At 36.3% G+C, this 57,671-nt stretch carries 36 protein-coding genes (2 of these 36 running past the window's edge); 11 read left to right on the top strand and 25 right to left on the bottom strand.

Annotated elements, in window-relative coordinates; genetic code table 11:
• Together BM361_RS09655 and BM361_RS09650 are read left to right on the top strand one after the other, a co-directional pair.
• Nucleotides 1–948 carry the end of a hypothetical protein gene (locus BM361_RS09655; RefSeq protein ID WP_139226690.1) on the top strand. It extends 1,752 nt beyond the left edge of the window, so 948 of the gene's 2,700 nt are visible here — the last part of the coding sequence; its start codon lies beyond the left edge, outside the window; its stop codon occupies nt 946–948.
• 382 nt (nt 949–1,330) lie between these two features.
• Nucleotides 1,331–1,873 (top strand): hypothetical protein, encoded by a 543-nt coding sequence (locus BM361_RS09650; RefSeq protein ID WP_254785791.1) that lies wholly within the window; start codon nt 1,331–1,333, stop codon nt 1,871–1,873.
• A 179-nt stretch (nt 1,874–2,052) separates the two neighbouring features.
• Here the strand turns inward: BM361_RS09650 and BM361_RS09645 are convergent, their stop codons facing one another.
• Nucleotides 2,053–3,828 (bottom strand): hypothetical protein, encoded by a 1,776-nt coding sequence (locus tag BM361_RS09645; protein ID WP_074978505.1) that lies wholly within the window; start codon nt 3,826–3,828, stop codon nt 2,053–2,055.
• 284 nt (nt 3,829–4,112) lie between these two features.
• Between BM361_RS09645 and BM361_RS09640 the strand changes: the two genes are divergently transcribed.
• The 6 genes from BM361_RS09640 to BM361_RS09615 all read left to right on the top strand — a co-directional run bounded on the left by BM361_RS09640 (nt 4,113) and on the right by BM361_RS09615 (nt 10,724).
• Complete coding sequence (locus tag BM361_RS09640) at nt 4,113–4,964, top strand: AraC family transcriptional regulator (RefSeq protein WP_074978636.1); 852 nt, start codon at nt 4,113–4,115, stop codon at nt 4,962–4,964.
• An 85-nt stretch (nt 4,965–5,049) separates the two neighbouring features.
• Nucleotides 5,050–6,384, top strand: a complete 1,335-nt coding sequence (locus BM361_RS09635) for an amidohydrolase (RefSeq protein WP_074978503.1) — start codon at nt 5,050–5,052, stop codon at nt 6,382–6,384.
• Nucleotides 6,385–6,761: 377 nt separating this feature from the next.
• Nucleotides 6,762–7,628, top strand: a complete 867-nt coding sequence (locus tag BM361_RS09630) for a TolB family protein (RefSeq protein ID WP_083425913.1) — start codon at nt 6,762–6,764, stop codon at nt 7,626–7,628.
• A gap of 66 nt (nt 7,629–7,694) precedes the next feature.
• On the top strand, nt 7,695–8,513 hold the full coding sequence (locus tag BM361_RS09625; protein WP_074978499.1) for an alpha/beta hydrolase: 819 nt from the start codon (nt 7,695–7,697) through the stop codon (nt 8,511–8,513).
• A 60-nt stretch (nt 8,514–8,573) separates the two neighbouring features.
• Nucleotides 8,574–9,275: a hypothetical protein gene (locus BM361_RS09620; protein ID WP_074978497.1), complete on the top strand. Its 702-nt coding sequence runs from the start codon at nt 8,574–8,576 to the stop codon at nt 9,273–9,275.
• 30 nt (nt 9,276–9,305) lie between these two features.
• A complete protein-coding gene (locus BM361_RS09615) occupies nt 9,306–10,724 on the top strand; it encodes a serine hydrolase (protein ID WP_074978495.1) in 1,419 nt (472 codons plus the stop codon).
• Nucleotides 10,725–10,812: 88 nt separating this feature from the next.
• On the opposite strand, the gene BM361_RS09610 is transcribed toward BM361_RS09615, so the two are convergent.
• Genes BM361_RS09610 through dinB form a run of 3 tightly spaced genes read right to left on the bottom strand, consistent with a single transcriptional unit; the run spans nt 10,813 to nt 16,367 of the window.
• Nucleotides 10,813–12,186 carry an exonuclease domain-containing protein gene (locus tag BM361_RS09610; RefSeq protein ID WP_074978494.1) on the bottom strand — a complete coding sequence of 458 codons (1,374 nt, stop codon included), beginning with the start codon at nt 12,184–12,186 and terminating at the stop codon, nt 10,813–10,815.
• 12 nt (nt 12,187–12,198) lie between these two features.
• The gene (locus BM361_RS09605; RefSeq protein ID WP_074978492.1) at nt 12,199–15,153 is read right to left on the bottom strand and encodes a DNA polymerase III subunit alpha; all 2,955 of its coding nucleotides are present in this window, start codon (nt 15,151–15,153) and stop codon (nt 12,199–12,201) included.
• Nucleotides 15,153–16,367 (bottom strand): DNA polymerase IV, encoded by a 1,215-nt coding sequence (gene dinB, locus BM361_RS09600; RefSeq protein WP_038262615.1) that lies wholly within the window; start codon nt 16,365–16,367, stop codon nt 15,153–15,155. Before dinB ends, BM361_RS09605 begins: the two co-directional genes overlap by 1 nt.
• A 102-nt stretch (nt 16,368–16,469) precedes the next feature.
• Here dinB and BM361_RS09595 point away from each other — a divergent pair, with 102 nt between their 5' ends.
• Complete coding sequence (locus tag BM361_RS09595) at nt 16,470–17,219, top strand: LexA family transcriptional regulator (RefSeq protein WP_038262611.1); 750 nt, start codon at nt 16,470–16,472, stop codon at nt 17,217–17,219.
• Between the two features lie 64 nt (nt 17,220–17,283).
• A complete protein-coding gene (locus BM361_RS09590) occupies nt 17,284–18,000 on the top strand; it encodes an SOS response-associated peptidase (RefSeq protein ID WP_074978491.1) in 717 nt (238 codons plus the stop codon).
• Nucleotides 18,001–18,125: 125 nt separating this feature from the next.
• Here BM361_RS09590 and BM361_RS09585 read toward each other — a convergent pair whose 3' ends face one another.
• From BM361_RS09585 to BM361_RS09545, 9 genes are all read right to left on the bottom strand, one after another.
• A complete protein-coding gene (locus BM361_RS09585; RefSeq protein WP_074978489.1) occupies nt 18,126–20,210 on the bottom strand; it encodes a right-handed parallel beta-helix repeat-containing protein in 2,085 nt (694 codons plus the stop codon).
• A 73-nt stretch (nt 20,211–20,283) separates the two neighbouring features.
• Complete coding sequence (locus BM361_RS09580; protein WP_074978488.1) at nt 20,284–21,636, bottom strand: sugar porter family MFS transporter; 1,353 nt, start codon at nt 21,634–21,636, stop codon at nt 20,284–20,286.
• A complete protein-coding gene (locus BM361_RS09575) occupies nt 21,626–24,313 on the bottom strand; it encodes an ROK family protein (RefSeq protein WP_175496570.1) in 2,688 nt (895 codons plus the stop codon). The genes BM361_RS09580 and BM361_RS09575 overlap by 11 nt, the downstream gene beginning before the upstream one ends.
• Before the next feature lie 21 nt (nt 24,314–24,334).
• Nucleotides 24,335–26,620, bottom strand: coding sequence for a GH92 family glycosyl hydrolase (locus BM361_RS09570; RefSeq protein ID WP_074978486.1), 2,286 nt, complete (start codon nt 26,618–26,620; stop codon nt 24,335–24,337).
• Nucleotides 26,621–26,721: 101 nt separating this feature from the next.
• Entirely contained in the window at nt 26,722–28,020 is a 1,299-nt protein-coding gene (locus BM361_RS09565) for a glucosidase family protein (protein ID WP_074978633.1), read from the bottom strand.
• Nucleotides 28,021–28,025: 5 nt separating this feature from the next.
• Nucleotides 28,026–30,449 carry a GH92 family glycosyl hydrolase gene (locus BM361_RS09560; RefSeq protein WP_254785790.1) on the bottom strand — a complete coding sequence of 808 codons (2,424 nt, stop codon included), beginning with the start codon at nt 30,447–30,449 and terminating at the stop codon, nt 28,026–28,028.
• Nucleotides 30,450–30,574: 125 nt separating this feature from the next.
• Nucleotides 30,575–31,633, bottom strand: coding sequence for an alkaline phosphatase family protein (locus BM361_RS09555; RefSeq protein ID WP_074978485.1), 1,059 nt, complete (start codon nt 31,631–31,633; stop codon nt 30,575–30,577).
• 76 nt (nt 31,634–31,709) lie between these two features.
• Entirely contained in the window at nt 31,710–34,907 is a 3,198-nt protein-coding gene (locus BM361_RS09550) for a GH92 family glycosyl hydrolase (protein WP_254785788.1), read from the bottom strand.
• 199 nt (nt 34,908–35,106) lie between these two features.
• On the bottom strand, nt 35,107–35,856 hold the full coding sequence (locus tag BM361_RS09545) for a GntR family transcriptional regulator (protein WP_074978482.1): 750 nt from the start codon (nt 35,854–35,856) through the stop codon (nt 35,107–35,109).
• A 329-nt stretch (nt 35,857–36,185) separates the two neighbouring features.
• Here BM361_RS09545 and BM361_RS09540 point away from each other — a divergent pair, with 329 nt between their 5' ends.
• Nucleotides 36,186–36,932 carry a DUF6090 family protein gene (locus tag BM361_RS09540; protein WP_074978480.1) on the top strand — a complete coding sequence of 249 codons (747 nt, stop codon included), beginning with the start codon at nt 36,186–36,188 and terminating at the stop codon, nt 36,930–36,932.
• Between the two features lie 556 nt (nt 36,933–37,488).
• On the opposite strand, the gene BM361_RS09535 is transcribed toward BM361_RS09540, so the two are convergent.
• The 12 genes from BM361_RS09535 to BM361_RS09480 all read right to left on the bottom strand — a co-directional run.
• Entirely contained in the window at nt 37,489–37,695 is a 207-nt protein-coding gene (locus BM361_RS09535) for a DDE-type integrase/transposase/recombinase (RefSeq protein ID WP_139226688.1), read from the bottom strand.
• 237 nt (nt 37,696–37,932) lie between these two features.
• The gene (locus tag BM361_RS09530; RefSeq protein ID WP_074978629.1) at nt 37,933–39,534 is read right to left on the bottom strand and encodes a beta-N-acetylhexosaminidase; all 1,602 of its coding nucleotides are present in this window, start codon (nt 39,532–39,534) and stop codon (nt 37,933–37,935) included.
• 99 nt (nt 39,535–39,633) lie between these two features.
• Nucleotides 39,634–41,700, bottom strand: coding sequence for an alpha-amylase family protein (locus tag BM361_RS09525; protein ID WP_074978477.1), 2,067 nt, complete (start codon nt 41,698–41,700; stop codon nt 39,634–39,636).
• Nucleotides 41,701–41,721: 21 nt separating this feature from the next.
• A complete protein-coding gene (locus BM361_RS09520) occupies nt 41,722–43,215 on the bottom strand; it encodes an alpha-L-fucosidase (protein WP_083425910.1) in 1,494 nt (497 codons plus the stop codon).
• A 4-nt stretch (nt 43,216–43,219) separates the two neighbouring features.
• Nucleotides 43,220–45,256: an alpha-L-fucosidase gene (locus tag BM361_RS09515; RefSeq protein ID WP_254785786.1), complete on the bottom strand. Its 2,037-nt coding sequence runs from the start codon at nt 45,254–45,256 to the stop codon at nt 43,220–43,222.
• Nucleotides 45,257–45,563: 307 nt separating this feature from the next.
• Nucleotides 45,564–47,663 (bottom strand): glycoside hydrolase family 172 protein, encoded by a 2,100-nt coding sequence (locus BM361_RS09510; protein ID WP_074978473.1) that lies wholly within the window; start codon nt 47,661–47,663, stop codon nt 45,564–45,566.
• Nucleotides 47,664–48,121: 458 nt separating this feature from the next.
• Nucleotides 48,122–50,188: a glycoside hydrolase family protein gene (locus tag BM361_RS09505; RefSeq protein WP_074978472.1), complete on the bottom strand. Its 2,067-nt coding sequence runs from the start codon at nt 50,186–50,188 to the stop codon at nt 48,122–48,124.
• A 38-nt stretch (nt 50,189–50,226) separates the two neighbouring features.
• Nucleotides 50,227–51,945: a glycoside hydrolase family 172 protein gene (locus tag BM361_RS09500; protein WP_074978470.1), complete on the bottom strand. Its 1,719-nt coding sequence runs from the start codon at nt 51,943–51,945 to the stop codon at nt 50,227–50,229.
• Nucleotides 51,946–51,954: 9 nt separating this feature from the next.
• Nucleotides 51,955–53,979 (bottom strand): glycoside hydrolase family 172 protein, encoded by a 2,025-nt coding sequence (locus tag BM361_RS09495; protein ID WP_175496569.1) that lies wholly within the window; start codon nt 53,977–53,979, stop codon nt 51,955–51,957.
• A 37-nt stretch (nt 53,980–54,016) separates the two neighbouring features.
• A complete protein-coding gene (locus BM361_RS09490; protein ID WP_074978467.1) occupies nt 54,017–55,417 on the bottom strand; it encodes a glycoside hydrolase family 172 protein in 1,401 nt (466 codons plus the stop codon).
• A gap of 281 nt (nt 55,418–55,698) precedes the next feature.
• A complete protein-coding gene (locus BM361_RS09485) occupies nt 55,699–57,351 on the bottom strand; it encodes a RagB/SusD family nutrient uptake outer membrane protein (RefSeq protein WP_074978466.1) in 1,653 nt (550 codons plus the stop codon).
• Between the two features lie 11 nt (nt 57,352–57,362).
• Nucleotides 57,363–57,671 carry the 3' end of a SusC/RagA family TonB-linked outer membrane protein gene (locus tag BM361_RS09480; protein ID WP_083425908.1) on the bottom strand. It continues 2,850 nt past the right edge of the window, so only the last 309 of its 3,159 coding nucleotides appear in the window; the start codon falls outside the window, past its right edge; its stop codon occupies nt 57,363–57,365.

Below are 57,671 nucleotides of genomic sequence, written 5' to 3'. Positions count from 1 at the left end.
ATTCTTCTGAGCGCGAAGGATTCCACAGGAAATTCCAATTACAACATTGTATTAAATACTACTGATCCTCCAGCTATATCGTTTAATCATAAGCCGGATTTTAGCGAAACAGGTTTTACGATAAAAGCAGCTAAAACATTATACAGGCAAAGAAATATATCATACCAGGCTATGAACCTTCCAAATGATGTTACAGCATTAGAAGAAGTCGTGGTCTCTGAACGCAGATTAACTCCACTACAGCTTAAATTGAATAAAAAATATGGGGCTCCGGATGTGATAATATCAGGTAACGAAATCAAAAAGAAAGAAAAAAAATGGTCTTACGGACTTTATAGCATTCTACTCTTTAACTATGGAGATCAAATAGAAGTTGAGAATTTTTCGGATGGATTCATGCTTGCTCATATTCGCGGCGGACGTGGGGAACCTACGCTTCTTATGGCTGATGGCAGATTACTTGAAAAACATGAATATGACAATGTTCCACATATATCTCCAGATATTATTGAACGGATCGAATTAATTAAATATGCCAAATTCTTTAAATCACATTTCTTAAAAGTATTTCCTGAAACCAATCCTTTAGAGGCACCTCCATTGGGGCACATAATCTCTATTGTGACTAAAGAAGGTAAGGGTATTTATGCATCCCGAAAGCCTCAACCCGGTACCATTCATTCTTCCATTAAGGTATTTGACACGGTTAAGGAATATTATACCCCTAAGTACACTACTTTTTCCGAAAAGGAATCTGATATTGGTGATTATCGATCATTGATTTACTGGAATCCAAGTATTTCTATACAACCCGGTGAAACCAAAACTATAGATTTTTTTAATGGAGATATAACTGGTAAACACCTCATTATTGTAGAAATGATCACAGAAGATGGACGTATAGGTTATCGAGAACTTCCGTACGAGGTTATTTCTAAAATTCCTTGATCTAAAAGAGTCGCTCAATTTCCAAATTCACTTTCAACTCCTTGGTTTTAATATATTATCCTATAAAATACTAAGTAGACATGTTACCAAGGTGGATAATTCTACTCCTTAAAACAAAGTTCATAACATTAGGCAATTCGTTATTTTTCTTTATAATTTTGAAGCTCTTATAGTGTAAAATACCCGATAATCAATAAGGCAATTAATAAGTACCACTCATAGATTTATTTATATTTTGGAACACCGATTTTATTCAAAGTCAAAAAACAAACAAAATCAAATTCAATTATTCATTGCTCTTGGTGCACTTACGGTCATTATGATCTTGTGCTACCTTTCATGGGCAACGGGTATCTATTTAATTGGTTTATTCACGTTTCCAATGGTTCTAACCATAATTGCTCCTTTTTTTGATGTTCCTTCCCTTAAAGAAAATGGAAAATTGACTTACCACTCAAATCTTTTTCTTTCGGAGAAACCCACCTCTGGAGTTATAAAAATACATGGAGGCACCTTATTTGATTATGTTTTTGTCATAGACAATAACATGAGCGGAAGGCAAAGAACCAATTATATCATACATCAATATCTCGAAGGAATTTTAGATTTGATCGATCGTTATGATGAGTTCAAAGAAAAGGACCTCAAAATAAGAGGAACGAGCTATATAATTAATGAACGCACAGGAAGACGAATAGGGTTCAATACCATTGAGACCGATAACATTCAGAAAATCATATTGATCTTTAACTATTTTAATGTAATGCTCACATATTGCATTGCCAAAGGCACGCTATCATTCCCCAATTTAAATCAAACCAGAACTTTCGAAACCTCTTTATCCCGATTAGTTGCGCATAGAGAACATATTAATGACCTAAATAAAAAATTTAAAAAAATAAGTACCCGATCGTTTATGAAATAATTAAGCAATGAATCCTTGTCGCTCTTTCTCTGTTGAAAGAATATGCTTTAAGAACTTAATTAACATTAAAAAAGGAAGCCATTTTCGATACTCCCTTTTTTATTTTTCACTTAACTACTACTACTTATTAGGTTTCAGCAGCAGTTTTCAAATTCAATATTATGATTAACAAGACTTTGTTATAGTGAAGTTTCCTCTAACTTAAATTTAATCTCATTTAACTCCTTCATCCAGTTATTCCCTTCGCTATTATCAAAAACTTTCTTAGCATTAAATAATGATTGGTAGTACTCAATTCCTTTTAACAGATTTACTTTAAACAGTCTCATTTTCTTTTGGTTTAAGACAGATTGACCATTTACATTCTTTTTTAACTCCTTTTCGAAATAATTAAAATTAAGCATCAATTCTTTCACAAACATATTTGGACGATTAACGTTTTTTAATAAATCATGCTTTCCATAAATATGTCCAATCATATCCAATAAGCTCACCTCTTTGTTAAAATAAGCCATATTGGGACCTGGACATACAACGACACCCTGAGCTTCCTGCTTTACCGGGATTTCACAATCGATGTATGCAGGATTTGCCAATCCCACACACAAACAAGATTTTTCGGTAATCGCTCTTTTTTTATTGGCTATTTCTTCCGGATTGAGGTTTTCGGACAATAACTCATTGAGTTTACGCTGTTGAAATTTTCGGGACGCTGTGCATTGTCCCTTATTTGCATATTCATAGTTTAAGGCAAGGTGCTTTTTTGGGCACGAGCTACCAGCTTTACTATTTTCTATTCTTTTCTGTTTAAGATGCTCATTTGTTGTATTTCTCACTGTATTAAATGGAACTCCAAGTGGCGATATATTACTGAGGTATAATTCTTCCTCTTTAGCTTTCATCAACAATTCTCTTGTTTCTGTATCAACCAGTGTGGCTTCCGGAACCAGTAAAAAAGGAGAACCCCACCCTACAGAATCGACCTTAAAATAATCTGTTAAAAACTGATGTTCCTCTGAAGTTCCCACGCCTCCCTGGACACTAATTTTTAAGTTCATAGGGGCTTCAGGCACAAACTTCCCATCCATTTCCAGTGTTTTAATCAGACTCTCGTGCAGCTGATTTTGAAGTTCGACTTTTCTTTGTTTGAATTCCTCTAATACAGGTCCTAACAAATTTCCATCACTGGCAAAGGCATGGCCTCCGCAATTCAATCCTGATTCTATTCTGAATTCAGACACCCACAGTCCTTTTTTAGCCAGAAATTGACCTTGAATTAAAGCTGATCTATAATCACTTACTTTTAGAATTATTTTCTTTTTTAAATAACCATTTTTATCCGGATAGAAATCACTAAAAGTAGCAAGATAGCTGTAAAGTCTTGGATTCATCCCAGCCGAAAAAACCACAGAAGATTCCAAACTACTGGTGGCAAAACCTCTCAATGCTGCATGGGCATCATTAAACTCAACCCCTAACTTTTTATTACCGACATAATTTTCTCTGTCGACCTTGGTCATTATATTGACATCAATTTTACCAGGGCATAACCATTTATCAAAGATACTTTTAAGTTCATTTTCAAGATTATTTCCCTGATTTAACCACTTTTTAATATCAAGGCGTATTTCAGCCTTGGGTGCTATCATTTTCAAATACTTCTCTAGTGAAGTGCGATCCTGAAGCAATTCTTGTTTAAAGATTTCAAACTTCTTCTTTACGATACTATCTAGTAAATTCAGATAAACAGAAATCCTTCGCGCTCTGTAATCTGTCATTTTCTTTGTAATGGCCTGATAAGGAAGCTTAAATCTTTTGCTATAATAAGCCCTCATGGATTCCATTAATTCATCATCAATAATGGAAACAACCGAATCTATACCATAATTAGCTACTCTCACGGGGCTATCAATTGTATAAGCCAATCCCATAACCGGGATATGAAAATCATGCATTTTTTATCCTTCTATTTATTTCTTTCTTTTTGAAAATCAAATTTGAAGTTTTGGCATGAGGGATCTTATGATAATTGTCATATTAAAAAGCATATAATTTCTCTATCTCCTACCGATGTTTTCAACTACTCCTTAGATAATACAACTAACATCATCTGGCAAACTACAAAAGTTTTTATCAGACGGCCTGAATTATAAATTTCACAAATCAACTTTAATCATAATACATTTAATGACTATATTACATCTCCGTTTTTTACGGTGGTAAAATAGATTGAATGCCTATGAAGAAAAGAGATGATGCACCTTTAATCAGTATCGAAGGATTCCGTAAAGGGCAAATTGCCGGACGTGAGGAAATAATATTTAACGAGCTTCATGGGGCGAGATCAATTGACAAGCCTCACAAGCACGATTTCTTTATTATTATTCTTTTCGATCAAGGGAATGGAATACATAACATCGATTCGCTGGATTATCCTATAGGTGATCATGAAATTCACGTATTGTTTCCAGGACAAATGCATAAATGGGAAATTCAAAAGGAAACGATTGCCTATCAATTAATGGTAGAGAAATCATTCTTTGAACATTTCTCACCATATTTCAGGTTCTCATTTACAAACTATCAGAATCATCCGGTGATACAATTAAGTGAACAGGCATTTAAGCTATTACGGTATGAATTTATCGCCATTAAAAACGAGTTGAAGCAACCTCAGTCTTTGGTACAGCTAATTAGTGCACGTGCAGCAGTAATCGCAGCTATAGTTAGTAGAGAAGCTGAATACACTTTTACAGAATTTAAAGTTTACCAAACCAATCCGCGACTTGCCAAATTCAATTTGCTTATTGATGAATTTTTTAAAGAACATAAATTTGTAGCATTCTATGCAGAAAAGCTAAACGTTTCCGCTAATTATTTAAACATTCTTTGTAAAAAGCATTTAAAAGTATCCGCTACAACACTCATTCAGCAACGCGTAATTACCGAGGCCAAAAGGTTATTACAAAGTACTACACTTTCTATTAAAGAGATAGCTTTCAGACTAGGATTTACAGATCATGCATATTTTTCAAACTTCTTTAAAAGTCAAACTGGAATAACCCCGAGTAGATTTCGCGAAAATTTATAAATTTTACAATTGACCATCTAAATATTACACCTAAATACGTAAGGGTGTAACGTACCTTTACCCCCATCAAAGAAAAAATAGAATTATGAAAAATGCCAATATATCAAGGAAAGATTTTCTTAGAAACTCAGCATTAGGTCTGGCAGGATTATCCCTGACCCCGGCATTGGTAAAAGGACAATCTAAAGTTGAAAGTGGCGTACTTAAAAACCCCAAGACTACCAGTCGTTATACCCTTAAGAATGTACGGTTAGAGACCGGGTTCGTTTACGAAGATGGAGATGTTATTGCCACCAAAACTGATTTATTCTCAGTAGTAATTGCTAATGGAAAAATTGAAAGTGTTGGCGCCAATAAATCAGATGCTGATAGCATCGATGCTAAAGGCATGCTCATGCTTCCTTCTTTTAAAGACATGCATATTCATCTTGATAAAACTTATTATGGTGATAAATGGCAGGCAGTCAGAAGAAAAGGTGGTGTTAAAGGAATGATCGCATTAGAACAGCAAATGTTACCAGAAATGCTCAAAGACTCTACCTATAAGGCCGAAAAAATTATAGCGTTATTACAATCGAAAGGGAGTGCATTTGCAAGGAGTCATGTGAATATAGAGCCTACCTCCAGGTTACAATCTCTTAAAAACCTTCAAAAGGCTTTAGCCCATAAAGAAGAAGGATTCGGAGCCGAACTGGTAGCATTTCCACAACATGGTGTTTATTATACTGATACGGTCCCATTTATGAAAGATGCTGCACAGACCGATATTGATTTTATTGGTGGCCTCGATCCTTACAGTATTGATGGAGCAATTGAAAAAACAGTAGATTTTACGGTACAATTAGCTTTGGATCATAACAAAGGGATCGACATCCACTTACATGAAACAGGTGAATCTGGATTAAAAACGGTAGAATATCTGATTGACAAGGTAAATGAGAACCCGAACCTTAAAGGTAAAACTTACCTAAGCCACTGCTTTGTTTTAGGAAAATTAGATAAATCAAAACAACAGGAGGTCGCAGAAAAACTGGCAGCCGCACAGATAGGTATTGTCTCTACGATTCCATTTGGATGGCTTATCATGCCTATTCCGACTTTAACAAAATACGGAGTTGAAGTCATGACTGGTAATGATAGTATTGTAGACCACTGGAACACGTTCGGTACTGGAAGTGTACTCTACAAGGCAAATATAGCTGCTCAGTTATACGGTCAGGTATCCGAATTTGGGCTATCAAGAATGTTAAAATTAGCTACCGCAGGTCCAATTCCACTGGATGACAACGGAGCGCAACAGTGGCCTAAAGCAGGAGATGAAGCAAATGTTATTTTAGTTGATGCCAGTTGCTCTGCAGAGGTAGTTTCTCGAATGTCGCCTGTACAGTCATTGATTTATAAAGGAAACATTGTTTACTAAATAAATAATATTTTAAGGTTTCAGGTCTCTGTAGTATTAAAAGGAGACCTGAGACTTTTAGATAGCTTCCATAAAAGTCTGTTTTTCGGACACCTCAAACAACAGGCAGAACTTCCGCACCCTTATATCATATTCCTATTTGTTTTCATCAAAATTAAGGGTAGATCCTATTATCTCTGATCTATTAAAAACAAGTTACTAATCATTATTTATTGGAATTACATCCTCCTTCCCTTTTGATAATCAACACTTTCTTATAATTTTATAGAAATGAGCTTTTTATCACGAGATACCCTGGCAATTTACAATGCGAACATCCAGTAAAATTAGCATTGCGAATTTAATCTTGGTTACTCCTTAAAACAACCTATCACAAAATGAACAAACAATTGTTAGTTATGGTAATGGTGTTATCACTATTGAATTGCAAAGCACAGGAGAAATACTTGTTGTTTTCATCAAGCAGGTCGGGCAACTCCGATATTTATGTCATGCATGTCGAAAACCAAACCCTAAAACAAATCACCAATTCTTCATCTGAAGAATGGGCTGGCACCTGGATAAACAACAATGAAGTATCATTTTTAAGGCAAGTAGGCGATAACATAACCAGACACAAAATTAAGATTTCAACTCAAAAAGAAACTTCTTTAGAACAACCTGAAAATTGTACGCTAGACGATAAAAACATTTTGTATGCTTCAAATGGCAGGCAACAACTTTATCAATGTCGGTCTGACATCTTTATTTTTGATTCCGAAACCCAAACAACCGTTAATCTTACCAAAGATGTTCCAGGAAACTCCCGTTATCCAAGTTGGAATTTTAATGGAGAGCAGATCATTTTCACCAATGATCAATCAGGAAACAATGATATTTATAGTATTCAACTTAAGACCAATTCCCTTACACGTTTAACGAACTATGAGTCCAATGACGAACGTGGTGATTTATCACCCGATCAACAATACCTGGTCTTTAGCTCTGATAAAGATCATCCCGGTAACCAGGATATTTTTATAAAGAACCTTAAAACCGGGGTGTTAACCAATATTACCAATAGTGAAGGTACCGAATTAATTGCCCGATGGAGTTCTGATGGAGAACGTATTTACTACGGTGGTAATAAAGATGGTAATTGGGAACTCTACCTTTACCACCTGAAAAATAAAAACACCAAGAGACTTACGAATAATGACGCTTTTGATGGTGACCCCAGAATTTATAAATTCGAAAAACATTAAATAACTATAAGGTTGATTAAATTTCAATAAATTTTTTCATCTAACTACTTACTCATATTTAAGCTAATGAAAAATAAAATTTTAAGTTTTATCCTGCTCTTTACAGCAGCACTTGCATTCAGCCAATCCATTCCAAAACAACTTAGTGAAGAAGAATTCTCTATCGGGAAGACCTTAGAAATTGAATCGGAACTATTACATGAGTCCCGAACCTTAAACATCTATTTGCCGTCAAGCTATAAAGAGAACCAATCAAAAAAATATCCTGTTATTTATTTACTCGACGGTTCCAAGGACGAAGACTTTATCCATATCGCCGGTATTGTTCAATTTGGTTCTTTTTCCTGGATAGAAATGGTTCCGGAATCTATTGTTGTTGGCATTGGTAATGTAGATCGCAAAAGAGATTTTACTTATCCATCTACTCTGGAGATTGATAGAAAAGAATTTCCAACCTCCGGGAAGTCTGCTCACTTTATCAATTTTATCAAGAAAGAACTACAGCCTTTTATAGACGCTAATTTTCGCACTGAAAACAACAAAACACTTATCGGGCAATCCCTTGGTGGACTTCTCGCTACGGAAATATTATTTAAAGAGCCGGAGCTTTTTAGTAATTATATTATTATAAGTCCGAGTCTTTGGTGGGACAACGAAAGACTTCTCGACTATAAACCCTCTGAGGTAAAAACAGGGAATTCAATATATGTTGCCGTCGGTAAGGAAGGTGATGTTATGGAACGTACGGCCAAAACTCTTTATGAGAAAATAAAAGCGGAGCGAGGAAAAAACACCAAGGTGTATTTTGAATTTTTAGCAGATAAAACCCATGGAGATGCTTTACATGAAGCCGTATATCATGCTTTTGAAAAAATTTTCGAATAAAGTCATTCAATGGAGCTTATAAAAGCCTTTACCTGAATATTGTGTTTAAAAAATAGAACTATGGAACAACAAATTAATTCATTAAAAAAAGTTCAAAAGATACAAACCCTTATCATTCTTCTGTTGATTGTTGCCATCATTTGGGTCTACCTTAATCCAAGAAATCAAGAATTAAAATCGAACGAAATTATACATTCCAAAGGCATTGTTATTCATGATAATGAAGGAAATCCAAGAATGGCAATCGGTTTTCCAGTTACCAATGAAGTCAGAGTACGAAAAGACACCTTAAACGGAATGGTCTTTTTAGATGATAAAGGAATGGACCGTATTCATTTAGGACCGCATGGAAAACTATTTCTGGGTGGTAACTATTACAACAGAACAAATAATGAAGGTTGGTCGCTGTTTTTTAATGACCCTAAAGGTGAAGAACGTTCCGGGTATGGATTCAGCGACAGCGATAACAGTATCGGACTGGGCATGGATTACGGAGGAGCTCATGGTGGTGAGGCCATCTATCTTTATGCTGCACCTCAAATTGCATTTATGACCATCAATGCAGACTTACAAGACAAGCAAGGAATCCGGGATAGAATCGTATTATGGCATGAAACCGATAAAGATTTAAGCATTGCTAAAATTAGTGATGCAAAAAAAGACGGCAGAATAATTTTAAAAGCTGAAAACGGATCAAACCCTACCATTGATTACACTGATAGTCTTTTGAACAAAGTAAACATCCATAAAAATCATAAGTAACGACAGGATATTAATACGTAAATTCCCCAAATGAAAACACAATTTTTATTTTACTTTTTTATTTGTACAATTTCAAATTTTTTATCCGCACAAGATTTACCCAGTGATGTATATCAGGAAATAGAAAGGAGGATTAAACTCGAAATTAATCCGAGCATATCCATCGGTATTCTATTACCTAATGGAGATACTAAATATCATTCATTTAGCATAGAAGAAGGAGTGATAAACGTAAAAACAGACAGCTTAACCCTTTATGAAATAGGATCTATCACAAAAACGTTTACGGCTACCCTTGCTCAGCTTTCTTTAAAGGAATCTATGAGTGTTTCGATTAAAGATTTTTTTCCAGATCTTGACAATTCAAATTTAGATCGAATCGAACTTTCGGACTTGCAAAATCACATTGCCGGAATACCCCGCTTGTCGGCACAATTCACTCCTGAAGATTGGTCTGATCCGTTTAATGGGTATTCAGACAGCTTATTAAACATTGAATTACAAAGCTTAAAAGCAGATACTTTAAAGGTTTGGAGATACTCGAACCTGGGTTATGGCATTTTGGGAAAAATCGTAGAAAAATCTACCAACAGAACATTTGAAGATCTCATGGGCGGACTACTGTTAAAAGCAGACATGACCAATACCTATCTTAATCATCAGTCAGCTATAATTAACATTATTGCTCAACCAACCAATATGGGTACTCAAAATAGTTATTGGAACTTTACAGGTCCTAGCAGATATGCCGGTGGACTGATAAGCTGTACCAGAGACCTCATTCACTATTTAAAATATCAGCAAAAGTTTAATTCTTTATTTACCCCGAATAGTATAAACAAACTCATTCCTACTGGAATTACAGATTTGGGGAAAGATCGTCTTTTTTACAAAGACGGATGGTTTGTATTTAACCCGGAGCAGCATACTCAAATTTTATTTCATAATGGTGGCACCGGAGGTTACCGATCTTTTCTGGGCTTTAATAAAGAAACAAAGTTTGGTGTAGTGATACTAACAAACTCTGGGAATTTAGTTGATGATATTGGTCTAAAACTCCTCTATCCTGATTTTCAGTTAAACCACCCGGAAAGAACCATTGCCTATGAACTGGCAGATATTATAGACCAAGGAAACCCAAAGAATTTAGTCGCTACATATAAACAACTTAAGGCTGAAGAATACCCTGGAAACATCCTTAATATTTACTGGCTCGAACGGTTCTTCTTTGGAAAAGGTAAATATGCCATTAGTCATCAGTTAAGTAATATTATGGTAATGGAATTACCTGATGACTGGGAAGTCTTTGAGATCAATGGTCAAAATCTGGAAAAATTAGAACGGTATGAGGAAGCCATTATCGCTTATAAAAAGGCATTGAAGCTCAATCCGGGAAACACCCTATTGATAGATCACATCGAACGCTGTAAAACATTAGGCAAATCCTAATAATTTGCCTTTACCAAGCAAAGCACTGTAGATATTCTTCATACGGTTCATTTAGTATCGCACCTGTCCTTAACCAAAACTTCAATAGCTACGAAGGCAACTGAACAATTTCAACCTTGTTCGTTACCTTATCCATATAAGCTTTTATAAAGTGGTCAATCTCCCGATTATTTGGTTGCAGCTCAATCCAGGCTTCAAGATCATTTATGGTAGTTAAGCATTGGTCATTAGGTATAAACCCATGCCCTCTATAGTGTTCATCTTCTATTAATATAACGGCCTTTTCCTTTGGTGTTCTCCCCTTTTCAATCAGTAAGAAATCGGTACTTTTCGTTTTTGTTCCTGCTATCGCTTGTTGTACCCTATTGTTATACTCATCGATAACTTCCTCTTCCCTGCAAATACCTTTACACTCGTTCAACTTATAATGAGAACAATGCTTAACATTACTTTGCAACTGGGTATACTTAGGACAAAGGTTATAGGCTTCACAAAGCTGTTCCATAAAAGCTACACACTCTCTTGTGGAATAAAATACCTTTATTGGCTGCTTAACTAGTTTCAGGTGGTTATAAGCCAGGTGTATAATACCCTTCCTGTCGGTATAACTAAAAACTCCATATCCTTTACTCCTGCGTTTTTGAGCCCGGTTATATTTTGGAAAATGGTGTTTAATCTTAACGGACTCTACTATGAGTGCTAACAGTTCGCTTCCTGTTTCTTCAAACTCTATATGGGCAGTTTCCTTGCTCAAGGCTAACTCCTTGGCTTTTTTATCATAAAAATGACTCAATACTCTTTTCTTAATATTGACTGCCTTTCCCACATATATAATTTTACCTGTATCATTCAAAAAATAGTATACGCCTGAGGTTTCGGGTAATTCTTCAAAAATAGTTTTAGGTAAAAGGGGTGGTAAGGTAACCTCTCTGGAACGTTGATTGAGATGCTGTGCCACGGTACCATCCTGATCATTTTTAAGCAGTTTTTGTAATAAAATCACGGTAGCATCTGTATCTCCCTTAGCCCGGTGTCTCTGTTGAATAGGAATTTCTAAATTACGGCATAAATTCCCCAGGCTATACGAGCGTAACCCCGGAAATATTTGTCGGGAGAGGCGCACAGTACATAGGCGTTTCCTTTTATAGTCAATTCCAAGTCTCTTAAATTCATTCCTGATTACATTATAGTCAAAATTCACATTATGAGCTACAAATATTTTATTCGCTGTAAGTTGCTCTATTTTTTCTGCTATCTCTGAAAATTTTGGGGCATCATGTACCATTCCGTCGTCTATGCCGGTAAGACCTATTACATTTCTTGAAATAGGCATTTCCGGGTTTACCAGGGTATGGTACTCATCTACTAATGTAGTTCCATTATGAATTACCACCGCTATTTCTGTTATGCGGTTATTTTCTCCCCCAAAACCCGTTGTTTCTACATCTATAATTGCGTACATTAAAATTTCTTTTTACTGAAAACGAGGATCTTGAATATAATCTTCTTTTTTCATTTTAACTACTTCTAAACTCAAATAACCAAACTCACTAACCACTTTACCATAAATACGATATATCCCTTTCCCCCTAAATTTATTTTTAGCAGCAATCTGAGGAAATAGCACCACATCAAACACTTCTCCTATCTGATCTATAAAGGTGGCAAAGTACATCTGATTCCCGTTCTGGGTAGTACTGCGCTTTGTCGTTACCAGGTATCCGTATATATCGATATGCTTATTTAAATACTGCTGAAAATCGTTGGTAATTCTATTATTCTTTGGCTCCTCCAGCAGTAGGTCAAACGGACTGCACAATGTAAAACCTAAAAGTTCTATCTGTTCAAAAGCTTCCTCCAGCTTTGTGGTTTGTAATACAGGAACTTCATAATTATTTTGACGCACCTTAAACAGCTGGTACTGGTCTTCAAACCGTTGTATATGTCCCAGGCTAAAATGAGCCTTCCAGAGTAGTTCATACTTGTCAACTCCGGTAAATCGAAAAGCGCCTATGCGAATTAAAATACTTAATTGATCAATACTAATAGTAACCCGTTCTATAAAATCCTCTAAAGACGTAAAAGCTCCATGTGTACGTTCTTTTAAAATACGTATACAACTCCGTTGCTCTAAATCCTTCAAATAACCAAACCCTAAATAAATATGTTTCCCGTATATTTTATTTTCCATACTGCTTCTATTAATGCAAGGAGCATGTACGATCGCACCCAACATCCGAGCCTCATGAATATAAATTTCAGGGCGATAAAATCCACCTCCATTATTAAGTACGGCAACCATATACTCCAGTGGGTAGTAAGCCCTTAAAAATAAGCTCTGATAACTCTCTACAGCATAGGAGGCAGAATGCCCCTTTGCGAAAGCATAACCTGCAAAACTTTCTATTTGCTTCCAGACCTCTTTGGTCACCTTATCATCATACCCCCGCTTTCGGCAATTATCTATAAACTTTTCTTCAACAGCTTTAAATTCATCCCTCGAGCGATACTTTCCGCTCATTCCCCTTCTCAACACATCAGCTTCCCCAAGGCTTAAACCTGCAAAATGGTGAGCGACCTTTATAACATCCTCCTGATATACCATTACTCCATAAGTATCCGGCATAATTTGCAGTAGTACCGGATGTGCTTGCTTAATACGCTCCGGCTTATGATGACGTAGAATATACTCACGCATCATACCACTTTGCGATACTCCCGGTCTTATAATAGAGCTTGCCGCTACCAGCCCCAGGTAATTATCGACCTTAAGTTTACTAATAAGCATTCGCATTGCCGGCGATTCGACATAAAAACACCCCATACATTGTCCCCTGCTCAACATCGTATTTACCTTAACATCGGTTTTAAACTGCTTTACATTATGGATGTCAAAAGTGTTATTGTCAGGCTGGTTATATGCAATGATCTGTAACGTCTCCTTTATTTTCGCCAATCCCCGCTGCCCCAACACATCGTATTTATACAAGCCCACATCTTCAGCTATATGCATGTCTATTTGTACGGTAGCGAAACCTTTTGGAGGTAAAAATGTAGCGCAAAAGTGCTGTAGCGAATATTCACTTATTAGTATTCCACTCGAATGCACGCTTATGTAGTTAGGCATTCCTTCTATAAGCGTACCATAACGCAATACCAGTTCCGATAACTCATCGAGCTCATTTAATTTAAATTGTCCATCGCTCAAACGATCTATATCTTCTTTAGGCAAGCCAAACACTTTACCCAGTTCTCTAACCACCCCTTTGTATTTAAAAGTAACATAGGTCCCCATAAGAGCCACATTCGGAAAGCGATCAAAAATATATCGGGTAACATCTTCGCGATCCCGCCACGAAAAATCAATATCAAAATCAGGCGGGGTACTTCGAAACAAATTCATAAATCGTTCAAAGTACAGATCGAGCTCCAATGGATCTACATCTGTTATTCCCAGTAAATATGCTACTATACTATTGGCTCCACTACCGCGACCTACATGGAAGTATCCTTTCGATCTCGCATAACTAATGATATCGTAATTAATTAAAAAATACGATACATACTCCATTTTACGAATCAACTCCAGTTCTTTCCGCATTCGTTCAATAGCAGCATCCTGCTCGTCAGGATATCGATAATCCATCTGCGCCAAACAAAGCTTTTCCAAAAGCAGGTAATCCTCTTCTTTACTTCCGGTATATGTTTGTTGATTCTGACTTTGCTTACCGGCAGAAAAATCAAAATTAATACTGCACTGTTTTAAAAGTTGGTCTGTATTTTCTAAAATAAAAGGGTATTCTTTAAACGCCTGATAAAGGTTTTCTACCGGGTACATCTTTTCATCTTCATTAGCCTGTTCCTCAGCCTGAAGCTTACTCAGTAATGTATTATTATCTATAGCACGTAACAAGCGGTGGGCATTATAATCTCTTTTATTTCTGAAGGTAACAGGTTGCTGTACTACCAATCTGTCTTTATAGGTAATGTATTTAGAGAATGGTAATTTTCTAAGGTCTTTTACCGAAATACCGATATACTCATAAGGCTTAAAAGTATCCATTTCATTCAACAATACTTTTTCAAAAGGATAGACGATAAACACGTCTGACAATTCAGGTGCCTGTTGCGGGATTAGCTTTTCTGTATGTAAATGTGCCGAAAGCAAATCATTAAGCTGTTTAAACCCATGATTGTTACGTGCTATACCCACAAACTGCTGATCTACTCCATTTCTAAAGTCAACACCTACAAGCGGCTTTATACCATACGATTCCGCTTTACGAATAAAATTCAGGCAGGCCGAAGTATTATTGATATCGGTAAGCGCTAATTGAGTTACATGGTTTTCTCTGGCCAGTTCCAAAAGCTCTACTTCTGAAAAGGTACCAAAACGCAAACTATAATATGAATGACAATTTAAATACATTATTGTTTTCTATGTGCTAATATGGTTGGTGGCTGTCCGTTAAAAGGGTTATGCATTCTACCAATAGTCCTGGCACCCATACCCGCTGCTCTCAATACACTCTTATCTCCATACCGTTGCCTGATTTTATCCAGTGCCTGATAGAGATTAATAGCTTCTTCAGAATCTTCAAACAGATTAATCTGGTAATTACCATGTACCAAATGACTAAACCTTATCCCTATAAGTCGTACCAGCATTCTACGGTTATAGAGTTGTTTAAAGAGTCCGAGCACCTTCTCTATTAAAATATGGTCAGCACTGGTATAAGGTATTTTAAGCTGTTTCGATACCGTTTGAAAATCAGAGTATCTTAATTTAACGGCTACACAGGCGGTTAGTTTTTCGCCTCTTCGCAACTGATAGGCTAAATTCTCTGTCATAGCGATCAGTAATGTTCTAAGCTTCTGTACATCAGTCGTATCACGATCAAAAGTACGTTCAGTAGAAATCGATTTTCGTTCACAAAACGGTATAACCGGGGTTGTATCCACCCCACTGGCTCTATCCCAGATTGTAAGTCCGTTTTTACCCAAAACCGTATAAAGCATTTCTTTAGGCATCTCCTGAAGGGTTTGTACTTGTTTAATTCCAAGATTGCGCAAGGTCAAATAAGTCTTGTCTCCTATCATGGGGATTTTCTTAATTGACAAAGGCGCTAAAAACGGTTTTTCAAAGCCATAATCTATTTTTAGCTGATTGTTTGGCTTGGCCTCTCCGGTTGCTACTTTCGATACTACTTTATTAACCGACAAACCAAACGATATAGGCAGTCCGGTTTCCTTTGTAATAGTTCTCCGCAGTTCCGAAGCATACTTATAACTGCCAAAAAACTTGTCCATCCCCGAAAGATCTGCATAAAATTCATCGATGCTCGCCTTCTCAAACAAAGGAACTTTTTCTTTAATTATATCAGTAATCACATCTGAATGCTTAGAGTACACACCTGCATTTCCCTTTATAATCACTGCCTCAGGACACAATTCTTTAGCCATGCGCATTGGCATTCCACTATGTACCCCGAAAGATCGGGTTTCGTAACTGCAAGCCGCCACTACACCTCGATCGCTTACCCCACCTACAAGTATTGGTCGCTGCTTTAACCTACTATCAAGCAAACGCTCAACAGATACAAAGAAAGTATCCAGATCAAGATGTAATATTGTGCGACTCATTAATAAATTGGATTTTTTCCAAAATTATGGAATTTTTCCATTTATTAGGAAATAATCCATGTTAAAAACGGATTATTTCCATGAAAGAGCTATATTTGTTTTATGATCAAAGATTTACCCATAGCAAGTATTCGCTTCAAAAGTATCAGACAAGAGCAAAAATTAACGCAACAGACTTTTGCCGAATGTTTGGGTATCAGTGGTACTACCGCCGATATAGAACGTGGTAAAACAAAGATTTCAGGTGAAATCGTCACCAAACTATTTCAATTATATCGTATCAATCCGCTTTGGCTCTTTGGTGAAAGCAATGAAAAATACCTCCATCCATCTGACAATACCTTACCCAAAGTAGTAACCCTTAACAGTGAAGAACAGGAAAATGTAATGATGGTGCCCGTAAAGGCATCAGCCGGCTATGCACATAATCTACAGGATGTAGAATGGTATGAAAACCTCCCTGCTTTCGATCTGCCACTCCCTGAATACCGCAATGCTACGCACAGAGCCTTTCAGGTAAAGGGAGATAGTATGCATCCCGTATTACACCAGGGAGAATGGGTGATTGCCCGGGCAACCGAAAGACTTTCCGATATTAAACCCGATAACCTATATGTAGTAGTGCTCCCCGATACCGTAGTCGTTAAAAAAATGATCGTTACTAATGAGCATACACAGCTTATTTCTATAAACAAAGAATATCCACCCATTGAATGCCCTACCTCCGAAATACAAGAAGTATGGCAGGTAGTGAGTAAGATTACCACCAATTTTGAAGTTCCTGAATATACCTACGATAAGCTGGCTCAAGAAATGAAGGCCGGGTTTGAGGCTATTAAGTCGAGGTTATAACTCACAAATTAATACGATTGCAAATATTAAAATTCCTTAATAACTTTATGAAAAACATAAGGTTATGTGCTACCATATTTCGCAACGCCAAAAGAACCCTCAGAAAATATCAGAACTCTTCGATGCCGAAAATGTGCTTAATCCAGAACACGTACCTGTTTACTATCATCTTAATGGTTTTTCTCATGCCAATGTCATGGTGATGACACAGGAAGAACCTGACATAATACAACTGGCTACCTGGGGTATTGCTCCTCCCCATTATAAAGACTCCCTGGAAACATACTGGAAAAAATATACTGGCGGAACCCTTAACACCCGTGATGATAAATTTTTTCAAAACTACTTCAGCTGGAAAGATGAAGCCCTGTTAAAAAATAAATGCCTCATACTCATAGACGGACTTTATGAACCTCACAAACCCTCACAAGGTAAAAACATCCCTTTCTTTTTCGAAAGACCAAATCACGAAATGTTCGGACTGTTAGGAATCTATACACATCAAGGAGGGATACTCACCTGTTCCGTTATTACTACCACCGCCGATCCGCTGTTTGAAAAAATCCACAACGGCGCTAAACGAATGCCTATGTGTGTTGCACCGGAGGACAAAGACTATATGATTCTGATGAATCGTCAAGACTCTTTAAAAGAAGAATTCAAAATATTCAGATCCATCGAATTAAATGCCTACCCGGTAAGCAGAGATGTTATCAATGCCCATAAACAATCAGATTACCCAGAGATCATCAACCGATTGGAGTATGCAGAACTTTCCTGAGTCACTATATGAAATCTATATTTCTTTTTACCATTACTTATAAACTTCCCGGTTCCTATTGGTTCATATAACCATAGCCAATTGAATACCCCGCCCCGCTCTATTTATGAAGAAGGATACTCCCCCTAATTCTTATATAAACCGATGGAATCAATGGCTATTCCCTTCAATTTTGCCAGTTTAAAAACTTCTTGTTCAAATGTATCAATGGGAACAGACTCCTGATTCATGAGCTCATTCGATGCATCCATGTCCAGCCACTCTTTATTACCATCGAGTATGCTTTCTTCCATATTAACAAAACTGTTATCCTTTAAAATGTTCCGTTTAGGAATTGATGGCTTATCTTCAAAATACCTGGAAAGCTCCGGATAAGCCTCGCTATATGGAGGCTGGTCATAATGTACGGCCATTAATCTTTTATAATATAACCCTTCCTCATCTAATAAGCCTTTTGACCAGTTTTCCAGGCGATTATCTATATGAATCCCAAATTTAGTATCCACAAATAAATTATTGATGTAGGCATTATCAGATCCGCCACCGATTAATACATTCCATTTTCCGGCTTTATAAAAAACATTAGATTGAACCTTCAGGCCACAAGCCCCATCATCATGATAAACCGCACAAGTATTATAATGATCAGGAATATCTTTAAAATAATTATACCGAATCACACTTCCTCTCTCTGAGGGATCCCTTCCATAATAAACAGCTCCTTGATCTTCTACTTCAAGACAAACATCATGGATGTAATTGTATTCAATAAGATGATTATTTCCATGCATTAGAATAGCCATACTCGGGAGGTCGTACATTTCACAATGACGTACCTTATTTCCAACACCGGTTAAGTGAACAGCCGGCCGGTAAGACTTCTCAATTCTGTTTAAATCATAGAACTCACAGTTTTCCACTATGTTATTTCCGGGTGCTAAACTTAACCTGTCTCCACCACCTAAAGATACCCCACCGGCTCCCAATTGGTAAAAGACACAACCCCTAATCATATTATTTGTACCTGCCAGACGATTAAAAGTAGTGTTTACATACAAATGCTGCTGCAGACTCCCTACTAGACCGGAAGTTGCCGTTCCCGTACCTTCATGCCGATACTTTTTAAAAGGTGTTATTCCCTGGCCAACAGTAATTCCAAGACTCCCCAGGTTCTTAAACACGCAATTTTCGATAGTTACATTTTCAGTTGCATCCATAGCAATACCCAAGCCCCTGGAGCACTCGAAGGTAATCCCCTTAACGGCTACATTTTTCACTCCCTCGATTTGAAAAAAAGGGTCCTCCAAAACGGAAATTTCAACTTGCTTAACATCCTCTTTACTTCTAAAATATAACATACCACGAGAGCGATCAATGTAATATTCCCCATTTGCATCTAACTCCCTTAATATATTTACCCCATACCATTTACGCCAGGGCTTTTGATCTCCAAACCCATAAAGGGTAGGGATCTTGGTCGTAATAGTACGCTCTGTATCATTAATTTCTTTTACCGAAACCATATCATCCGCATATCCCCACATAAAATATCCAGCGATCCATGGGTCACTTTCATACTTCCATGCATCTACTCTTAAAGAATCGTAACGAAACTTACCTCCTAGGTTACTAAAATCATCATTCCTGGGAACAGAACCCTTATCGAGCACTTCTTCTATAGGAATCATCCCTTTATTAGGCCACCTTGAAAGGTGAAACGGTTTTTTGTTGACAAATAGCTCAGCCCAGGATGCCCCGTAGGGTCTTGCAAATCCTACACTCCTGATATTACCGTAGTCGTCCAGACCATAAGCTTTAAGGTTTATAGCCAATACAGTATCCGGTACCCCATCTAATTTTACACTTTTGATGGCATTGACAGGAATGGAGACTCCTCCGAAAAAGCTAACCGCTTCATTCTTATAAGCCGAAATACGAATATTAGAATAGTTTGAATCTAGTTTGATCGCTTGATGAAAATTATATCGCCCCTCCCGGATAAAAATTTCAATAACTTCAGCATATCCCTTTTCACGAAATTCAAGTACCTGCTGAAAAGCCCGATCTAATGTTTTCAATGGTTTGGAGATGGTCCCCTTGTTCGAATCATCTCCTCCATTAGCAACAAATATTTTGTGTTGTGCCGTAGTGGTATAACAAAAAATTAAAGCCGTTAGTACTGAAGTAAATATGCTATGTAATTTTCTCATTTTATTGGGTTACATGGCTATCATACATAGCCCGATGAATTCAAAGCATAAATATAAACGTTCGATCAGTAACTTAGAATTTTTCGTTCCAGAACCTTTCAATTTCCTCTAAAGATTTCCCCTTGGTTTCAGGGATGTATTTCTTTATGATCCAAATTCCGGGCATACAAACCAAAGCAAAGAGTAAAAACGTTAATGGCGCATTAAATCCTGCCAATATCATTGGAAATACCTGACCTACAATAGCATTTGTAACCCAAAGAAAAAGTGTGCTAATAGTCAGGGCCCTCCCCCGAATACTCGTTGGAAATATTTCTGAAGCCACTACAAACTGTACTGGCCCTAAAGAAAATGCATAACAGGCAATAAATAACAAAATACCCACAATAACATAACTGTCAAAACTACCTCCTATAAAGAACATCAAACTAATCATTAACAGTGATAGGATCACGCCCAAAGCTCCGAACCTCAAAAGCGGTTTACGTCCCCATTTATCGATTGTATATATAGCCACAAAAGTAAATAGCACATTCACAAAACCTATAGTTACCTGCCCTCCCAAGGCATCGCCTAAGGTAAATCCAGCTTCATTTAAAATTGTAGGACCGTAATAGATGATCGCATTGATTCCGCATATCTGTGAAAAAATCATTAAAAAAATGGCGATATACATCGGGCGTTTATAAACACCTCTTATCAACTGGAAGAAATTCATTTGCTCCTTTTCTTCTTTATGTACTGGCTGGTCATATTCAATCTTATATCGCTCCGCAATTTGCTTAGCTTTTTCCTTACTTCCATGAATCATCAGCCATCGCGGACTCTGAGGTATGAACAATAAGCACCCAAGGAACAATAATACCGGAAATACTTCATTAGCAAACATGCCACGCCAGTACTCATCCTTGTATAAAAATTCAAAAACAAAACCATCCATACCACTATCCTGGTGTACAACAGAGGTCCAGTAGTTACTAAAATATGCGATTAAAATCCCTGCCGTAATAGCCAATTGATAAACGGAAACAAGCTTTCCACGTACATGTGCCGGCGAAATCTCACTGATATATAAAGGGGAGACCATAGAGGCTATCCCAAAAGCAACACCTCCCAATAATCGATACAACACCAGTTCAGTAAAAGAACCTGATATGGCACATCCCATGGCAGAAATAAAGAATAGTAGTCCGGAAATGATAAGCATCAATTTCCTACCGTACTTATCACTCAGGTACCCGGAAAAAACAACTCCGGAAATAGCGCCTACCAGGGCAGAGCTTACAAACCAACCTATACCCGCGTCTGATAGATCAAACTGTGCTTTAACCAATGCTACCGTTCCGGAAATTACAGCCGTATCAAACCCGAATAGAAATCCGGCCAATGCCGCTGCAAAAGCAATAAAAACAATCTTAAGATTCATAATTACAAACTTCAGGTTTAACAAAGGATTTCACCACCTTGGCAATACTTGACCCCAGGTTATTAATGGTGTATGAACCAGCATTGGATGGAATAACAAAGGTTTCGGCATAAGCCACTACCATTTTTCTATCTCCGGTAACTACTTCTACCTGACTTCCTTCAACCAGGCTCAAGATATGACATTGATTGTTACCCTCAACATGAATTTGATCATTAAATTCCATCCTATACACTTCATAGAAATGTTGTGGATGCGTACTTAATTGCACCTCTTTCCACCCTTTACCTTCGGCTGTAACCGTTTGTTTGGAAATATATTCTTCTTCTACCACATCACCCTGACAGTCGAAATTAAGATTGGCCATTCCCCTTTCTATATTTAGTGGTCTCGGTTGACCATTGAGGTCTAAACGCATCCAATCATACATTTTAAAAGTATAAATATAAGGAGTACTGCTTATCTCAAGAACCAGGTTATTGATACCAGAACAATGGATCGTACCATGTGGAATTAAAAATAAATCGTGTTTTTTAGCAGGATGTATTTGCACATATTTTTCGACCTCAACTTCTTTACCCTCTTGCTGACTTTTAACCAAGGCCTGGTGAAATTCATCCTTATTTACTCCCTCCTTAAATCCAAGGTACACATTCGCATCATCTGCTGCATCCAGAATATAATAAGTTTCATCTTGCGTAAACTTTTCTCCGAATTGCTCACTGATAAAGTTAGGCTTTGGGTGACACTGTAATGAAAGATTCTCTCCATTAAACGTATCTAAGAAGTCAAACCTGATAGGAAAGTCGGTTCCAAAAGTCTTTGCAGCATCTCCTAATATTGCCTGATGATCATTGTACATCAAAAAGTCAAAAGACACTTCGAGGTTTACACCCTTTTTAGAGATCACGATCCCATTCTCCGGTACAATAAGTTCAAAAGACCATGCGTAATTCACCACCTCATCAGAAAGTCCGTCAATATTATTCTTGATCCAGTCGCCTCCCCACACACCAGGTTCAAACCACGGACGTGCCCTGAATGCATGTGTAGACATTTCGGCTAGTGCCGCCCGTAAAGTACTTCCGGCGCACCAGGATATATCATTTAAAAACTGACCGTCTACCACAAAGTCAATAGCACTTAAGAGATTTTGTTTATGCCTGTTTAATACCGGCCAGTCAACGAAAAACATTCTTTTATACTGAGGCTTTGCCGAAATCGGTTTTTGTGCTCCTATATTCCGGACCCATCCTGCCCGCGAACGGTATTGTATCTCATTCTTTGGAATATCAACATAAACCAGTTTAGCATCCCAGTTACACAATGAAGCCCCGGAACCATATACAATCGATAAACAATCGTCATCAGCCACCAAAGACTCGAGCTTATCCCTTTGGAAGAAATCTTCCAGATCGCCTTCATAAAGTCTTCCAAAGACCGGATCATCTCCACCCAAAAATGGTGCTATCATGGCATCAATTACATCAGCATCCTTATAGGCTGCATCGATCGAGTAAGTAATGTTTTTAACCCCTAATTGCCTGAGCGCTTCAGATAAACCACCCATTAAGTAATCCCAGTCTACCCCAACATAACCATCAATACACACTTTTTTATAGAATGAGAGTTCCCTTGCTAAACTTTCAAAACCTTGTGATACTGTACCCTCACTAATTTCAAAAGATGGAAAAACATCGTAGCCCTCTAGCTGCTTTTCTTCCCTGTTAACGGGCATTAAAAATTGCGCTGTGTTTCTTTTGTTAAAATCCATTTCATTCATTGCTAATATATTTTTTACAGCCCCCAGTATAGCTGCATTTTCAGTTTCTTTTGCAAAATGTATTCTCGGGGTTACTTCCCCCAACTCCTCCTCAAATGTTGCTTTAAAAAGAGGATAACTTTTAGAAATATTTCCCCCAAGTATTAATAAGTCAGTTCCAAACTTGGCTAAAACCGGACTTAAAACAGTACCGAGATTGGATCCAAATTCCTCAAAGATCATTCGGGTATTGGAGTCCGTAGCTGCTTGATCTGCTATTTCTTTTACATTGGCTGCTTCATATCCGCATTGCTCCTTATAACGGTGCAAAAACCATCGTGTGGAAATCCAATCTTCTACCGTTTTACTTTGATACGGAAGGTTGAATAGTTCTCCATGATCAGGGATCGTATCGTCGTCAGAAAGTAACAATCCATCTTTCATAAAACCAGAACCGATTCCTGTACCTAGTGTAATCGCAGCAATTTTTTCTTCTGTTAAATATTGAGACCAGGTCTCTCCCAATAAAAATCCGGCAGCGTCATTAATAAAAAAGACGTTATCAGGATATAACAGCAAACCTGCCAATTCATTCGTTAGAAAATGCCTCATATTAATGGCAAATAACTTATCGTATTTATCCACTCCTTGAATATGAACAATTCCTTTATCATAGTCAGCAGGCCCCGGTATTGAAATCCCCACACCACCTATGGGCAACCCTTCTGATTTTTTAATACTTTGCTTAATACATTCAAGCCAAACCCTCAAAATAATACCTGCATCTTCGTGTGAATCCAATTTTGAATGCACCTTGGTTTCAGGAATTATTTTCCGGTGTTGAACATCCACCACGGCTGCAGCTATATGCGACCCCCCGATATCTACTCCAATGGCATATTTTATATCCTTCACAACCATTTTTTTATTCTGTTTTTATAACTTGCCCCAGCTTTTATTTGGGTTTTTACCCATATGTAATTCTAAGGTTCCTCCTCCAACAACATCTTTGAATTTTAATTGACATGATTCTAATTGTTTCCCATTAAATTGAGCCGATTGGATGTACAGGTTTTCCTTAGAATTATTACGAACTTCAATAACGAACTCCTTCCCTGAGTAGTAGTTACTGTCGAGTTGAACAACCATTTTATCAAACAACGGACTACTCAAATCCAGTATAGGTTCTTTATCTCCACCCCCATTCATTTCGAACAATCCTAATGAACTCATCACAAACCATGCTCCCATTTGCCCTTCATCTTCGTCTCCTTCCCAACCATGATATGGGGTAGAACCATAATAGGTCTCCATGATATCACGGGTATACTTTTGGGTTAACCAGGGTTTACCCGAATAGTTAAACAGCCATGCCGCCTGCATATTTACCTGGTTACCATGGTTGATATAATATTCCGATTTTCTTCCACCGGTACGATCCAGCGCATGGGCCGCGTATTTGTGTTCTTTTGATTTTTCAAACCCTTCTTCCAGTCTGGTGTTAAACAGATCCTTACCCACTAATTCAACCACGCCTGGTATATCGTGCGGTACATACAGGGTATATTGCCAGCTATTTCCTTCTATGAAATTGTAGTTATCAAAAGGATTAAAATCTTCTTTCCAATTTCCCTTACTGTCTTTAGGTACTACGAATTTTAAGGTTGGATGAAAAGAGTTTTTATAATTTTTCGAACGCTTCATAAAACTCCTGTAGTCTTTTTTATTACCTATAGCCCTGGCCATTTGTGCGACACACCAATCATCAAAAGCATAGTCAAGCGTTTTATTCGTAACTCCTTTATCCGAAGGCATATATCCATGATTGATATAATGATCTAAACCGGGGTTTCCTACATATCCACCACACTCATAACGTCCACCACTCACGGTTACATTCTTTTTCATGGCCTGGTACAGCTTATCAGGATCTTCTGTGTAAATTCCTTTCTGGTAAGCGCTAAGCATTAAAGCCATTTCGTGAGAACCTTCCATGATTCCGGAATATTCTAATCCCGTTGGCCCCTTACCGGTCCAACCGGTCTTTTCAAATAATTCAAGTTGAGTCAACACCCAATTTTTACTGATATCCGGGGTTATTAATGAGAGTAAACCATTAATGTTCCAAAATGAATTCCAGAAAGCATCTCCTCCATACATAGCAACACTATCAGGTGATTGCTGTACATTTTCACAAGGATCCACATACAGTCCGTTTACATCATTCCAGGTTTGTTTGGCGGCATAAACTCTATACAAATTAGTATAGAACTTAACCTTATCAACCTCATTACTACCCGACACCTTAATTCGATTTAATATATGCTCCCATTGCATTTTGGCATTTTCCTTTACGGCGTTAAAATCCCATCCAAAAGGTGTATTAATTTCTGTATTTAAATTCAATCTTGCCTGATCAATACTCACCATTGAAATACCAGATTTCACGAGTATTTCTTCATCCTTTTCCGTCTCATAAACCACATACACTCCAATGTCGTCTTTCCCGGATATTTCTTTGATACCGTCTTGCTCCTTTCCCTGATTCCATCCGTTCATGTTTTTGAATGGCTTACTGAACTGTAATACAAAGTGAAGTTTGTAGTTATTCCAGCCTGCACTTGAACAGTCCGCATAACCCTCAATCTCCGTATTACTAACCTTGGTGATTCTTGCATCATTAATTTGCAACCCGTATTCCGACGGTAATAGCAGGTCGACCAATACCCTTGATTCTTTTTTCCTGGGAAACGTATATTTCTGGAATCCACAACGCGTGGTCACGGTCATTTCGGCTTTAACATCATGATCGTATAGATAAACTTCATAATACCCGGGCGATCCTTTTTCACTTTCCTTAAGTATCCTTGAATGATATCCTGCATTCGCTCCCTTATATGGAGCATCAACCGGTCGATCTTCTAATACCAGGTCTGCAGTCGTTGGCATCATTCTTAAACCCGCCATGGTCCAGGCATGAATATGGCTAAAACCCGACACACTATTGATGGCATATTCATAGCCGCCCATCCATTGGTCTCCCTGATTGTCCGGGCCCAATTGTATCATTCCGAATGGCATGGTTGCATAGGGTCCCAGCATCCACCTGGAATTTGAAGTCCCCATAAACACATCAACATATTCCAAAGGAGATTTTGACGGTTGCCCAAAACCAGGGGATATAAATAATATAAGATTAAGTATCAGTAATAATGTTCTCATAATTGGTTCATCGGTTAATTAAAACACGTCAGTTGTTTAAATGTCTAAACAATTTAACAGTGTAAAAAAATACTTAAAGGTTTACTATGTACAATTAATATCTATTTATTTTCTACTTGCTCGGCCCAGTCATAAAACTGTTCAATAGCTATATAAAGAACTCCGGCCGACCCTCGGAAGGTACCGGAACCTTCCGGTTTATTATCAACCGTATACCATTCGTAAAATCCGTCATTTACTACTACGCGCTCCGTCATCGGCTTCATTTGCTGATAAGCTTCTTTAATAAAACCATAGTTGATTAACTGCTGAATCATTCTACCACCAAACCAGGTCCAATCACCGCCATTTTGATATCCGTAAGGATACATTCCTTTATTTTCAAAAGCCCATTCAGGATATGGTGGGTACATGGTGAGGCCAATAGATCCTGCTCCGGATTCTTTTACATTGGCAATCATTTTATTTAGGGAAGTTTTTATTTGCTTTTTATTTAACAAACCTGCTTCGATCGCTACCGCAGTTCCCCCGTGATAGTAAATTTCATTTTCATTAAAATCATCAGGATAAGGCGATCCTTCCAAATATACATGAGGGATAAACTTCTGGTTTTTTTCATCCCATAAAACCTCCATAGTATTCTTCGCGATATCCTTTCGAATCGGTTCCCACTTAGCTTTTGTTGCAGGAATGAGCTCCATCATATTATCAAGAGCAATTAATAGCATGGCGTTGTCATAAATATCTAAACAATAATGTGTATCATCCGTAATGAAAACTCCCCAGGGATGTGAATGCTGAACATCTCCCCAATCGGCTGTCGTCGCTCCATAAATCAATCCGTATTTATCGCTCCATCGTTCATTCATTAAAAACTCCATGGACTTTTCCATACGCTCAGCAACAGTTAGCTCCCCCACCTTCTCATTCATAAATTCACGATCTCCGGTCTTGATTACATATTTATAGACAGCTTGAACCAGCGAACTCTCATGATCCGTTTCTACGGTATTCTTATGACCGCAATAATTGGGTTCCAGATCCGAATAAATGTACTTATAACCACCTTCAGTGGCTACCGCCTTTTCTTTAGGAATAAATCCATCAATTATATTTCCATCTTCCCCTTGTAATCTAAAAAATACTAACAAGTTTTCCTTTAATGTTTCCTTATCAAATACCTCCGCAGACAGTTCGATAAAAGTATTGTAATCTCTGATCCATACTTCGCCATAACCATCACCGGCATTAAATCCGGTTTTCACCACCTCCAGGGCTCGTTCTTTTACTGATTTAAAATCTTCATCTGCTAAAATCGTAGCGGCCAATTCTTTGTTTTCTTTATTTGAAGAACATGCTGTCAGGATAATTAAGAGACTGCTTAAAATGATCTTTTTCATAATGTTCATTTACTAGTTTTTTTATTTGACATTGATGGTGGTACCGATTCCGTACCCCAGCTTTTATTTGGTTGGTTTCCTAATGTAAAAATGAGTTTACCTCCGTTCATCAACTTTTCATGGAGCATCCAGTTCGAATTAAAGTTTTCTCCATTAAAAGATGCTGACTGTATATATAAATTATCACTCCCCTGATTAAGTGTTTCTATAATCAGTTCATCTCCCTCATAATAAGTGCTATCTAATTTGATGCGAATCTTATCGAAAAGTGGAGTTCCGAACTGATAGGTAGGGTTTGCATTGGAATGACCCTGAACATCAAATAAGCCCATGGATGCCATTACATACCAGGCACCCAATTGTCCTTGATCCTCATCTTGTCCAACACCATAACCATGCAGGGGTTCAGTACCATAAAATTCATTACAGATCGTTCGTACCCACTTCTGTGTAAGCCAGGGTTTTCCAGAATAATTAAAAAGCCATGGATTGTGTAAACACGGCTGATTTCCGTGATTATATAACTTTTCTACCCCGGAAAAACTATGAATCTCTTCCGATCCTCCTCCAAACATACTTTTTTGGGCATCGATAAACATCTTTTCGAGACGCTCATTAAAGCGTTCTTTCCCGACCAAATCCATAAGTCCTTTTACATCGTGTGGCACATACCAGGTAAACTGAAATGCATTTCCTTCCTGGAAGCCATCCCACCCTCTCATGGGATCAAAATCTTCAATAAAACTTCCATTCTCAAGCTTCGGTCGTATAAATTTTGTTTCCGAATCGAAAAGATTTCTATAGTACGCTGCCTGATCTATAAGTTTTCTATAATTTAACGAGTCTTGTAACTGCTTTGCCATCTGAGCCACAGCATAAGAACTAAAGCTATATTCTAAGGTATGTGAAGCACCAAAATTAAAAACCCAACCATTAGAAATAATCGTGTCTTTATAAGGTACGTAACGATCCTTTACAAAATAACTAAGGTCGTATTTCCCATTACCAAGATTTCGACCGTGATACTCCAATTCATTTTTCAAAGCAGCTTCATATCCCGCTTTTACATCAAAATCACGAATGCCAACATTATAAGCCGAAGCAATAAGCAAACCTTGGAAATTTGTTTGTACACCATTGGTATAAACGCCTGCGGCCTCCCCGTCATGCAACCAGCCTCTGTCTTTATAAAAATCGATATTTGATTGTATGTATTCTTTAAAGTAATCAGGATATGCTAAAGCCCATAGCTGACTAAGGTTCCAAAATCCTCCCCAAATCCCATCGGTATTGTAATGATTGTATTCCGGAGTACCATCGGGAGCGAGAGGTATTTGTCCGATTTTCCCATTCACCATCGGATAGTTTCCATTGACATCACTGGCCAATCCACGACCTAATAAGGCGTGATACAAACCCGTATAAAACTTAATGCGATCATTTTCCGCTCCTCCTTCTACAACAATATGATTCAACTTTTCATTCCATGCTTCCTGAGATTCCATACGAACATCATTAAACGACTTCCCTGTGGCTTCTGCATTTAGATTATTTCGTGCATTCGCGATAGACGTATAACTTAATCCAGTCTGTACCTCCAGCTGTTCTCCTTCATCCATAGAAAACGTAAGGAATAAACCATTTTCGGTTCCAGTTGTTTTCGTAAGGTCAGGATTTTGAATACTATCGTTAAAAGCCCCCACACTTATAGGGGTTTCACTAAGTCGGGCAACAAAATACATTTTCACCCTTTTGCCCGGATCACAAAACTTTGCATATTCGGGATATGTTTCAATATACCCTTCAACCTCATTCGTATTCACCAACTGAGCCATCGCATCCGTAACATCGCTGCTTTCTCCTTGTTTATGTCCGATATCAATAATAAGGTTAGCCTGATCAGTTTTTGGAAAAGTATACCGATGGTACCCCACTCTCTCTGTGGCTGTAATCTCGGCCTTCACATCATAATCCTGCAATACTACATGATAATATCCGGTTTCCGCATTTTCCGTGCGTTTATCAAAACGAGAGCGGTATCCTGCATCGGGATTATCTAAGGTTCCCGGAACGGTTTTTATCAAGCCCACGGTGGGCATAAATACCAAACCTCCTATCTGAAATTCATGGAAGTGTCCGAAACCTTCGATTGAAGTATGACGGTCATCATATCCAGTTGGACCCCAACCACCTTCACTCCCATAGGCATTCGTATGCGGAGCTAACTTAGCCATTCCGAACGGACGAGCCGCAGGAGTATAAAAAAACCAACGTCCATGTACCGATCCAATTTGCGGATCTACATAGTGCGTCAATGGTACTAAAGAATCAGTTACTTTTTCCTTTTTGCCACAGCTAACAGCCAGTAAGGATAGTACGATTAAACTAATTGCAAACCCTGTTCGTCTATGTATTATATACCTCATCATAACTTGGTAAATTAATTTCATTCTTTGCTATAATATCCCTATTTAGCACTCTGCAAAACGCTACCGTTTTTAAGCCTACACGCTAACAAGCTTAGTTAGTTAATCTATAGAGGCCTCTTCAGCAACTATTTCTTGGCAGATAAATAAACCCCCTCTATACGTTCACCAACAGGGTGATTGGCCTTAAAGGTCATCCCTAAAATATGAGCAGCCGTTTGTGCAATCTGATCTTGATATATTTGATTTTCTTCAGATACTTCTCCCAATGTTGGTATTCCGGGACCTAAAGCCGCAAACCAGGTTTCATTACTATGTGGTGCTCCGGTACCGTGATCTGTCCATTTATCACCCAGTCCTCTTCCATGATCCGGAAAAATTAACAAAGCTGTTTTATCTTTATAAAACGGATCATTTTGAAGCGTATTCCATAAATCGGCAATCATTTTATCAATACGATGTGCAGCATCTAAATACTTACTATACTCACCATTATGCCCATAGATATCGGTATCACAAAAATCAATATGAATCACTTTTGGCTTGTTCTTTTGGATATACGCTTTCGTCATTATATAAGTTAATTCATCAGGTCGGCAATCAGGATAATGATCTGGAATTAAATGCTGCAATTCATTAATAAGTTGTTGTGCCTCTGAACTATTGGCTCCTAAAACATCCTCTTCTGGTAAATTCACCAACATCCCATTACGATCGCGATTTAAAATTCTACCCAGGGCATTCCAGGAAGCAAATGTGATTACTTTCCCTTTGTATGCTTTATGACTATTAAAAAACTCCAAAACATTTTCATTGGGGTTATTCGGGTAATCGTTCGAATTAACCTTAGGGTCGTAATACCCACACAGCGTTTCACTTCTTCCGGGATATGAAAACCAGTATTTGTTTTTTACATCTACCTTATTACCATGGTCTCTGTTACCATATAACTGTCCCTTTGCAGCAATTTCATTCCAAAAAAATGGCAGTAACTTTTGCCTTCTTTCTACTTTATTATCTGTCCAAAATTTCTTGTCCTCTATTAACAGTGAGTCCGCTCCTTTAAATACCTCCTGCCATCTAAAACCATCCACAGAGATTAATATAATATTTTCAACGTTATGATGCTTTTGGGCTAAACCACTTAAAGACAAGAAGCCCAGTAATAATAAGAATTTGATTTTCATAGGTTTTAATTTCTAAAGTTTTGTTTGTTTTGGTTTTAATTTATCTATTTCACTAAGAATTCATCTGTAACATTTCTTAATTTCCGGGATGGTCTGAAGGTGGCATTTCTCCAATACCCCATCCCTTATTTGGCTCTGGTCCCATTTGAAGTTCGAGTACTCCGCCTTTCAACAATTCCGCGGAAGGAAACCAGAAATTATCAAGTTGCGATCCATTCAATACGGCACTTTGCACATACTTATTAGTTCGAGATACATTTTTCGCCTTAATAGTAAAATTTTTCCCTCTGCCATAGCGTTCTCCCAGATCAATAGTGACCTCTTCAAAACTCGGACTCCCAATTTCATAGATCGGATTTACTCGCGTACCCCCATCCGTTTGAAAAAGACCTAAAGCAGACATAATAAACCAGGAACTCATTTGTCCTTGATCTTCATCCCCTAAATAAGCATTGGATACGCCATAACCATAAAAACGATCGATAATATCCCTACTCCATTTTTGGGTAAGCCATGGTTTTTTGACCCAATTAAATAAATAGGCAAAATGCATCGACTGCTGATTACCTTGTATAACCGGAAAATCCCAGTACAATTCATTTGGCGCATTGTAACGCCAGTTGCTACTTAGCGTAAATCCGTCATCGAGGCGTTTAACAAAATTATCTTCCCCGATGCGTTGCGCTAAAGCCGGAACATCCTGAGGCACAAAAAATGTAAGTTGCCAGGCATTCCCTTCTACAAACTGATGATTCCCCCCGGTTCTGATTGGATCGAAATCTTTAAACCAGGAACCATCTGAATGTCTTAACCTGGCGAATCCTATTTCAGGATCAATAGCATTCTTCCACCAATATGCCCTGTCTATAAACTCATCATATACCTGCTTTTTACCCAAGGCCTTGGCTAATTGTGAGACGGCATAATCATCAAAAGAATACTCGAGGGTATTAGAAAACCTCCCTTTATTATACGGCACATATTTATAGTGTAAATAACTCTCGAGGTCTCTATTACCGGCATATCCGCCTCCTACCTGTTGACCTTTGGTGGTTTGCATCTTATAGACCGCCTCCATGGCTTTTTCTGCGTCAAAATCGCGTATTCCCATCTGATAAGCTCCCACGATAAGAGGTATCTCATGTTCCGCTACCATAACAGGTATATATTCCATACCAGCAGGACCTTTAGCTAACCAGCCATTAGCATCATACATAGCTAATTGCGATTTCACCCATTTTGAACTCCATTCAGGAGTTACCAGGTTCCAAAACTGGTTTAAATTCCAAAAGGTATTCCAAAAGGCATCACACCCTAAAGCTACATCCTCCGGATCATCAAATTTTCGAATGTGTTCTGAAGCATCTACCCAACTCCCATCTACATCACTGAATATATTGCGACTTACCAAAGCTCTGTACATATTTGAATAGAACCTCCTTTTCTCTTCCCTGTCAGGGGACTTTATTTGTATCCGGCTAAAAAGTTCATTCCAGGCAGCTAGCTGCTGTTGTCTGACTTTTTCAAATTCCCAATCGAAAGGCTCGGTAATCTCTTTTTCTAAATTTAAAGCCGCGTTATCGACACTTACATAAGAAAGTCCGGTTCTCGTTTGAACCACCTCATTTTCTGAAGTATCAAATCCGATAAAAGCAACAATCCCTTCCGGATTTTCCGATTTAAATTCTTCGGCATTTTCTATGGTCAACATATCCATTTCTCCCTTTTCCGGGCCGTCGATCCAAACCCCAAAACTTTTAATAGGCTGGTCAAACTCCATGACAAAATGAATCGTATAGTTCTGAGCGATATCATCCCATTCCTTCGGTTCATCGCCTCCTTCTACCATTATTTTGCGGTAGTACTGTTCTCCCCAAATATGACGAGATACCTGCTTGCTGTATCCAATTATTTTATGATCACTTACTTTCTTAAAATAGGCCTCTTCGATATCATAACCATACTCACCCGGTATCTTAAGATCGACCAAAATTCTTGAATTGTTATCATCTTTCGAGTAAGTATATCGCTGAAAACTACATCTGGTAGTGGCCGTAAGCTCCGCTTTAATATCGTAATCACTCAAATAAGCAGAATAATAGCCCAACGGGGTCTGCTCTGTATGTTTATCAATACGCGAACGATAACCACTATCAGGATCGCCTTGTTTCCCCATTTTAGTAATCAAGGGACCATTAGTGGGAAAGGTACCCAAACCAGCCATGGTCCATTCGTGAATATGACTAAACGTCCCAATACTTTCGAAGGTTGGTTGGTATCCGGCCTGCCAGCCTTCATTTTGATTATCCGGACCGATCTTAACCATTCCAAATGGCATCCAGGGGCCCGGAGCTATCATCCATCGGGAATGCCCTGTACCTATTTTAGTGTCCACATAATCCGAAAGAGAAACCAGTTCCTTCGGATTTCTGTGAACGCTATCACCCTCAACCTGAATTCCGTTAATATATATTTGATAGTTACTAACAATTGACGCTTCGACAGCAGGCATAGGGACCTCAAAAACATACCTCCCCATTTCCACTGTTTGCTTAAAAACTCTTTTACCATCAAGGTTCACTGAAAGTTCAGCGGCACCTTCCAAATGCTGCACATCAATAAGCAAGGGCTGAAAACGCTTCCCTGCTTTTTGGATCTCATAATCTGCCGGTTCTACATTCCGAACAAACGCATGTTCAGGCTGCATCAACTTCATCTGTTCTGAGGTCGATAAACGTATATGATCAAATACCAGCCAACTTCCTTCCAGCGTGGTAATCTGTATTTTGTTTCCCCCTTTTTTTAATAATCCTGCATCAAATTCTATTTTAACAAGCTGCTCCTTAGCTCCAGATAGCTCACCCTTTAAAACATCCGCACCACTCCCTTTCGCTAATCGATATTTCCAGGATCTATCATTGATGGTCACTTTCACATAAGGAGCTTCTTCAGCACTACAGTCCAAAATATCAAACAACAGCTGGCAGTTGCCTTTTTTTGGAGAATCCTTCAATCCGAAAAGCATATTAATTTCGTGTGGCCTAATACCAGCCAAGCCCGAGGTACCACCCCAGTAATCGATCGCACCTGGCAATACATATGGAAAATCTTGCTGCTCTTTAGAAGAGCCTATCAGATAGTAACGATCCTCCCATCCAAAATCATGTTCCAAAAAATTTTCATAAGAAGATGGAGCCAAGGCAAATTCCTTTGCGCTATTATCCGATTTACCGATTTGCCAAAGTATATGCTCTTGAGCCGTACTTAGAGTCATAAATAAAATACTTAGAATAAGAACAAAGACGTTGTTATACATAATTCAATTGTTTAAATGTACAGACATTTGTACAAATGTAATAATTAAAACATATTCTTTTATTTTTTGAATTAAAATTTTTAAAGAATTATTGTGGAGTCTTTATTTATTTATGACTTATATTGAGGTTAAATCCTATCACGGGACCAGGTAACCATCAGACACTTCGTACGATATCGATTTTATATTTCATTTTATCGTGTCTGTAATAGCATTTATTATACTCAATGATCCGCATCCCGGCATCATAAACAATTCGTTTCCTGTATAATAAAGGCATTCCTTTTTCAACTTGTAATATCTCAGCCAGTTCTTCGGTCGCCATAATTGCCTGAACTTCTTCAGAGGAACGCATGGGGATAATGGAGTATTCCTCTTCAAGTATATCATTCAGAGGTTTAAGGAAATCATGATCGTCCGTTATGGGAATTCTGGGATGAAACCAGGACTCAAACATCACAAAAGGCACTGACTTATCACCTTTCACTCGGGTCAACTTTTTCACCTTCCTGCCAACTGGTACATCGAAGATCTCTGCTAATTCTTCGTCACACGGTACTTCCTGGAATTGCACCTGGTAATTCTTAATCACAATCCCTTTTCGTTTCATCTCCTTCGAAAAAGAAATCCACTCGTTAAGCTGTGTTATAATATTCCCGTGCTGTGCAACAACAGTACCTTTGCCACGCTTACGTTCAAGCAATCCTTCATTCACTAACGTATTAAATGATTGTCGTACCGTACTTCTGGAAACCCCAAACATATTACTCAATTCAATTTCACTTGGTAACAACTTTCCCAGATCATAATCACCAGTATCAATTAACATGCGTAATACTTTTTCGATCTGTTTATGTAAGGGAACATCCGAAGAATGGTCGATATATTTAACTAAGTTGGATTTCAAAACAATTTATTTAATGATTTCTCTCTATTACCGCTGAGATAAAATTAACTGTAAAAATTAAGGATACAACAATATTAATAAGAAAGAATTGATTTTTAATTTTCCTTATCGGATTATTTGATGTCCAAAAAAATTTCACACTTCATCATTTCAAAGGCCATCCCAAAGGACACATCAATATTAAAACGTCAGAAAATCAAATAATTACATAGAAATATAATTTTATTGAATTAATAAATCTATTAGATTTGTAGAGAAGCATCTATGAAAAATTAGTCCAACAAGGAGTTGATATACGAGTATTGTTAGACTAAAATCAACATCTAATTATGATTAAACTCTTTAGAAGAATCAGACAAAAACTACTTTCGGAAAATAAGCTTAGTCAATATATAATCTATGCTATTGGTGAAATAATTCTCGTAGTAATTGGCATTCTGATTGCCCTTCAAATCAATAATTGGAATGTTGATCGAATCGAAAGGGAAACAGCATATGAATACCTGCAATCCCTTACAGCAGATCTGAAACTGGATGAAATCAATTTTAATGATTACAATAATTTTCTAGAAGAACATCAAAATAGAAAAAGAGTCTTGCTCGAAAGGTTAAAGTATGATGATCTTTCTACAGACTCACTCGTTACATTAATCCAACCATTTCTACTCAACAAAAAAATAGTAGATGAAACATTCCATAAATTAAATATTGAAAAGTTCTCCAAACATATTGATGAAGATCTATTCTTTAAAATAAACAAATATTACACAACCACTTCAATTCGCTATTTAAGTTTCGTTTCGTGGGATGAGGAATATACCTTGAAAGAATCAGAGTTCTGGTATTATAACCCTTCTTTTGAAACGACATATTTAGATGAAAAATTCCCATTTATTCAAAATGATGCTGAGCAAAGAAAAATGCTAATTGATCAAATATCTTCTGTTAAAGGGAGAAATATGTTGCGAATCTATTTATTCAGAAAAAAGAGAATACAAAAGTTTGTAAATGATTTTAAAGCTGAAGCAAATTCACTACATAATGAAATTGATGCTTACCTGGTATCTAAAAGATAATAACCATTTCAATTTTTTCATAAAAGCAAAAAACCACGCATAAAGCGTGGTTTCCTGCTTAAAGTGATTGCGGCAGGATTATTATAAATGATCCCTGTACAATGCCCATTTGTAAATAGGAAACCCAAACAGCTAAAGCTGTTCTAATTTTTTGTTTTATTCAAAAAGATAAAAACCATTTCACTTTTTTCGTAAAAACAAAAAACCACGCATAAAGCGTAGTTTCCTGCTTAAAGTGATTGCGGCAGGATTCGAACCTATCTCGCAAGTACTAATTTTATTGACTTAACAACCTGCAAATCATAATTTGTTGACCGATTAGTTGACCTAGTATCAAAAAATAGGCCAAAAAGTTATTTTTGACTTTCATTTAATCGCAAAGATAATATTACTTCTACAATTTTAATAAAGATACCTCTAAAGGTATATTATTCAGGCACCTACATTGATGGGTTTTTATCTTTTTCACTGTACAACTACAATTATTCCATGTTTTTAAAACTGAGGTATTAACACCACTTTTATCAATATTAATTACCCTGGGTTTACCACTATTCTATATTGATCTATACAAATAGCGATACATCCCTCCTACCTTGACATAGGTTTCATCCATTCGCCAACTATGACTAATACTACGTTTTCTTTTATGCATTTTTCTCTCTACTTCTTTCGAAAACATTAAAACCCATCGCTGAATCGTAGAACGATCTACTTTCATTCCTCTTATTGCCATTAATTCTACCACATCCCGATAGCTCAAAGTGAATCGCAATTTAAAATAAACCGCTTGTAATATCACAACTCTGGGATAGCCATGATGGTTGAACCTAAAATTTCTTTATTAATAAGAAAAAATATTACCAATGGATATTATAATAATGGCTCCCCAGCACTTGTTTTACCACTATTGATCATATGAAATGAAAGTCAACCTAATCCATAATATTACAATTAAGGGCACCCCTTCAGTATACTTAACACCTTTAAGCTCTACTAATTATTTTTTAAAGTCTACTTCCCTATATTTATCAGCACAATTGATCCCCTCTTCTTTCCATTTTTGTAAAATAGGATTTAGATTATCAATAAAAACTTTAAAATTTTTACGCTTTTTAGACGTCCATCCCACTTCTGCATATGCCGCTATTCTCGGAAAAATCATTCGATCCATATCTTTAACCGTAGGTATCCACTCACCCCACATTTGGCATCCTAAACCTAGTACCTTTTCATGATACTTTTTATCCAAGCCAATTGGGATCGGATCAAATTCATATGACTTTTCAATTGGGATATAACTATAATTGTAATCTAAATAAGTATAGACATGATATGAATTTACAATATCATATCCCCTTTTAACCGCATCTGTCACCATGTCTAGATTTCCTTTCCAAAAATGAACAATAGTATTTGGGGCTAGCTGCTCTTTAGAAACAATGTCTTCTTTTTTTTGCCATTCATGAACATTTCCTCCTAAAATTTCATTCCATCCCATCATGCGATGGTTATAATTCTCCAATAAATTAGATATCTTATTCGTGAAAAAAATTTGAAGGTCAGTAGGACTGTTCAATTCATTATCTTCCATAAACTTTTGAACAAATTTATTTTCTTTCCATGCTTCAAACTTTACTTCATCTCCTCCAATATGAATAGTTTTTGCAGGAAACAAATGCATTACCTCTAGTAAAATATCCTCTAAAAATTTGTAAACACGAGGATCTGCAACATTATATGAATCTGGAAGTTTGCCAAAAACTACCGGTACTTCCTTAAGTTTTCCCAAAGTACCTAACCATGGATAAGCCGCAATTGCGGCAGAGGCATGTCCAGGCATTTCTATTTCTGGTATAATAGTTATGTTACGTTCTGAGGCGTAAGAAATAATTTCTTTTATTTCATCCTGGGTATAGAAACCTCCATGAGAAACATTTGACCTTTTTTCACTATCCCACCCTCCAATTTGACTATTACTTCGGAAACCACCAACTTGGGTAAGTTTAGGGTATTTTTTAATTTCTATTCTCCAGCCTTGATCATCAGTTAAATGCCAATGAAATACATTCATTTTAAGAATTGCCATCTGATCGAGAAGTTTCTTTACTTGATTTTTGCCCTTAAAATAACGAGCTTCATCCAACATAAATGCCCTCCATTTAAACCTTGGTTTATCGGTGATTCTTACCTTAGCTACCTCTCCTTCACTATTAATAAGCTGCCTAAGAGTCTGAATCGCATAAAATATACCTTTTGAATTTGGTGCTTTTAATTCTATTTTATTCCCTTGAACATTAAGAGTGTATCCTTCCTCCCCTACCTGCTCCGTAAGTGAATTATCAACTTCAAGTATGATTCCTTTATTCCCTTTACGCGAAATTTTTAAATTTAAATCATAATCTTCCTTGAGAAGATTTTGTAAATATTCAGCATTGAAGGTGTTCTCACCTCTAACTATTTTAACATTAGAGGCTATTTTGAAAATCCCTTCATTAAATTCAACCTCCAATGGTTGAGGTATCACCTTAGCATATTGAGCAAATCCATTTAAAACTGTCAATACCAATGTCAAGAACCAAAATATTTTTAACCTTTTCATTATTTCAATCATTATTATCAATTTCAATTAGCTAGTCTACCCAAGTAAAAAATGATAGACTTTTAAATCGTTATTATTTAAATTGCAATAAATCAATTTTTATTCATATTCAAACACTAACGCTTGATGACAAGTTAATTCTGGGACAATTACCTCCAACCTGTCACCCAACCTTTTTACTGGTAGTTCCACTTTGTCAGTTACCGTGTATACCTTTTTTATTCTTTTATCAAACTTAACTCGCACAGGAATGTGGTATAATGTTACTAAGTCCTCTATTACTTTTGCTCTCCCTCTTTGATGTGGAGTTGCATAGGTTAAGTGAACTATATATCGATCATTTTGCGGTTGATGTAATAGATTCACTCGACCAGAACTTGGCATATTTACCTCAACATAGGTATCTGTTAATAAAAGTTTTAATGCATTATAAAAAAGTTGTTTATGTACTCTTGATCCCTCTTTCCCATAATTGTATTCCAATTGATGTGCTGTCCAAACGATATTACCGTTCTTAATCAATGCTGGATGAGTGGCTGCTTCTGTCTTGTAAGGGGTGTTATCGTGAGATGTCCAATGCTCTACAGTTCTATTAAAATATGGCTCATAAATTTCGGCTAAGACTTTTGTACTTGGCTTGGGCTCGACTTTTACTGCAGGGATACGATTTAAAAATGGTGATTGTACTAAATCTTCAGATAAAATATCTGAAACCAAAGTATAATCTACATCAGCAGTTGCCTTACCCAAATAATTGGCTCCAATATCAAACTTCCATTTTCCATTTTCGAAAGCTCCTTTCTCCATTACAAACAACTTTCCGCCACTATCTAAAAACGATTGTATTCTTTTGGTTTCTTCTTCATTTAATTTTACCCCACTATGTAATATTATCAATTGCAAATCACTCCAATCTTCTAAATTATTTGCCACCACAAAATTGACCTGCTTCTCCAATAACATTTTTGTGAGGTCATTATCACGTCCGGTAAAACTTAACCAAATAGCAGTCTTTGCTAAATGTTTAGCATTCATACTATAGTCTTCAATCTTCTTAATATATTTATAAGCGTAACCAATATTGTCATAAGTTGCCTCTTCTAGTTTACCTGTAGGATGTAATTGATCCCCAAAATTAGCCATAGCACCATATGACAGCATACTGGCTGCTTCATATAAAATAGCATCTTTATGTTTAAAGCCTCCAAATTCGCCCCATGCGGAATGAAATTTGCCACTCATTGCAACAATAGGCTTACCTGTATTAGCATAATATTTAGCTCTAACTGGAAAAACATCATAACCAGCCCAAGTCGTAGGCAAATCTTCTAAGTCTTGCTTAGTATTGTATTGATGATACTGTTCATCCACAATTCGTTTATTACTTATTGGTGTAGTCCAGTTGTAATAAATAGTTGCATTTGGCTTATATTTTTTTATTATAGCATTTGTCTTTTGAAAAAACCTATGCATTTTTTTACAGTGATAATTCCAGGCTTCCTCTTCATCATTCCAGTCTATACCATTAGCTTCCATGTCTTTTTTACTATATTCATTATAATTAATACTTCCAACAGGAATAATATCAAACCAAAAACCATCAACATCATAATTCTTAGCTATTTCTTCTGTATGCTTTAATAAATGTTCCATATAAGGCCCTTCTGGGTACATCGTAGGCCACCCCCAAGGAAAGGGTTCTCCTGGCCTACTTTTAGCCTCCAAATTCGCAAAATTATTCTTTCCATCCTTTCCCGTAGAAACCCATTCTGGATGTTCGCGAGCATCTAGCACATTCCAGCCTACAGTTATATAAGCCTGCGCTGTAACCCCTATTTCATGACAAGCTTCTAATTGCGCTCCAAATAAATCAAAATTTAAATTTGGATGACGCTTACCAATTTTTGTATTGTAGTAAGTCCAACCATGGTGTCCTTTTGCAAAAATGTTTATAGAATTAACATTTCCAGCCTTCAAAGTACTTTGCCAATCTTTTTTATTCCAACTACTTCCAATATCAAGTAATTTTTCAGAAGTATGAAAATCAAGATGTACCTGTCTAGACCCTTCACGTGAATCGAATTCCTTTTCATTGCCTTGAGAAAATCCAATAAATCCAATAATGAGAACTAAATAAAAAACAATATTTTCTTTAATATTATTCATGATTTTTGAAATTAATTATTCTTATCTTAAACTGGAAATTTTAAAAACGTAAGCATATTTACATGGCAATTCATCAGGACTTAAGTTCGGCACCTCTAAAATCACATTTTTACCTTTTTGTTGATAATCAATTTTAATAGAGGTTCCTAAAAGCGTAATTTCAGTATTTTCTGAAACTTTCATATCTCTTATTATTAATGAATCTTTTTGCCATTTAGGAACTATGGCATAAACATCAGATCCTTTTTTAGTGAAAAATATTTCTCTTACTGCATATCCCGGTTCAGGATCAATGGTTTGTTTTAAAATATAATCTGCCGGTAAATAATGAGCATCTTCCGGTTTCCAATTTTTCTTTCCTTTTTTGGACCACTGACAAGCTCGATCCCATTTTCTGGTACCGTAAATAGCCTCACCATTAACTTTTAACCATTCACCAATTGCTAATAATCGATCCTGCATAATTGGAGGTATATTACCATTAGCATCCGGACCTATATCCAAAAGTAAGTTCCCTCCATTGCTTACTACATTGAGTAAAAGATAAATTAAGGTTCTTTCGGAAGCATAATCCCAAGCGTCTTCATTTGCATTATAACCAAAAGAAAAGCCAATTCCACGGCACTCTTCCCATGGTCTACTACCGTCTAATTCAGATTGATACTCTGTAGTATAGTACCCTCCATGATTAAATCTCACTCCATCACCCCAACGATCATTCACAACAACTTTATCTCCAACGGCGGATTCATTAAATAGCCATGCTAACAACTCCTGAGAATGCCATTTTTCAGGACTTATATCCCAATCTCCATCAGACCATATTAAATCTGGTTTATAATTTTCTACTAAATCTTTAAACTGAGGATGGGTATGTTCTAGGGCAAATTTTTCCTTATCCTCTTTCCATAGTGGATTAAACCATTCGTATAAAGAATAATAGGTCCCAAACTTTACATCTGTCTTTTTCACAGCAACCTCTAACTCCTTTAAAAGGTCTCTTTTCGGCCCTATATCCATAGCATTCCAAGGAAAGCCCCATGTTTTGTTTGCGGTTTTACTTGGCCATAGTGTAAAACCATCATGGTGCTTAGAGGTAATCACCATATATTTAGCTCCTGCATCCTCAAATAATTTAGCCCATTTTTCTGCATCAAAATCTCTAGCTTTAAACATATCCCCAAAATTATAATAGCTAAAATGAGGGCCATAAGTTTTAACGTGATGGTCAAATACTTCTGTACCAGTAAAATTACCATTTCCAAATAAAGATTTACTTTCTAACCAATATTGATACCATTCAGAGTATGTTCCCTTGGGACTCCAAGCAGGAACAGAATAAGGGCCCCAATGAATAAATATACCGAATTTAGCATCTTCAAACCAGCCCGGTACCGGCCTACTATCAATTGAATTCCAGTTTGGTTCTATTTTCTGAGACTGACTATATCCACATTTTATATTACAAAATAAAAAGACGGTAATCGCTAATAGTAAAAAATTAATTCTTTTCATGAGGTTATTCGGTTATTATATTTATTTCTGCATATCCAGCTTTAAAATTTCCATCGGTATTTCTTAGTGCACTTAACTTTATATAACGTGCATTAACCGCTTCAAAAGTTTTGGTTTGCCATATAGGACTGTTTTTTATATTAGAAAATTCTCCTACACTTTGTAACTCCCAATTTTCTCCATCATTAGAAGTGTAGAATTTATAATCAATAATAATTCCTGACGACCAACGATTTTGATCTGGGAGGTACTTAAACCCTCTGATTTTTTGATTTTCACCTAAATCTATTTTTAAATCTATTGGTAATTTATTAGCTGATTGTCCCCATGAAGTATTCTCTTCCCCATCCATTACTTTTAAAGCATTTTCATCTTCAATCTCGAGAATATTCCATTTTTTCCTAGCAATATCAAAAGATCTACTTGCTACAGGACTTCGCTTACTTGTAATTGGGTCTATAGATACAGCTTTAATTATAGCTTTATTTTCTATGGTAAAGGGTCCATTGTATTTTAGTGAACCTTTATCTGGTTCATTTCCATCAAGAGTATAGAATATATCCAATTCATTATCAGCATTTTCTATTCTTACCATGCCTTGCTTATCTCTTTTTATAATAGGTTTTGTGTAGACTTTTGGAGCTTTATATAATTCAAGGTTTGATAACACAGGACATGCCTTGGACTTATTAATACTTATTCTTATTTGACTAGCCTTAACAGTTGGTAAACGTAAAATTCGTTTATACCCAATTGTTGTATAATCTCCCAATTTTTTCCAGCTACTATCAACATACGCTTCAATACTAAATTCTTGAACTCTTTGTCCTAATTCAATATGCTCTTGAACCAGAAGTCTATTAAACTCAACAGACTTATCATAACTAAGGGTTACAGAAGCCTTAGTTACATTATCATCCGTTGTCCAATAGGTATCTTTATGACCGTCAATTAATTTTTCCGGATTATATAGACTTGATCCCCCTCGAATCTGGGTAGCCTGAATTTTTGCTTTTTTGGCAAGATTATTTTTAAAATCTTCTTTCAGTGATTCTGCTAACTCTGTTACAACATTCACATCTGTTTCATGAATAAGACCACGTTTATCCACAGGAAAATTTAAAAGCAAAGTTGCGTTTCTACCTACAGAATTATAATAAATATCTAGCATTTCGGGTAATGTCTTTACCTTGTGATCTTCAGATCTATGATAAAACCAGCCTGGACGAACAGATACATCTACCTCTGCAGGCACCCAGTGAGTTCCATCTTCATGGCCATATCTTAATTCATGATAATCAGGAAATCCGGGCCAAACCTCATCTCTATTCAAGGTACTCCAATTGGTTTCTCCTACCCATCCTTCCTCTGTACCACACCAGCGGGTATCGGGACCTGCATCACTAAAAAGCATAGCATTAGGTTGAAGTTCACGAACAATCTTATAAGTATTTTCCCAATCATAATAAGTCTTCCTATCTACACTTCTCGTTTCATTGGCTCCTCCGTAATAACCTGACCCTCCATTTGCTCCATCAAACCAAACTTCAAAGACCTCTCCATAATTTGTCAATAACTCCTTAAGTTGATTTCTGAAATAAGTTATATACTCTGGCTTTCCATATTGTGGATGATTACGATCCCAAGGGGATAAATATACTCCAAACTTTAACCCATACTCCTTACATGCTTCTGACAACTCTTTTAGTAAATCTCCTTTTCCATCTCTCCACGGCGAATTTTTAACCGAATAGTCCGTATATTTCGAAGGCCATAAACAAAATCCATCATGATGCTTGGCGGTTAAGATTATACCTTTCATTCCTGCCTCTTTTATCACTTTAGCCCATTGCTTAGTATCTAACTCCGTTGGATTAAAAAGTTTGGGATCTTTATCTCCGTAACCCCACTCAATATCTGTGAATGTATTTATGCTAAAATGAATAAAAGCATAATATTCCATTTCTTGCCACTCTAACTGTCTTGTTGTAGGGGTTGGACCATAAGCCTCTGGAGGTGGAACTTCCTCGCAGGAGACCATAATTAGAACTGTTAAAAAAATAAAGTGTTTTGTTAAATTCATAATCTTATTTCAATTGATATTATAGTAATATACTTCATTAGACAGCCTCAATTTTAGTATAAAATCTTGTTGCTAAATCGAATTAGCTAAAAAAGACAAAAAAAATGTTTTTTCCTATTTCTTTAATTTATTTAACATATGTTAGTTTAAATATTAAATACGGAAAGACACATTGCTTGAATTTTTAGTCATTTAACAGGTAATCCATCATCTCATTGCATAAAAAGAAATGCTTTTTATCATTACACCATTAAGTTTGCATGCTTCACTCAATGATAATTTCCTGAAACTCTAAAAAATCAATTCCAAATCGAGTATTTGTATTATTAACCACTTCAATTTTTAGACTATTATTTCCTTTTTTTAATGCAATACCATTAAGCTCTAGAAGCTTTACTTCGCTATCATTTTTAATTTTGACATTATTCAAAACCTCAATATCATTCACGGAAAGATTTATTTGACAATCATCTCTTAGGTATCCCAAAGCTATTTTGATGTTATAATCCCCTTGCTTTTCCATTACAAATCCCGTTCTCAAAACCTTTCCTTTATCCGCTTTAGTCCAAAGAAGTTGAAGCCCACCAGATAGTTCATCGCCATATTCTCCAATTACTTGATCTTCTTGTAATTCATCCAAAATTAAATCTTCTCCTTCCAATACTCCATGCTGATCTGGAGTTGCTACTATAACATCCTTTCTTTTTCTGGCAACCTTTTCGTCAATTCCTTGTAATTGATCAGCGAAATTACTCTTCCCTCCTGGGAACATATAATAATAAGTAACAGGAGCATAATCAACTTTTGTCTTTACCCAATGCCAAAGCTCCATGTCAAAATGGAGGGACTCCTTAAAAGGAATAGCATCTAAAGACCTGTATCTACTATTAATAGTTAACCCAGTATTCATATTGGCCTTTCCAATGGGTTGTGCAATAAATGGATGACTATATGTTTCCGGTCTACACCATGCATACCCATAATAGTCCTCTGTTCCTGTTCCAAAATGAGATGGAAACGACTCTCCATCTATATAAATCTTTTCATCACCCTCTCCCCACCAAGCTTTCCAATGACCTGGAAGTGCAGAATTGTATATAGATAATGCATCGCCAACAAAGACTCCTTTACCTTTCAGGCTAACAAAGTTCACGTCTAAATTACCTCCTTTTCCATTACGCTCTTTGTTTTCTCCAGTTGACAAACTACTATATTGATGCCATGAGGCTCCAAAATACATACTATTGTCATCCCAATTATAAGAAGATAATGCAACCTCAGCATTCAATGTAACAAACTGTTTGCCTTGGTTTTCAAAGAAGATCTTCATATGCTGTTTGAAGGGCATTAAATAACTTATTGACATTGTACTATCATTTGAAACTTCTGTATACCAGGTTTTGAAAGAATTTAATTCATATCCGGTTCCAAAAAAGTCACCAATTGGAGTATATACGGTCTTTTCACCGTCAAATTCAATCTTCAATACCGTTGATCGAAGAGCCTGTTGAACATCATCAGCTTTTAATTTAATTTTAATCTTTGAAATAGCTTGTCCTGTACCATCAACTTCTTCAATCTTACTTTCACCTTGATTAAGTTGAATATTATAACTTTTGACATCCTTAATTTCATTATGGTTATTATTCAAATTTAATCTCTCATTGGAATCTGAAATTATTCCCTTTAAAGAATCAAGTATTTTATTAGAAACACTCTCAACCACTACCTCGTCCATATAGGTGCGATAGTTTATATTGTAATAGAACATTTCTGATTTATTTGGATCTACATTTTTAATGCCTTGACTTTCATAAGTTATTTTACAAGAAGTTTTATATGGAAAGGGTAAATACAAATTATACCCCCTTCGGTTGGCAGGAGCATTTATAGATAACGAAGCACTTAGAGGGTATTCAGCTAAACTGTATTCATTTATCATTTCAAATGGCTTACCCTCCACTAACGGCACAGAATCCCCATCAATATACATTCTTAAAATTCCTTCTCCAGGATTTGCCCCACCTGCTGTCATCCATAATCGAACAACCGCTCCGGGTCCTTTGGCATCAAACATCACATGCTCAATTCTACTACCTACAGTATCCGTACGGATAAAATTAGACGAATCATCATTAGCAAACCACTCATAGTCATTTTTAGAATTCAAGTCACTCCTTCTATCATAACTGCTAAATTGTTTGGTTATATAATAAGGATCAGGAAAACGAGTTATTGCTGCTTTATCGGTCATTTCTTCTAATAAAGAATTTAAATTTACCGCGGGAGTTTTTTTAGAGCAGCTTGAGATCACTTGACTCACAACAACTACAATAACTAAAAGATATTTAGCTTTAAACAACATAATTTATTATTAATTTATTATTAATTATACATTTAACTAAAACAGAAATAATCCTTTTTTAAGGCTAATACTACACTCGAACTAAAATTAAACCAAAGTAACTAAGTGATTAAAGCGCTAATCACCAAGATTCAAATTACACTAATGTTATTACAATCAGATTTATTTAACAATTTCAAGGACAAGATCATTTATTATTAACCTATATTCTTAAATACTTTCATAATGATCTTATATCTGATTGATGGCTATTTTTATACTAAATGCCAATTTTCAAAAACCTAAAGATGTGCATTTAAACATGGTTTTTATAAACTTCCTATTCCTTTTGAGCCATTTAAACGGATCAAATTCATTTTATTTTTACCCCATCAAATCAGCCGCTATTCAAACGACTTGAATGTTTTGGGTTATTCTATGCTTAAACATCCCAAAACAAAAGGGAAGCTTCTTCCTTCTCATTTAACATTAAAAAATTCTTCCCCATCGTGATCTACAATTCTGTTATAAGCCTCGGATGCTGCTCCATTTCCCCAGTCATAAATGGTAAAACTTCCTATACCTCCACCTACTTTATTTGCATAGCCTCCATGCCCATAATTCTCCATCATAAACCCGTAATCTTTTTCATCAAAATATGGGTAAACTGCTTCCCATTGCTTTTTAGCTTTAAGATTCTCAGCGCAATACATCATACTAAATGAAGCCTTTAATGAAGCAATCCCCCTTTGAATATACTCCTCATTGTTAAGTATTTTACCATACTTAATAATTAATTCTGAAAATAGAGCCTGTCGGGAATCATTCCATTCGCCATCAGCATTCATTACACCAAATCCACCAAAAACATTCACGTACATATATGGGGGTTGCCAAACTGCTTGATTCATTAACAATTCATCCAATGTTCGTTGTCCAAGCAACAAGTATTTTTCTTCCTTGGTAATCTCGTAACAGCTTAATAATGCTTCGGCTGTCCAATATATCGATAAGCTATTTTGCTTAAACATATTGTTTCTCTTAATTTTCTTTCCAACATATTCTTTGCTGCCCCATCGACTACAGGACCAGTAAGTCTCAAAATCTTCCCATCTCCCTTCAGGTATAATTTTATCATTTAATGCCTTCATTGCATTTAAGGCTGCATTCTTATACCTGTTTTCACCCGTTAAATTGAATAATTTTAGTAAGAAGGTAATTGACTTGGCAGTTTCTGGTGATTTTGCCAATATTGGTAAGGGCTTTAAGGTTTTATTATCAAGCCATCCTGGAAAAAAACCTTGAGTATCTTGAAGTTTTAATAAGTTATCCGCATAATTTATCGCGTAGTGCAATAACCTTTCATCCCTCTCCAGCTCCTCATACCAACTCAACATAAAAGTTGATGTACAACTCATATCAAGAATATGTAAAGGAGAATCCTTCAATTCATCGGAATAAGGGTTTCGATTTGAGTTTCCAAAATAATATGTATCCCATCCTTTTGAACGATTATACTTTCTTCCCGCTATTTCTACTTGTTCCATTTCCGTAGCTATAACTGCTGGGAAGAAACCTTCATTTTGAGGAAAAGAAAGAGCCAATTCTTTAGTCATTTTAGCTTTTTCTATGAGATCTTCATTTTGTATTTTCCTTCCATATCTAAATAATCCTTGAGCTGAGCGCAAAGAATTAAACCAACCCTGATTCCAAATAGATCTCATTTCCCTTTCGTCCACCAGATCAGGATAGTTAGGACTTTGCGTTATATTGACGATAAAGGCTGGTGCACCAACCTTTTTACCATTCAATTTAAACTCCTGCCAAACTGCATCTTTCCATGTATTGAAAGCCCAGTTATAAGTATGATCGATGTATGGCTTAATTGGCGCATTAAGAGGTTCTCCTTTATCTGCCAAAATTTCACCATATTTTTTCCACATAAAGGCCAATGGTCTCCTCCAGGGGTTTTCAACTGCATCTTTATCCTTATCAAGCATAATATAAAACGATAGTTCCATTTTACCTTCCCTGAATGTTGTAAGATCACTTTTTTTAAACAAAACATGATCATCTACAAAATAGTCACTGATTCCTATAATCAAACAATTTTGTTCAGCATCCAAATCCATATACCACCGATAATCACTTTCAGCCCTAACATTTAAGTCTGGTATTATGGTAATTAATTTTTCAGAAGAAGAATGGATCAAAGCGGGTGCCCTAAATACATGATCCGATATTATATGTTGCTCTGTTGGTGTCAAATGTGGAGCCCAATGAAATGTCCCTTTAAAGTTTGGGTGAACCTTAACAGCCCATCCCTTTTGTTCAATATCCTCTGACAATTCAACTCCAACATTTACTTTAAAAAGGCCTTCTGATATTTTTTTTATATTATGCTTTACATGCGCAGAACCTAGTTGACCAATCTCTATTTCTTTTATGAATTGGTTGAACAACTTTTTGGAGTCCTTATTCTCCATTGAACATGAGAATAGAAATATTGAACAAACAGATAAGACTAATAATTTACTATTTTTCATTTCACAAGATTTACTCATTAAATTCTTCAACTCAATTATCAATATTTAATCTTTTCAAAATCCAACAGGACAGGTTCTTTTACACCAATGTAATCTGGTTCAATATTAGATTTACCTCCAGGCCTCATATAATAAAAAGTTGTGGGAGCATAATTCATTATAGCTTTATTCCAATGCCAAAGCTCCATATCAAACTTTAAGCTTTCATTGAAAGGCAATATATCTAAAGCTCTAACTCGCATATTAACTGTATAACCAGGTGTTAAGTTTCCTTCACCTGAAGGCTGGGCTATAAATGGGTGTGAAAATTTTTCTGGCTTGCACCAAGCGTAATTATAATAGTCTTCTGTTCCGGTACCAAAGTGCGATGGAAACACCTCCCCGTCTATATAAATCTTTTCATCTCCTTCACCCCACCAACAATAAGTAAAAGTTCCATCCTCTTTAGTCCATTTTTCTTTACCCGGTGGTAAATTGGCATTGAAAAGGGTCAAAACATCCCCTACATATACACCTTTCCCCTTTAAGGTTACAAAATTTAAATCTCTAATTCCATCTCCTCCTAACATATTTTTAGGAGCTCCTGTTTCTAGGTTGGTATATTGATGCCAAGAAGCATGAAAATACATAGATTGTTCATCCCATGCATAAGGACTATAGTGAACAGAACCTTCAACCTCCAAGGTCTTTTCACCGACATTTTCTAATGCTATTTTACATGATCTGTTAAATGGCATTAACCATTTTGAAGTGAGTGTTCCATTAGAATTAACCTTATTATAACGTGTTTCATGTCCATCTATCCGATAACCAGCTCCGAAAAAATCTCCAATGGGCACCCAAATAGTTTGTTTATTATCGAAAGTACATTTTATAATGAGAGACCGTAATGATTGTGTTGGGTTATTCTCTAAAACGCGCATGTTGATTTCATGAATAGCGGAACCTATATTTTTATTAGAAACAATTAATTCTTGTCCCGGAACAAGAGTAACCTTAAATTTATCTAATTCATTTACCTTATTTTCTTGGCGAAAACCTCCTTCCAACAACATTTGATTAGTGGCTTGAATAAGCTCCCTGTTTAACTTAATTGACTTTTTAGTAAAGCTTTTAATTTTTGTCTCAGGATCATACTCCCTATAATCTATATTATAATATAAAATTTCACTTTTTGTCTCCCATGGGTTACCATCAATAATCGATTCAGATTGATAGGTTACCTTACAAGATCTTGCATATGGAATTGGTATATACAAGTTATGTCCTCTTTCATCAGGTACAGTTAATGGAGAAACTGAACAGCTAAGTGGATAACCCACCTCTTTATTTTCACCTATAAAACTACGTATGGTCTGACTAATTACAGGTTCTTTGTTACCATCAATATAAATTCGCAAAATACCTTGACCTCTGTTCTTCCCTGCTCCTGTCATCCAAAAATGTGTAATAGCTCCCGGTGCCTCTACATTCATTAAAACATACTCTTTACCATTTTTAGTTTCCTCCACACCTTCCCATTGATTCATATCCCAGTTATGAAACCAATTCTTTTTTAAGGGCGATGTGCTTGAACGATCATAACTACTTACGTGTCTTGTGAAAAACTTATACTCAGGAAAACGAGTTATACTTTCCCTACTGGTCATTTCTTTTAAAAGTGATTTTAAAGTAACATCATAGACCTGTTGTGCTTGAATACCCGAAACAAGGCATAAAAAACATATTATTAGTACAATTTCTTTTAAGTTATTCATTTTGACCCATTAATTTATTTCGATGAAATCACACCCGAACTTGGATGCTTTGAAATTATTTGTATTCATTCCTTTTATTACAAACCTTAATCGGTTGTTCCCTTTTCTTATTTTCAACTTAGGAATAATAAAGGTTTTAGGTGCTAACTTTTGACCATTAAGATCAAGATCCTGAAATATCATTTGTCCATTTAAAATTACATCAACCTTGGCGTATTCAGGACCTGTTGTAAACACTGCTTTTAATTCTCCCTGTGTTTCCTCACCTGAATATACTAGAACATCCAGTTTATCTCCCTTGTTAAAACTTCTCCATAACATATGATTTCTAGCACTCCATTCATAGGACAAAAATGCTTCAACAATAATCTCTCCTCCCGAAATACTCTCTACCTTAATACCTTCTCCTTCAAACCTTTGCGATAATTTCACAGGTATTTTAACTTCTTGTTCAATAACATCTATTTCATTTGCCGTAGCCTTTTCTGTGCCATACCAAAATGTTGTTGGTGAATAATCCATCTGCGTCTTATCCCAATGCCATAATTCCATATCAAATTTTAATGATTTATTAAAAGGAATAACATCTAGAGAACGCCATCGGCTATTTACCGTTAATCCTGGACTTCTATTTCCGTTCCCTATAGGCTGAGCTACAAATGACGAAGAAAAGTTAACCACACTACACCAAGCATATCCATAATAATCCTCAGTTCCAGTCCCAAAATTGGAAGGAAACGTTTCATCATCTACATAAATTTTTTCATCTCCTTCACCCCACCACTCATAACTATTATTAAATAAGGTTAAAACATCCCCAACATATTTACCTTTACCAGAAATATGGACATAATTAATATCTCTTTTTTCTGAAGTTTTAATATTAGAATAATTACGCCAATTAGCATGAAAATAAAGACTTTGATCATCCCATTTCCAAGGAGAGTGTATTAACTCAAATTTTTCTACATCAACAACCTGATTTCCGTAATTATATAAAGATACTTGTCCAAGCTTCTTAAAAGGCATTGGAAAAAAGATTGACAATAAGCCATTCTCTTCTACCACATTTAACCAAGTTCTTGTTGGAGAAATTTTGTAACCAGTTCCAAAAAAATCTCCAACAGGTACACAAACGGTTTGTTTACCATCAAAGGTCATTTTTACAACCGTTGATCGTAGTGCTTGCTCTAAGTTTTCTGAACTCAACTTAATTGTTAATTGCCTTATTACCCTATTACCATTAATATGTAATGAAATCGAATCCCCATTAGGGTCTATACTTCCATTTGAGCTTATGTGCCTACTATTTTCACTAACAGGGGTTTTATATATAACTTCATTTAGTTTAGATATTTTTTCTTGAAATTTATCACTTTCCCAGTCTCCCTTCTGAAATGTCTTTACCGAAATATTCGAATCATATTTACGGTAATTTATTTGATAATAAAGTACATCATCTACCTTTTCATCTGCCTTTTGGTAAGTCACTTTACAATGTTTAGCATAGGGTAAGGGTAAATACAAATTGTGACCTGAAAACCAACCACCATTCTCAAGGAATGGTGAAGTTGGCTGAGAGAGCTCCTTTCCCACATATTTGTTAGCTGAAATAATTTGATCAATTCTTCCCTCAATTTGAGGAACTTGAGAATGATCAAAATAAAACCTAAGTGTTCCCATTGAAAATTTTTGAGCATGCCAAGTACTCCAAAATCGAACAATAGCTCCTGGTCCGTCTTCATCCATCAAAACAAACTCTTGACGTCCTTGAATTGTATCAATCCTAACAAATTGACTTGCATCATTATTATCATACCAACCTTCTTGATTTTTGGCAATGGATTTACGAGAATAACTACTAACCTGAAGTGTTTTATATGGTAATTCAGGCCATATTGCCAATCTATCTCTATCCATCATTTCATTTAGTAAAGAATAGATATCGATGACCTCTTGGTTGATTTTTTTATTTTGACAACCACTTACTACCAATAAGGCTAAAACGATAATTCTTAATAGTTTTATATTCAAGTTATTCATGGTTTAAACTCCAACCTAATTTATGATTCTATTGATTGATGTAATAAAAAGCAACACTCCTATAGTCTGCCTCAATGCTGTTATTTGTCCCATGTTCTATAGTTGCATGAATAGAACTTTTAAAAGGAATTGGATCCAACAAGTGCCATCTGTAGGCTGAAGCTTTACCAGTTATGTCCATCCTATACTCAGGAAATCCATGTAAAGGAAAATTTTCAGAATTGTTTAATCGTCCTTCAACACCATACCATCCGCAATTAAAATAGTCTTCTGTTCCAGTACCATGAATTTTAATTTCTCCATCAATCTCAAAAACTTCATCACCTTCAAGCCAAACCGGAAGATGTTTTCCATGGGTTTTTCCTTCGGTTATCAAAAATGTTCCTACATAATGTCCTTCTCCTTTTGTATCCAATAACAAATGTGGTTTGTCTTTATTTTTAGTCGGTAGGTTCTCGTTGTAATAAGTTGAAAGAACTCTTGGGGTCTCCTTATTTTGATCTCGTATTAGGCAACCAACTTTTAACATTAATTCTTGGTCGTTTGAAATAATTTCAATTCTTGCTTTTTTATTGAATGGCATTGGTAAAGTATTATACAATTTACCATTCTTATATCCTGAAAATAAGGACAATGATGGATTATCTTTATTCGGGATTGTAAAAAACATTTTTAACGGGACATCAACCGAAGGACTTTTATGATCATCCCAATATATTTTCAACTGACATTTTAAAAGGCTTTCTAAATTATTGGGTGCAACCTCAATATTTAATTCATTAATTATGCCTAAGTCTTTTTCAATCTCCAAAGATCCTACTTCATTGGCGGGCACATTAATAATAAATTCCTTTAAGGCTTCTTTATTACCCCCCATATGTTCATGTATCATTTCTCCAAAATCTTTCAATAGTTTATTAGTATCAACAAGATTTTTTTGACTTAAAGTTTTTATTTTTTTATTTCCCTTATACATTTGGACATTTACTTGGTAAAACTTCACATCATCACCTTCCACTTCGACACGACAATAATTATTGAAAGAGATTGGAACATAACAATAATATCCACCAAGACCTTTACCCACCAGTCCATTAGGGAATCCTTCTTCTGTTCCTTGAAATAAATTCTCCAAGGGAATATCAATTAAAGGAGTTTCTTTATCATCAAGATATATTTTAATATGCTCCTTTTTTCTTGCTAAAAGTCCATCAACATCTAATGATGAATGTGTAAACCAAATTCGACTTATATATCCAGGTCCATTACACTCTGCTAATACGCTATTGCCTTTCTCTAGTCTAAGTTTAGAGAAGGTTCCTGCAAAGCCATCATCATTTCCACCGTTACGATCATAACTGCTGAACATAATACCTTCCCAGTCTTCTTTAGGGCTCGCAATATTTTCTATCAATGAAAGTTCTTCCAATATATTCAAATTTGACTTGCACGAAAAAACAATTAATAACAGGCAACCAGATATTATAAATTTTAGAATTTTCATTTTACAGGTATTACAAAAAATTAATGGCATTCTACGAAACGAATGATGCATTTCTTTACTTTAAACTCTTATACAATCAAACTAATGCGTATAATATTTTTTAAAAAGGGGAGTCTGTAGACTCCCCCAAACTAAACTAACTCAAACCAATCTAATTAATCTATGTATAATTAATTGTTATGGTTTAAAAACAAATCAATCAATCGTTACCAACCTGGATTTTGTTCCAGATTTGGGTTTAAGTTTATTTGTACTTTAGGTAATGGCCTTAGGTAATGCTTAGAATCATCGAAAAATCTATTTGAAGCTAATTCTGCTATAATATATCCTTCGGCGTCAACTTCAAAGTTTACACCAGGGGTTATCTCAGGAAATACGCTTTCATATTCGGTACCAACAAATTTTATCCCTTTAATAGCTTTTGGCAGTTCATCCTCAGCAATCTTCCAGCGCATTAAATCATTAAATCGAAATCCTTCACAAGCCAATTCAATTTTTCTTTCACGTCTTATTTCATTCTGCATACTAAGACCATTTGTCATTACATGGGCATTGGTTAAATGTGGCATGCCAACACGGTCTCTTAATTTATTAATGGATATATTTAAATCCGCATCAGAAATAGCCCCGTCCAATTCAAATTTCGCTTCCGCATAATTAAGCAACACCTCACCAAGTCTAAAGACAATATTATCATACTCGGCTCTACCTGCCCATGATTCTTCGGTTTCACCTAAAAACTTATAATTTGTATACCCTGTTCGGGTTAATGCCCCTTCTAGTCTGGGTTTTTCATAAGTCGTTAATGTAGCATTTGCTCCTATATATTCAACACCAGGCTTCAATACTGTTTGCTTCAATCTTGGATCCCTATTTTCAAATTCTGATGCCATAGAATCATAGCCCATAAATAATGGAGAGCTACTTATCGGAAGTCCATCTGTACATAAGTAATCGTCCACCAAGCTACGTGTAGGATTCATTATGTTTTGTTCAAGCCATCTGGTAGCATTATGAGTACCATTAATATCCAACACATATCTTCTTGAAAGAATTACCTCGTTGCAATCCTCACCTGCTTCAATAAAAAGCTTTCTATAACTTTCTTCTGTTCCAAATTCTTCGAACAGGTTAAACTGCCCTCCGTCTATTACTGCCTTTGCAGCCTGCGCTGCAACTGTTAAGCGCTCGTTAGCTTTATTTCCTCCATGAAACTTGGCCCAAGTTCCTTCAAACAATGCCACTCGACTTAAAAATGCTTGTGCTGCCTCTTTGGATACTTTCCCTAATTCATTTGATGGAATATCACTTTGATTTGGTAATCTATCAATTGCATTCTGGAGGTCATCAATAATTAAATCAGCTACTTCGTCCCTTGAATTACGAGGTGCTACTAACTCCTCACTATCCGTATCTAAAACCTTGGTCACAATAGGTACGCCACCATAATTGGTTAATAAATTAAAATAATTAAACGCTCTAAAAAAATAGGCCTCTCCTACCCACCTACCAATTTCATTAGGTTCAGGATAATTCTCACTTTGTAAAAGCAAATAATTTATTCCCCTTATGGATGCATATGCCCCATTCCAAAGTCCAGATTCATCCGGAGCTAAGTAAGTCCCATTACTAAGCTGGTTAGGTCCTTGACCGAAGGTGATTTCTGACTCGGTATCTCTAGGATAGGCAAACCCAGGTAAATTACCATAAAATGCATTGGCAGCTAATTCAAAATCCCTTGGATTGTTCCAAAAGGATCCATCTGAAACTTGATCCTTCGGATAGAGCTCTAAATCTTTTGTACAGGCACTTGTAATTACTAATACAAGTAAGGCAATTATTATATTTTTTAAATTCATAATTTCACTTTTTAAAATGTTACATCTAAACCAACAGCAATAGATTTGGCAAAAGGATAGTTACTACCCCATGAGTTATCTTCTGGATCATATCCCCCAGGAAGTTTATGATAATCCCAAATATCATTTGCACTCAGGTAAATTCTAAAATTTTGAACCCCATTGATTTTACCTAAAACTTGTTCTGAAAGACTATATCCAATTTGAATATTCTTTAATCTTACATAAGCTCCATTTTCCTTGTTATTTGATGAATGTGCGAAGTTCCACCATCTTATATTACTATGGGAAATTCTTGGATACTTAGCATCAGGACGTTC

This window comes from Zhouia amylolytica (assembly GCF_900116365.1).
Taxonomy (GTDB): Bacteria; Bacteroidota; Bacteroidia; order Flavobacteriales; family Flavobacteriaceae; genus Zhouia; species Zhouia amylolytica.
This window is presented reverse-complemented; position numbering and strand designations above follow the sequence as displayed.

Excerpts from the sequence above, each read along its gene's own strand:
- BM361_RS09650 (WP_254785791.1), top strand. The coding sequence starts at position 1,331 with ATGGTTCTAACCATAATTGCTCCTTTTTTTGATGTTCCTTCCCTTAAA.
- BM361_RS09645 (WP_074978505.1), bottom strand. The coding sequence starts at position 3,828 with ATGCATGATTTTCATATCCCGGTTATGGGATTGGCTTATACAATTGAT.
- BM361_RS09640 (WP_074978636.1), top strand. The coding sequence starts at position 4,113 with ATGAAGAAAAGAGATGATGCACCTTTAATCAGTATCGAAGGATTCCGT.
- BM361_RS09635 (WP_074978503.1), top strand. The coding sequence starts at position 5,050 with ATGAAAAATGCCAATATATCAAGGAAAGATTTTCTTAGAAACTCAGCA.
- BM361_RS09630 (WP_083425913.1), top strand. The coding sequence starts at position 6,762 with ATGAACAAACAATTGTTAGTTATGGTAATGGTGTTATCACTATTGAAT.
- BM361_RS09625 (WP_074978499.1), top strand. The coding sequence starts at position 7,695 with ATGAAAAATAAAATTTTAAGTTTTATCCTGCTCTTTACAGCAGCACTT.
- BM361_RS09620 (WP_074978497.1), top strand. The coding sequence starts at position 8,574 with ATGGAACAACAAATTAATTCATTAAAAAAAGTTCAAAAGATACAAACC.
- BM361_RS09615 (WP_074978495.1), top strand. The coding sequence starts at position 9,306 with ATGAAAACACAATTTTTATTTTACTTTTTTATTTGTACAATTTCAAAT.
- BM361_RS09610 (WP_074978494.1), bottom strand. The coding sequence starts at position 12,186 with ATGTACGCAATTATAGATGTAGAAACAACGGGTTTTGGGGGAGAAAAT.
- BM361_RS09605 (WP_074978492.1), bottom strand. The coding sequence starts at position 15,153 with ATGTATTTAAATTGTCATTCATATTATAGTTTGCGTTTTGGTACCTTT.
- dinB (WP_038262615.1), bottom strand. The coding sequence starts at position 16,367 with ATGAGTCGCACAATATTACATCTTGATCTGGATACTTTCTTTGTATCT.
- BM361_RS09595 (WP_038262611.1), top strand. The coding sequence starts at position 16,470 with ATGATCAAAGATTTACCCATAGCAAGTATTCGCTTCAAAAGTATCAGA.
- BM361_RS09590 (WP_074978491.1), top strand. The coding sequence starts at position 17,284 with ATGTGCTACCATATTTCGCAACGCCAAAAGAACCCTCAGAAAATATCA.
- BM361_RS09585 (WP_074978489.1), bottom strand. The coding sequence starts at position 20,210 with ATGAGAAAATTACATAGCATATTTACTTCAGTACTAACGGCTTTAATT.
- BM361_RS09580 (WP_074978488.1), bottom strand. The coding sequence starts at position 21,636 with ATGAATCTTAAGATTGTTTTTATTGCTTTTGCAGCGGCATTGGCCGGA.
- BM361_RS09570 (WP_074978486.1), bottom strand. The coding sequence starts at position 26,620 with ATGAGAACATTATTACTGATACTTAATCTTATATTATTTATATCCCCT.
- BM361_RS09565 (WP_074978633.1), bottom strand. The coding sequence starts at position 28,020 with ATGAAAAAGATCATTTTAAGCAGTCTCTTAATTATCCTGACAGCATGT.
- BM361_RS09560 (WP_254785790.1), bottom strand. The coding sequence starts at position 30,449 with ATGATGAGGTATATAATACATAGACGAACAGGGTTTGCAATTAGTTTA.
- BM361_RS09555 (WP_074978485.1), bottom strand. The coding sequence starts at position 31,633 with ATGAAAATCAAATTCTTATTATTACTGGGCTTCTTGTCTTTAAGTGGT.
- BM361_RS09550 (WP_254785788.1), bottom strand. The coding sequence starts at position 34,907 with ATGACTCTAAGTACGGCTCAAGAGCATATACTTTGGCAAATCGGTAAA.
- BM361_RS09540 (WP_074978480.1), top strand. The coding sequence starts at position 36,186 with ATGATTAAACTCTTTAGAAGAATCAGACAAAAACTACTTTCGGAAAAT.
- BM361_RS09530 (WP_074978629.1), bottom strand. The coding sequence starts at position 39,534 with ATGAAAAGGTTAAAAATATTTTGGTTCTTGACATTGGTATTGACAGTT.
- BM361_RS09525 (WP_074978477.1), bottom strand. The coding sequence starts at position 41,700 with ATGAATAATATTAAAGAAAATATTGTTTTTTATTTAGTTCTCATTATT.
- BM361_RS09520 (WP_083425910.1), bottom strand. The coding sequence starts at position 43,215 with ATGAAAAGAATTAATTTTTTACTATTAGCGATTACCGTCTTTTTATTT.
- BM361_RS09515 (WP_254785786.1), bottom strand. The coding sequence starts at position 45,256 with ATGGTCTCCTGCGAGGAAGTTCCACCTCCAGAGGCTTATGGTCCAACC.
- BM361_RS09510 (WP_074978473.1), bottom strand. The coding sequence starts at position 47,663 with ATGTTGTTTAAAGCTAAATATCTTTTAGTTATTGTAGTTGTTGTGAGT.
- BM361_RS09505 (WP_074978472.1), bottom strand. The coding sequence starts at position 50,188 with ATGAAAAATAGTAAATTATTAGTCTTATCTGTTTGTTCAATATTTCTA.
- BM361_RS09500 (WP_074978470.1), bottom strand. The coding sequence starts at position 51,945 with ATGAATAACTTAAAAGAAATTGTACTAATAATATGTTTTTTATGCCTT.
- BM361_RS09485 (WP_074978466.1), bottom strand. The coding sequence starts at position 57,351 with ATGAATTTAAAAAATATAATAATTGCCTTACTTGTATTAGTAATTACA.